Source organism: Streptomyces sp. NPDC002870, assembly GCF_042888505.1.
Lineage (GTDB): Bacteria > Actinomycetota > Actinomycetes > Streptomycetales > Streptomycetaceae > Streptomyces.
Map to the genome: position 1 here is coordinate 1 of NZ_JBIAPW010000039.1, position 57,671 is coordinate 57,671.

Here is a 57,671-nt window from a genome sequence, read left to right on the forward strand (position 1 = left end):
AACGCTCGGCTGGGAGACCCCAGCCGAGCGCCTGCACAAACTGCTCGCGGCCTGATCAAACCGACCACGTGTTGCGACAATCCCTAGAAACCGCCGTGACGGGGTGCGGCCCTTCCGTATGAGCGGTGAGCTCCGGGCTACGGGATCAGAACAGCTTGTTGTAGATGTTGAAGCCGGAGCCGACCTTGGTACGGGCGCTGAACGGGGCGGCGGCGTTGCCGGTGCCCTTGTACAGCCACAGGGCGCCCGCGGCGTCGCGCGCGACGACGTCCGTGCGGCCGTCCAGGTTCAGGTCACCGTTGGCGATGATCTTGTTGTAGATGTTCCAGCCGGAGCCGACCTTGGTACGGGCCGAGAAGGGCGCGGCAGCGTTGCCCGTGCCCTTGTACAGCCACAGCACGCCGGACGCGTCCTTGGCGACGATATCCGCGCGGCCGTCACCGGACAGGTCGCCCTTGCCGGTGATGTGCGTGTAGATGTTCCAGCCGGAACCGGCCTTCACGCGCGTCGAAAAGGCGCCGGTGCTGGTGCCCTTGTACAGCCAGAGCACACCGGACTTGTCCCGGGCGAGGACGTCGTCCGACGCGGTGCCGCCGAGGTTGCTCGGGGACAGGACCAGGTTGTAGATGTTCCAGCCCCGGCCCACCTCCCGGGCGCCTGCGTCGTCGCCGTACGCGACGTAACCGGCGTTGTCCCAGGTCCAGGCGCCGTCGTACTGTCCGTCGCCATTGAGGTCGATCGACGCGGCGAGCTTGATCGCGTCCCAGCCCCCGGAGACGAAGTCGCGGGTGGCGAAGCCTCCGCTGCCGTTCGGGCCGTAGACGTAGGCGTTGGTGTTCTTGTCGACACCCCAGAGGAGGAACACCGGGGTGGTGCCGGCCTGCACCGCGGCGGGCGCGTTGGACGGCTCGGCCACAGCAGCGGCCATGTCGGCGCTCTTCGGGGCGGGAGCCGGGTCGTCGGCCACGGCGGACCCGGCGGTGGTGCCGACCAGGGCAGCGGCTATGGCTGCGACGGCGAGACGCGTCAGGACGCGTCCGCGCTTACGGCCGGGAAGATTGGCCACGTATTTTTCTCCATGTGCGTGATGAGACGCGATGTGCCTCATGAGGTCATCGCAGGATCATCAGGATCGTTGCACAACATCTTTACCAGTCAATCGGTTTGAAGGGGAATCAGCGGGTCCGGGAGGGGGGCACAGGGGGACAAACGGGCCCGCATCCGGAGGAACCGAATGCGGGCCTGTCTGGTGGTGTGATGAACTCGTGACGTCAGGAGAGCAGCTCGACCTCCGCGAGCGTCCCCGAACCTGTCGCCACCAGCCGGTACTTGGCGTACGTCCCGGGCGCGCCCACCGTGAAGACGCGGGTCTGCCTGTCCCAGGCGAACGACTGGCCGGACCGCTTGTCGAGGTCCTTCCAGTCCGTCCCGTCCTGCGACCCCTGCAGCACCCATCCCGCCGGGGCCTTCGCCCGTGCCGACGAGGTGAGGGTGTACTGCACCGCCCGGGTCTTCGATGCCACCGGCAGCTCCGCCGTCTCGAACGTCGCCTCTGTGGCGGAGGCGTTGTCGAAGAGCGGACCGCTCGCCGTGATCACATCGTGGCGCGGCGACGGCACCTTGTCGTCCTGGGTGATGGAGACCGGGGCGGCGTTCTTGCCGGTACCCCACGAGGACGGCTTCGGGCCCATCGCGAACTCCAGCGTGCCGCCCTGCGCGATCAGCTGATGCGGCAGAGCAGTGGAGTTCCAGGTCTTGCCGTTCACCCTCAGACCCTGGACGTAGACGTTCTTCGCGCTGTTCTTCGGGGCCTTGACCACCAGGTCACGGCCGTTCTCCAGATGCACGGTCGCCTTGGTGAAGAGCGGCGAACCGATCGCGTACTCGCCACTGCCCATCACCAGCGGGTAGAAGCCGAGCGCGGAGAAGAGATACCAGGCCGACTGCTCGCCGTTGTCCTCGTCGCCGTGGTAGCCCTGCCCGATCTCGCTGCCGGTGTAGAGGCGGGAGAGCACCTCGCGCACCTTCTCCTGGGTCTTCCAGGGCTGAGAGGCGGCGTTGTACATGTACGTGACGTGGTGGGCGACCTGGTTGGAGTGGCCGTACATGCCCATCCGGACATCGCGGGCCTCCGTCATCTCATGGATGACGCTGCCGTAGGAGCCGACGAACTCGGGCGAGGCCGTCTCCGGGGTGGAGAAGTAGCTGTCGAGCTTCTCGCCGAGCGCGGAGCGTCCGCCGTAGAGATTGGCGAGGCCGCGGCTGTCCTGCGGAGCCGTGAAGGCATAGCCCCAGCCGTTGGTCTCGGTGTAGTCGTAGCCCCACACCCGCGGATCGTACTTCTCGCTCTCGACCCGCCAGTCGCCCTTCAGATCGCGGCCCTGGAAGAAGCCGGCCTTGGAGTCGAAGAGCGTGATGTAGTTGCGGGCCCGGTTGAGGAAGTACTCCGACTCCTCCTGATAGCGCGCCTTCTTGGTCTTCTTGAAGAGGGCCTGGCCCATCTTCGCGAGGCCGTAGTCGTTGAGGTAGCCCTCCAGCGACCAGGACAGCCCCTCATGGGTCTCGGTGGAGGCGTAGCCGAGGAACGGCGAGGTCTCCATGCCCTTGCGCCCGACGCCCGAGCTCGGCGGGACCACTGACGCGTTCTTCAGCGCCGCCTCGTACGCCGCCTCTGCGTCGAAGTCCACGCCCTTGACGTACGCGTCGGCGAAGGCCACGTCCGAGCTGGTGCCGGTCATCAGGTCGGCATAGCCGGGCGAGGACCAGCGGGAGATCCAGCCGCCGTCCTTGTACTGCTGGACGAAGCCGTCCACCAGCTCGCCCGCCTTCTTCGGGGTGAGGAAGGAGTACGCCGGCCAGGTCGTCCGGTAGGTGTCCCAGAAGCCGTTGTTGACGTACACCTTGCCGTCGACGATCTTCGCGCCGGTGTGGGTCGGAGTGTCGGGCCCGGTCATGGGGGAGAACGGGCTCGCGTACTGGTGCTTGGGGCGGGACGCGGTGCCGGTGTTCTCGAAACCGGAGTTGGGATAGAGGTACAGCCGGTACAGGCTGGAGTAGAGAGTGGTGAGCTGGTCGTGGTTCGCGCCCTCGACCTCCACCTTGCCGAGGAGATCGTCCCAGGCGCTCTGTGCCCGGTCCTTGACCCGCTCGAAGCCCGTGCCGGCCGGGATCTCGTCGGCGAGGTTCTTCTTCGCCTGGTCGACGCTGATCAGTGAGGTCGCCAGCCGGAGACCGACGGTGCGGTCCTCGCCGGCGTCGAAGCGGAGGTGGCCGCTCACGCCGTCGGCGCCCGACGCGGTGACCGGCGCGTCGAAGACGCCGTACAGGAAGAGCCGGGTGGCCCCGGTGGACAGACCGCTCTTGACGTCCGAGAAACCGGTGAAGGAGCGGGTGGCCGGATCGAGGGTCAGCCCGCCCTCCTTGGTGACGTTGTCGAAGATGATGCTCGCGTCGTCACCGGGATAGGTGAACCGCATCATCGCCGCGTGATCCGACGGGGTGATCTCGGCCTTGAGGCCGTTTTCGAAGGTGACCCCGTAGTAGTGCGGACGGGCGGTCTCCTTCTCGTGCCGGAAGGCCAGGGCGCGCTTGGTGCGGTCGGTGTCCGGTGTGCCCGCCGCCGCCGACGGCATCAGCTGGAAGGTCTGCCGGTCGCCCATCCAGGGGCTCGGCTCATGGCTGGCGCTGAAGGCCTGCACGGTGGGCAGGTTGTCCGCGTTGTTGCCGCGCGCGTACTCGTACAGCCAGCTCCTCGACGCGGCGTTGGTCACCGGCGTCCAGAAGTTGAAGCCGTGCGGGACGGCGGTCGCGGGGAAGTTGTTGCCGCGCGAGAAGGAGCCACTGGAGTTGGTGCCGCGGGTGGTCGACGCGTAGTCCGAGAGGTGGGCGAGCCTCTTCTCGGGAGCCTTGGGCGCCAGCGAGATGTCGTCGACCCAGCCCTGGAACTTCGCCGGGCCCTTGGGGGAGTCGTACGCCACCAGGATCCGGTCGACCGTCTTGCCGGCCGCGACCGAGCCGATCCTGGACGCGACATGGTTCCACTGGTTGACGTAGAGCCGCTTGGCCGCGCCCTGTCCTTGCGGGGACAGCAGCCCGCCGTGCGAGTCGAGCGCCCGAAGATCACTCAGATAGGCGCCGTCGGTGAAGACGAGGTCCACCGACGCATTCGTGGCCGGATAGTTGAGATCCGTCTCCGGAAGGGAGGGGAAGACCCGGTATGACAGCTGGGTGTCGCGGCCCACGGCCGTATTGACGTCGAAGACCTTGTTGTACGAGTAGGCCCGGCCATCCGCCTTGTGGGTGCCGGCGTACTTCAGCGCCCGCGTGCCGGTGAAGCCCGCATTGGCCTTGGCGGTGGGGGAGCCGCCGGGCCCGCGGTCGACCTGGCTGCGCATGTCGTCGGGAGTGGGCGTGCTGGTGTCGCCGTTGGAGAACTGCACATCGGCGAGCTGGGTGGCGTCGCCGGCGCCGTTGTTCTTGGTGATCTCCAGCCGGTAGTGGGCGTACGCCGTCGCGTTCGTGCCATCGCCGACGTTGTACGTCTTCGTCTCGAAGCGCTTCTCGAAGGTCTGGCCCTCGCGGGAATCCAGGACCTTCCATTCCTTGCCGTCGGCCGAGCCCTTGAGGGTCCAGTCCTTCGGGTCGCGCTCGGCGTGGTCGTTCGCCGAAGTGAGCGCATACGTGACGACCTTGACCGGTTCGTCCGTATCGAACTCGATCCAGGCGGTCGGCTCGAAGCCCAGCCATTTGGTGCCCGGCTGCAGGTCGACCAGGTTCTCCTTGGTCTCACCGGCGCCGGTGTTCTCGTTGCTGGCGCGCAGCTCGATCACCTTATCGGTGATATTGCCTGGTATTCCGCTGGAGAATCCGCCATCCACGCCGGATGACCGTTTCTGTCCATCTGCTCCGATGTCAACGGTATTGCGCCAGTCCGGCTGGGGCTCTTCCGCCTCGAAGGACGAGGCGAATTCCCGGTCCGCCGAGGGGGATTGGGCGGACGGCGCGGGGAGTGCCACGGCGGCCGACTGGGCCGTCATCACGAGCATGGAAGCGGCAGCCACCAGGGCTGCCGCGTGGAATGGTCTCAGCTGAGGTCTGGGGGTGGGCTGCATCCCGGGGCCTTTCCTCCAGTGGAAGCCACGTTGGACAACGTTGTCAGGCGCGATGCGCAGGCTCCAGTAGGGAGGTAAGTGCCATACGGTGTCAAGGGTGTTGACGGGGTGAGGCGGCTGGATTCAGCCGTTCGGCGAAGAACGCTGTGATCGTATGGGTGCGCACGCGACTCAGGTGTCCGCGAGGTCTCAACTCGGGAAAGACTGCTGCCCAACCTTGCTCTCGATCTTGCTCACCCGATGTGAAGTGGACTATACCTGTCGGCACCCGCATAGCTGTTCCACAGCGGCAGCGGGCCAGGGGGGACGGGGGAAGGCGGACCGGCGTCTGCAATTCGACTGCCGTCCGCGGAAGATCCGTTCCCGCTGCCGACCGTGCACGACCCAAGCTTCACTGAGTTTCCCCCCGGGAAGACACAGCAACTGACTGCGGTGGCGGGGCCCTTCGCCTCAGGCGAGAAGGACGGGCGACCGGTACACCGCCTGAGTCCTGGAGAAGGCGAGGACTTGAGCATGGGATCCACCTCCGCCCACAACAATGAGGGCCTTGGCCGTCGTGATCTGATCAAGCGTTCCGCAGCAATCGGTTTGATCACCGTTCCGACGATGAGCTTCCTGTCTGCGTGTGCGAGCAGCGACGGCGGCAGCGAGAACAAGGTCGAAAAGGGCAAGAAGACCGCCAAGAACCCGCTCGGTGTCAATGAAACGGCGCAGCTCGAAGTCGTCATCTTCGACGGTGGCTTCGGCCAGCAGTACGCCCTGGACGCCGAGAAGAAGTACCAGGAGGCCTTCCCCAAGGCGCCGAAGGTCAAGCACCGCGCGACGCAGAAGATCCAGTCGGAGCTGCAGCCGCGCTTCAACGGCGGCACCCCGCCGGACCTGATCGACAACTCAGGCGCCCAGCAGATGGACATGGGCGTCCTGGTCGGCAAGAAGCAGCTCGCCGACCTCACCCCGCTGCTGGACGCGCCGTCCATCGACGACCCGAACAAGAAGGTGCGCGACACGCTGCGCCCGGGCATCGTCGAGATGGGCCAGTTCGACGGTGACCCGGTCTGGATCCTCTACTACGCGTACACCGTGTACGGCGTGTGGTACTCCCAGACCGCCCTGGAGAAGCTCGACTCCACGTACCCGGAGACCTGGGACGAGATGCTCGCCCTGTGCGAGAAGGCGAAGAAGCAGGGCATCGCCGGCTGGACGTACGCGGGCAAGCACCCGTACTACCTGCCGTTCTCGCTGTACCCCTTCATCGCCAAGATCGGCGGCCGTGAGGTCCTCGACGCGATCGACAACCTCGAGCCCAAGGCCTGGGAGCACCCGGCCGTCAAGGCCGCCTTCGAGGCGTACTACGAGCTCTTCAAGAAGGGCTACATCCTCAAGGGCACCCCCGGCATCGACCACATCCAGTCCCAGACGGCCTGGACCGAGGGCAAGGCGCTCTTCATTCCCAACGGCTCCTGGGTGGAGAACGAGGCGGCGAAGACCACGCCCAAGGACTTCAAGATGATGGTGGCCGCGCCCACCGGCCTCGACAAGTCCGACAAGCTGCCGTTCGGCACCATCTGGGCTTCCGGCGGTGAGCCCTTTGTCGTCCCGGCCAAGGCGAAGAACGCCGAGGGCGGCATGGAGCAGCTGCGCATCATGCTCAGCGAGGCCTCGTCGAAGAGCTTCACCCAGCAGGTGAAGTCGCTGACGGCGTTCAACGGCGGCACCGACGGCCTGACCCTTTCGACGGCGATGCAGTCCGGTGTCGACGCGCTGAAGAAGGCAGGCGAGAACGTCGTCAATCCGCGCCTGCAGGACTGGTACGTGAAGCTGCAGAAGGAGCAGATCGGCGTCGCCGGACTGGGCGAGATGATGGCGGGCCGAGCGACCCCGGCCGAGACCATCAAGAAGATTCAGGGCTTCGCGGACGCGGCGGCCAAGGACCAGTCCATCAAGCACTACAAGCACCAGTGAGATCGCGTCACCAGCGGCGGCATTCGCCGGAAGATCGGGGTCGGTAACCATGCAACACGGCAAGTACCGGTTCATCGTGGGGTTCTTGGCGGCCCCACTGGCGTTGTACGCAATCTTCGTCATATGGCCGTTCATCCAGTCCATCTACTACTCCTTCACGGACTGGACCGGCCTGAGCCCGGACTTCAAGATGGTCGGCTTCGACAATTACAGCCGAATGCTGGACGACGACATCTTCTGGAAGTCGCTGCAGCACAGTCTGTGGTTCGCGCTGCTGCTGCCGCTGGTGACGCTCGGCCTCGCGCTGTTCTTCGCCTTCATGCTCAATGTCGGCGGGCGGCGCCGTAAGGGCGCCGCCATCGCCGGTGTGCGCGGTTCGGCCTTCTACAAGATCGCGTACTTCTTCCCGCAGGTGCTGTCGATCGCGATCGTCGCCCTGCTGTTCCAGTTCGCGTACAACCCCAACGAGGGCGCGATCAACGGGGCGTTGCGGGCTGTGGGCCTCGACAGCATCCAGCCGGGCTGGCTCGGCGACCCCGATCTCGCCCTGTGGTGCGTCATGGCGGTCCTGGTCTGGAGCACGGTCGGCTTCTTCGTCGTGCTGTTCTCCGCGGGCATGGCGTCCATCCCCAGGGACTTCTACGAGGCGGCGCTGCTGGACGGCGCGAACCGGTTCACCACCTTCTTCCGGATCACCCTGCCGCTGCTGTGGGACACCGTGCAGTCGGGCTGGGTCTACATGGGAATCCTGGCCCTCGGCGCGGAGTCCTTCGCGGTCGTCCAGATCATGACCGTGGGCCCCGGCGGACCGGACTACTCAACGACGGTGCTCACGCTGTACGTCTACCAAACGGCGTTCCGCGACGGCCAGGCGGCATACGCGACAACGATCGGTGTCGCCCTGCTCGTTGTCACGCTGGCCTTCGCGGCCGTCGTGATGCGGCTCGGCCGGCGCGAGCGGCTGGAGTTCTGACATGAAGACGACTGACACCCCGCCCGCCGGTATCTCCGAGGACCGCCCGCCGGTGGTGAAGACGACAGTGGCGCCCGCCAGGACGAAGAAGACCGAGGGCGGCGTCCTCAACGTCTTCTCCCACGGTGTGCTCGTCATCTGGGCGATCATGGTCGTCCTGCCGCTGCTCTGGGCGGTGATGACCTCGTTCAAGACCGACAAGGCCATCTTCACCTCGCCGTGGTCACTGCCCGACACGCTGCACTTCGAGAACTGGTCGCGCGCGTGGAGCCAGGCGCACATGAGCGACTATTTCCTCAACACCGTTCTGGTGGTGGGCGGTTCGCTGATCGGCACGCTGCTGTTCGGCTCCATGGCCGCGTACGTCCTGGCGCGTTTCGACTTCCCCGGGAACCGCTTCATCTACTTCCTCTTCATCGGAGGAATGAGTTTCCCCATCATGCTGGCGCTCGTGCCGCTGTTCTACGTACTGAACAACGTCGCCCTGCTGAACACGCTGCACGGCCTGATCCTGGTGTACATCGCCTACTCCCTGCCGTTCACCGTCTTCTTCCTCACCGCCTTCTTCCGTACGCTGCCGAGCTCGGTGGCCGAGGCGGCGATCATCGACGGGGCCTCCCACACCCGGACGTTCTTCCAGGTGATGCTGCCGATGGCGAAGCCGGGCCTGATCAGCGTCGCCATCTTCAACTTCCTCGGGCAGTGGAACCAGTACATGCTGCCGACCGTGCTCAACACCGAGCCGGAGAAGAAGGTGCTCTCCCAGGGCCTGGTCGAACTTGCCGTCAGCCAGGGTTACAAGGGTGACTGGTCCGGTCTCTTCGCCGGTCTGGTGATGGCGATGCTGCCGGTGCTCGCGGCGTACATCATCTTCCAGCGGCAGGTGGTCGCCGGTCTGACCGCGGGCGCGCTGAAGTAGGAGCACCACACGGAACCCCGGCCCCTCGCGAGGGGCCGGGGTTCCGTGCTTCAAAACAGTAGCCATGTACATAGTAGCCATGTATGGTATTTGCTGTGAACGCAGCATCCGAAGGCCCCACGCCCGGCTTCCTGGTCTGGCGGCTGTCGATGAAATGGCGGGTCGCCGTCGACCGGGCCGTCGCGCCGCTGGGTCTGACCCACGCCCAGTACTCACTGGTCGCGTCGCTGCTCGGCATGGAGCGCTCCGGGCTGCGGCCCAGTCAGCGGCAGCTCGCAGACCGCACCGGCCTCGAACCGCTGTACGTCTCGAAGCTGGCCCGCGCCCTGGAGGCGGCCGGTCTCGTCGAGCGCGCCCCGGACCCCGCCGACACGCGCGCGGTCCAGCTGTCGCTCACCCCCGAGGGGCGTGAGATCACCCGGCGCGCGATCAACATCGTCCAGCGGCTCCTGGATCAGCTTCTGGAGCCCCTGGGGGGTCTGGACGGGCGGCGTACCGAAGTGCTCTCGCGCGAGCTGGCGATCCTGCTCGACACACCACTCGACTCACCCGACCCGCTCGACCTCCCGACCGAGGAGTAGTCATGTCCACTGCACCCACCCTCAACGGCCAGGTCATAGGCCAGGCCCACTATGCGACCCGGGCCCTTCTGGAGACCGTCCTGGCTCCCACCGGCACCACGTTCAATCAGTCGGTGGCGCTGAACGCCGTCGCGGACGGCGGTGAGGCCGTCGGGCACGGCGCCCTCGTCGCCCGGATGACCGGTGCACTGAAGATCGACGAGTCGGCGGTCCTGGCAACCATCGGCGAGCTCGCCGAGTCGAAGCTGCTGGAGACCCTGCCCGGTGACACGTCCCGCCTCCGCATCACGGAAGCGGGCCGGACGCTGAACGGACAGATCCGGGCGGCAGTCGCCGAGATCACAGAGCGGCTCTACGGCGGCCTGCCGGCCGAGGACCTGCAGACCGCGGGCCGCCTGCTCACCCTGGTCACGGCCCGGGCCAACGCCGAGCTGGCGGCCGACTAGACGCCCGGAATGCTCCACTTCGCCGATCGCTGTCCCAGCTGTCGCCCGGCCTCGCTCATCCGCGGTTGTCTCCGCTCAAGGACTTGACGGGATAAGGCCCGAGAGTTGAGCTTAGAGTTCACAAGTTGGAGAAACGTCGGGTGTCGCTTCGCGGTGGCCCCGGCCGGGGGCGGCCGTCGTGCCGCCCGCCGGGGGCAGGAGTGGATGGGTCAATGGAGACTCCGGGGTCGCAGACATCTCTGCACCGGGCAAACCTGGAGCGGGTCGTACGCGCCGTTCGTATGGCGGGCTCGCTCACGCAGGCGGAAATCGCGAGGAGCACAGGTCTCTCCGCAGCAACGGTCTCCAATATCGTTCGCGAACTGAAGGACGGCGGAACCGTCGAGGTCACCCCCACCTCGGCCGGCGGACGCCGGGCACGCAGCGTCTCGCTCAGCGGCGACGCGGGCATCGTCATCGGCGTCGACTTCGGCCACACCCACCTGCGCGTCGCCGTCGGCAACCTCGCCCACCAGGTGCTCGCAGAGGAGTCCGAGCCGCTCGATGTGGACGCCTCGTCCGCGCAGGGCTTCGGCCGGGCCGAAGCGCTGGTCACCCGGCTGATCGCGGCGACCGGGATCGGCCAGGACAAGGTGATCGGGGTCGGTCTCGGCGTACCGGGTCCGATCGACGTGGAGTCCGGCACTCTCGGCTCCACCGCGATCCTGCCGGGCTGGACCGGGATCAACCCCAGCGAGGAGCTCTCCGGGCGGCTCGGCGTGCCTGTGTACGTCGACAACGACGCCAACCTCGGCGCCCTGGGCGAGCTGGTCTGGGGCAGCGGCCGGGGAGTCCGGGATCTCGCGTACATCAAGGTCGCCAGCGGCGTCGGCGCGGGTCTGGTGATCGACGGCCAGATCTACCGCGGCCCGGGCGGCACGGCCGGCGAGATCGGCCACATCACGCTGGACGAGTCGGGCCCCGTCTGCCGCTGCGGCAATCGCGGCTGCCTGGAGACGTTCGCCGCCGCCCGCTACGTACTGCCGTTGCTCCAGTCGAGCCACGGACCCGATCTGACCATGGAGCGCGTGGTGCAATTGGCGCGCGAGGGTGACCCCGGCTGCCGGCGCGTCGTCGCCGATGTCGGGCGGCACATCGGCAGCGGCGTGGCCAATCTGTGCAACCTGCTCAACCCGAGTCGCGTCGTCCTGGGCGGAAATCTTGCGGAAGCGGGAGAATTGGTTCTCGGACCGATCCGGGAGTCGGTCTCCCGTTACGCGATTCCCAGCGCGGCACGTCAGTTGTCCGTCCTTCCGGGGGCGCTCGGAGGGCGTGCCGAAGTGCTGGGTGCGCTGGCCTTGGTACTCAGCGAAATGGGCGATTCGACCCTTCTGGACAGCCCGCTCCCTGCCGGAGCACCTGCCTTCATTTAGATAACGAATGGCACCGTTGTCATCTCGTTAAGGATTTACTCCTTGACGCTGGCAGTGGGGCCGAGTTGACTTCCAGCCACCTCGGCCGCAGCGACGCGGCCTCGTCAGGGAGGTTTTCGAAGATGAACATGCGCATGCGTCGTGCCGCCGTTGCCGTAGCAGCCACCACGATGGCTGTTTCCCTCGCCGCGTGTGGCAGCGCCAAGGAGTCGGGCGACCAGACCAAGGAGACCGGCGCCGGTAAGGGCGACGCGATCAAGATCGGTCTGCTGCTGCCGGAGAACCAGACGGCGCGCTACGAGCAGTTCGACAAGCCGCTCATCGAGAAGAAGATCAGCGAGCTGACCAACGGCAAGGCCGAGGTCATCTACGCAAACGCCAAGCAGGACGCGACCGTGCAGAACCAGCAGGTCGACACGATGATCACCAACAAGGTCGACGCGCTGATCGTCGATGCGGTGGACTCCAAGGCCATAGCCGGCTCGGTCAAGAAGGCCAAGGACCAGGGCATCCCGGTCGTCGCCTTCGACCGCCTGGCCGAGGGTCCGATCGACGCCTACACCTCTTTCGACAACGAAGAGGTCGGCCACGTCCAGGGCAAGGCGCTCCTCACCGCTCTCGGCGCCAAGGCCAAGGACGGCCAGATCGTCATGATGAACGGCGCCGTCACCGACCCGAACGCCGCCCTCTTCAAGAAGGGCGCGCACGCCGAGCTCGACGGCAAGGTGAACATCGGCAAGGAGTACGACACCAAGGAGTGGAAGCCGGAGAACGCCAACGCCAACATGGAGGCCGCGATCTCGGCCCTTGGCAAGGACAAGATCATCGGTGTCTACTCCGCCAACGACGGCATGGCGGGCGGCATCATCACCGCCCTGAAGGCCGGCGGCTTCGCCAAGCTCCCGCCGGTCACTGGTCAGGACGCCGAGCTCGCCGGTGTGCAGCGGATCGTCGCGGGTGAGCAGTACGCGAGCGTCTACAAGCCGTACGCGCCGGAGGCCGCTGCCGCCGCCGAGATGGCCGTCGCGCTCGCCAAGGGCGAGAAGCTCGACTCCATCGCCAAGGAGAAGGTGGACAGCCCCACCAACAAGGGCATCCCCTCCGTGCTGGTCCCGGTCGTCTCGCTGACCAAGGAAAACATCAACGACACGGTCATCAAGGACGGCGTGTACACGGCCGCCCAGATCTGCACCCCGAAGTACAAGGCCGCCTGCGACGCACTCGGTCTGAAGTAAGTCCCCCCAGCCTTACGGGACTTACGCCCCCTGGAAGCCCGTCCGGTGCTCCGCCCCTCATACAGCCCCAGCCGTCGGGGCGGGGCGCCGTACAGAAACGCTTCTTCCCTTCTGTTCGCTTCTGCTCAACCACCGCGCCCGTTCCCCCGGCGCGGCATCCCCGCCGGTCAGGCGGCGAAGGAGATGGTTCACGTGTCCGCTACGCCCGTGCTGGCGTTGCGCGGGGTCTCCAAGCGATTCGGTGCCGTTCAGGCGCTCACCGACGTAGAGCTTGAGGTCCACGGCGGCGAGGTGGTCGCCCTCGTAGGCGACAACGGCGCCGGAAAGTCCACGCTGGTCAAGACGATTGCCGGCGTGCATCCCATCGATGAAGGCGTCATCGAGTGGGAAGGCAGGTCCGTATCGATCGACCGGCCGCACGACGCCCAGAACCTGGGTATCGCGACCGTCTACCAGGACCTCGCGCTGTGCGACAACATCGATGTCGTCGGCAACCTCTACCTCGGCCGGGAGATCCGCAAGCGCGGCATCCTCAACGAGGTCGAGATGGAGCGCCGCGCCCGCGAGCTGCTCGACACGCTGTCGATCCGCATCCCCAGCGTGCGCATCCCGATCGCCTCGCTCTCCGGCGGTCAGCGCCAGACCGTGGCCATCGCCCGGTCCATGCTCGGCGAGCCGAAGCTCGTCATCCTCGACGAGCCCACCGCGGCCCTCGGCGTCGAGCAGACCGCCCAGGTTCTCGACCTCGTGGAGCGGCTGCGCGAGCGCGGCCACGCGGTGATCCTCATCAGCCACAACATGGCCGATGTGAAGGCCGTCGCGGACAAGGTGGCGGTGCTCCGGCTCGGCCGGAACAACGGCGTCTTCGACGTCAAGGTCACCTCGCAGGAAGAGATCATCTCCGCCATCACCGGCGCCACGGACAACGCCGTCACCCGGCGTGCGGCGCGCACCACGGAGGTTCAGAAGTGAACACACAAAAGACCTCCACTCCGCCCGTCGTCAACCCCGAAGCCGCTCACGACGCGGTCACCGCGGTCGACCCCCGGCTGCTCGTCCGCGAGCAGGGCTTCGCCGGCTACCTCACGGAGTTCAAGCGCAAGCTGCACTCCGGTGACCTGGGCTCGATCCCCGTGATCATCGGCCTGGTCATCATCGCCGTGGTCTTCCAGAGCCTGAACTCGAACTTCCTTTCCGCGCAGAACCTCAGCAACATCGCGGTCACGATGGTCGCCACCGGCATGATGGCCGTCGGCATCATCTTCGTGCTGCTGCTCGGCGAGATCGACCTGTCGGTCGGCTCGGTCAGTGGCGTCGCCGGCGCGATCGCCGCCGTCATGAGCGTCACCCATGGCATGAACGAGTGGCTCGCCGTGATCGTCGCGATCGTCAGCGGCGCGGTCATCGGCGCGCTCCACGGCTTCTTCTTCGCCCGGATCGGCGCACCCGCGTTCGCAGTCACCCTGGCCGGGCTGCTCTTCTGGCTGGGCTTCATGCTCCAGCTCCTCGGCGACCAGGGCACGATCAACCTGGACGGCGAGGGCGTGGTCGGCAAGCTGACCACGTACTACTTCACGGACGTCGCAGCCGCCTACGGCCTCGCGGCGGTCGCGGTGGCCGGGTTCTTCCTCTCGGCCTTCTTCGACGCCCGCCGCCGTGAGGCCGCCGGCATCCCGTCCCGGCCGCTCGTCGACATCGTCGTGCGTACGGTTCTGCTCGCCGTGGTGGCCTTCGCCGCCGCGGCCATGTTCAACCAGTACAAGGGCCTGCCGCTGGCGCTGGTGCTGTTCCTCGTGGTGCTGGTGGTGACGGACTTCGTACTCCGTCGGACCACCTACGGCCGCAAGATCTTCGCGCTCGGCGGCAGCGTCGAGGCCTCCCGTCGTGCCGGTATCAACGTCACGGCGGTCCGGATCTCGGTCTTCTCGATCGCGGGCACCTTCGCCGCCATCGGCGGTCTGTTCTGGGCGTCCAAGATCGCGGCGGCCAACCAGAGCGCCGGCGCGGGAGACCTGCTGATGAACGTCATCGCGGCGGCCGTCATCGGCGGCACCAGCCTCTTCGGCGGACGCGGCCGGACCTGGAACGCGCTGCTCGGCGTCATGGTGATCGTCTCCATTCAGTACGGACTCGCGCTGGAAGGCATCGCCACCCCGATCCAGTACATGATCACCGGTGGCGTGCTGCTGGCGACCGTGGTGATCGACTCCGTCACCCGCAAGACACAGAAGACCGCGGGCCGCGCCTGACCGCGGCTCCGCACGAGTGCCCGGCGCCGTTCGCGGTGCCGGGCACTCCTGCGTATGCGTGCACCTCTGCGTGTTCACCCGAATGCGTGATGTAGATCGCACCGCCCGGCGACCGGTGCCGCGGACGGAACATTAGACTCGACAAACCGGCAAGCTAGACCGCACAACTGCAAGGAGGCACGGGTGGCGCTGCTGACCCGCATCACGGGACCGCGCGATCTGGACCGGCTCAGCCCGGAGCAGCTGGACCAGCTGGCTGCCGAGATCCGGACCTTCCTCGTGGACGCCGTCTCCAAGACCGGCGGCCACCTCGGTCCCAACCTGGGCGTGGTCGAACTGACCATCGCACTGCACCGTGTCTTCGACTCCCCGAAGGACAAGGTCCTCTGGGACACCGGCCACCAGAGCTACGTCCACAAGCTGCTGACAGGCCGACAGGACTTCACCAAGCTCAAGATGAAGGGCGGCCTCTCCGGCTACCCCGCGCGTGCCGAGTCCGAGCACGACATCATCGAGAACTCCCACGCATCGACCGTGCTCGGCTGGGCCGACGGCCTCGCCAAGGCCAACGAGGTGCTGAAGAAGGACGACCACGTCGTCGCCGTCATCGGCGACGGAGCCCTCACCGGCGGCATGGCCTGGGAGGCCCTGAACAACATCGCGGCCGCCAAGGACCGCCCCCTGGTGATCGTCGTCAACGACAACGAGCGCTCCTACGCCCCCACCATCGGCGGCCTCGCCAACCACCTCGCCACACTGCGCACCACCGACGGCTACGAGCGGTTCCTGGCCCGCGGCAAGGACATCCTGGAGCGCACCCCCGTCGTCGGGAAGCCGCTCTACGAGACTCTGCACGGCGCCAAGAAGGGCCTCAAGGACTTCATCGCCCCGCAGGGCATGTTCGAGGACCTCGGCCTCAAGTACGTCGGCCCCATCGACGGCCACGACATCGAGGCCTTGGAGTCCGCGCTCGCGCGCGCCAAGCGCTTCGGCGGGCCCGTCATCGTCCACTGCCTCACCGAGAAGGGCCGTGGCTACCAGCCCGCCCTCCAGGACGAGGCGGACCGCTTCCACGCCGTCGGCAAGATCCACCCCGACACCGGCCTGCCGATCGCCAGTTCCGGCGTCGACTGGACCTCCGTGTTCGGCGAGGAGATGGTCAAGCTCGGCAAGGAGCGGGCGGACATCGTCGCGATCACCGCGGCGATGCTGCAGCCGGTCGGCCTCGACAAGTTCGCCAGGGCCTTCCCCGAGCGGGTCTATGACGTCGGCATCGCCGAGCAGCACGGCGCGGTCTCCGCCGCCGGCCTCGCGACCGGCGGACTGCACCCCGTCTTCGCCGTGTACGCCACCTTCCTCAACCGCGCCTTCGACCAAGTGCTGATGGACGTGGCCCTGCACAAGTGCGGCGTGACGTTCGTGCTCGACCGGGCCGGCGTCACCGGCACCGACGGCGCCTCGCACAACGGCATGTGGGACATGTCGATCCTGCAGTGCGTGCCCAGCCTGCGGATCGCGGCCCCGCGCGACGCCGACCAGGTGCGCGCCCAGCTGCGCGAGGCCGTCGAGGTCGACGACGCGCCGACCGTGGTGCGCTTCTCCAAGGGCGCGGTCGGGCCCGCCGTGAAGGCCGTCGGCAAGGTCGGTGGCATGGACGTCCTGCGCACCGCCGGCACGGATGTACCCGATGTGCTGCTCGTCTCCGTCGGCGCGCTCGCCCCGATGTGCCTGGAGATCGCCGATCTGCTCGACGCCCAGGGCATCACGACCACCGTCGTCGACCCCCGCTGGGTCAAGCCGGTCGACGAGGCCCTGGCGCCCCTCGCCGAGCAGCATCGCGTCGTCGTCACCGTCGAGGACAACAGTCGTGCGGGCGGCGTCGGTTCGGCCATCGCCCAGGCGCTGCGCGACGCGGGCGTCGACGTACCGCTGCGCGACTTCGGCATCCCGCCGCGCTTCCTCGACCACGCCTCCCGCAAGGAGGTCATGGCGGAGATCGGCCTGACCGCGCCGGACATCGCCCGCCAGGTCACCGGCCTCGTCTCCAGGCTGGACGGCCGGTACGACAGTGAAGCGGTGGAACCCGCGCGAGACTGATCCGTGTCGCCGATGGGCCGGCCGGGCACCCTGTATGGGTGGTCCGACCGGCCCATTCGCATGAAATCCACCCGTACGGGGCTGTTCCGGGCCATCGATGTCCCAATCATGGCGTTCACGACGAGTGCGTGGAGGTACGCCGGTGAGTACGCAGCAGGACACAGGCCCAGGCGGAGACGGGCTGTTCAGGACCAAGACGGTCGAACAGTCGATCCGAGACACCGAAGAGCCGGAGCATGCGCTCAAGAAGTCCCTCTCCGCGCTGGACCTGACGGTCTTCGGGGTCGGGGTCATCATCGGCACCGGCATCTTCGTGCTGACGGGCAAGGTGGCCAAGGAGACAGCAGGTCCGGCCACCGCCCTCGCGTTCGTGGCCGCGGGCATCGTCTGTGGCCTCGCCGCCCTCTGCTACGCCGAGTTCGCCTCCACCGTCCCCGTGGCCGGCTCCGCGTACACGTTCTCGTACGCCTCGCTCGGTGAGCTGGTCGCCTGGACCATCGGCTGGGACCTGGTCCTGGAGTTCGCCCTCGGCACCGCCGTAGTGGCGGTCGGCTGGTCGGGCTATGTCCGCTCGCTGATGGACAACGTCGGATGGCACATGCCCGAAGCGCTCTCCGGGCCCGATGTCGCGGAAGGATTCGGCTTCGATCTCCTGGCCTTCCTGCTGGTGCTGATTCTGACCGTCATCCTGGTGCTCGGCATGAAGCTGTCCGCCCAGGTCACGGCGGTCGTGGTCGCCATCAAACTGACCGTGGTCATGATCGTGATCGTCGCGGGCGCGTTCTTCATCAAGGTCGCCAACTACTCGCCCTTCATCCCCAAGGCCCAGCCACAGCCCGCCGGTGCGGGTCTGGACGCCCCCCTGATCCAGCTGCTCTTCGGTTACGCGCCCACCAACTTCGGCATCATGGGCATCTTCACCGCCGCCTCCGTCGTCTTCTTCGCCTTCATCGGCTTCGACGTGGTGGCCACCGCCGCCGAGGAGACCAAGGTCCCCCAGCGGGACATGCCGCGCGGGATCCTCGGCTCGCTCTTCATCTGCACAGTGCTCTACGTTGCCGTGTCGCTCGTGGTCACCGGCATGCAGCACTACTCCGAAATGTCGGTGAGCGCCCCACTCGCCGACGCCTTCAAGTCCGTCGGACACCCCTTCTACGCCGGTGTCATCAGCTTCGGGGCCGCGGTCGGCCTCACCACGGTGTGCATGATCCTGCTGCTCGGGCAGACCCGGGTGTTCTTCGCGATGAGCCGCGACGGTCTGCTCCCGCGGTTCTTCTCCGTCACCCACCCGCGCTTCCGCACGCCCTACCGGCCGACCATCCTGCTCGGCGTGCTCATCGCCGTCATCGCGGGCTTCACCAGCATCAACGAGCTTGCGACGCTGGTGAACATCGGCACGCTGTTCGCCTTCGTCGTCGTCGCGCTCGGCGTGATCGTGCTGCGCCGCACCAGGCCCGACCTGCACCGCGCCTTCCGCACCCCGTGGGTGCCGTTCATCCCGATCCTCTCGGTGGCCGCGTCGATCTGGCTGATGCTCAATCTGCCGGCCGAGACCTGGGTGCGGTTCGCCATCTGGATGGCTTTCGGCTTCCTGGTGTACTTCGTGTACGGGCGCCACCACAGCCGCCTCGGCAAGATGGGCCCCGACGCCGTGTACTAGACCCTGTTCTGCCCGGCCCCGTATGTCCCGCTTCGGGGGGACTGCGGGGCCGGATACTGTGCTTTTCCGGGTGACCCCCGGACCCCGAAAGGCAGGCATGCTCGTCGAGCCGCCGTCATCACTACGGTACGTATCCGCAACCGCGTTGCCCCGGCAGCGAGGCCGTGCCCGGTCCGCCGTCCCCCCGCCCGGCTACTGGCGGCGGCTGCTTCCGGCGCTGGCCCTCCTCGCCCTCGTCACCCGCATCCCGTCCTTCGGACGCCGGCTGTGGAACCCGGACGAGGGCTATCTCGCCGTCCAGGCACGGATACTGGCCGACGGGGGAGCGCTGTACGACACGGTGGTCGACCGCAAACCGCCGCTGCTGCCCCTGCTGTACCAGGCGTCCTTCGCGGTCTTCGGCGACGAATCCCTGCGCTCCGTCAAGCTCCTGGCGGTCGTCGCCCAACTGATCACCGCCGCCCTGCTCGCGGGCATCGCCCGCCGCCGCTGGGGCGACCGGGGCGGACGCACCGCCGGGGTCCTCTATCTGCTGGTCTCCATCGGCCTCAATCCGCAGGACGCGCAGGCGGCCACCTTCGAGGTCTTCATGCTGCCGTTCACGGCGGCCGCCATCTGGTGCGCGGACCGGGGCCGCTGGGCCGGGGCGGGCCTCGCGGTGGCGGGGGCCTTCCTCACCAAACAGACCGGCGGAGCAGTCCTGGTCCCGGTCCTGTGGCTGCTCTGGCAGACGGCGCCGGCCCGAACAGCCCTGCTGCGCACGGGAGTCGGCTTCGCGCTCCCGGTGCTCTGCGCCGCCATGCTGACCACTCCGTACGGCTTTGTGTTCTGGACGGTGACAGGCTCGCGTGCGTACGCCTCCTTCACCGGCTCCGAACTCCACGTCCTGTTCCGGGCCGTGGTCAACGCCGCGCTGCTAGGCGCCGCCTGCGCCGGGCTGATCCCGCCGATCGTGCGCGTACTGCGCATCGCCAGGACCGGCGCCACCGATCTGTGGCTGTGGCTGGCGGCGTCGGCGGCCGCCGTGCTGATCGGCTTCCACTTCTTCGGCCACTACTACCTTCAACTGATCCCGCCGCTGGCTCTGTTGGCGACCGGAGCGCTGCAGATCCTGCCGCGCGACCGGCTCGCGTCGGCGTTGCTCACCTCGGCCTGCGGGTGCGCGCTGTTCCTCGCCTGGGGGATGCTGGCGCCGCGCCAGGAGCTGACCCACGCCGAGCGGCTCGCCGCGGCCGTACAGGCCCGTACAGGCCCATCCGAGCCGGTTCTGGTGTGGGGGATACACCCCGAGACGTACTGGCTGGCCGACCGGGCACCCGCCAGCCGGTATCTGACCGCCGGGCTGCTCACCAACTACAGCGGCGGCCGCAACGGTCCGCAGGTCGGTGAGAAGTACGCCGTGGACGGCGCGTGGACGGCCTTCGCAGGCGAGATGCGCAGCCGCAGACCGGAACTGATCGTGGACGACTCCCGCGGCAAACCGTTCGCTCCGGAGCGGATCCCCACCCTGCGCAGGCTGCTGTCCCGGCACTACGAGCCGCTGCCCGACGAGGTCGACGGCGCGGTGCTCTACGTACGCTCGCCGGACGGCTGAACCGCCCGCGGTCCCATGCACTCTGCGCCGTACGCCTCCACCCGCCGTCTGAGCTCCCGGTCGGCCGTGACCACGACGCAGGGCCGGCCGGCCGCGCGCTCGGACACCAGCTCCACGATTCTGTCGTCCCCGCTGCCCGGCGCGGACTCGGCTCGCACCTTGGGCACACTCTCCACCCCGCGGGCTGCCCCCTCAACGACGAGCACCACCTCGACGGGACCGGGATGCCCGGGCAGTCCGGCCGCGGCGACATCGACCAGCCGGTCGCGCAGCCGCTCGGCTGCCCCGCGACGGTCGCGCCACCAGCCGTCGGGCACTGAACCGACCACATTTGCGGCGTCGACGATCACAAGCGTTTGCATCAGAAATCCCCAAAAATTAGCCGCCCGGCTGGGTGTTATTGTCGCAGCACTTCATGGAGCGTTGTATGCGGCCGCTGTATGCGGTCTCTCGTCAGGAAAGGTGGCCGGTGGCCATGGTGTTGGGGCCTGCGCGAAGATCGAAGCAGCAGGCGGGCCGGACTAGCGACGTTCCCACCGCACGGCGGGACCACGCACCTGTCAGCACTGCGGAGGACGACAGTCCGACGGCCACGGGCTGGCTGCTGCGCGGCAAGGACGGCCGGCTCACGGCGTACGCACCCACCGTAGGCGGTGTGCTCCGGTGGACCGAGACCCGGCCTGCCGGGCCCGAGTGGTCGGGCCCCGAGCTGGTGGTCCCGGTCGGCGGTCTGCTGCCGTACCTCTCCCTCGCGCAGGGAGCGGACGGCTATGTGCACCTCTTCGGCCTGCGGCAGACACCGGCGGGCGGTGACGAGGTCCGGACGGACGTCGTCCATGCGGTCCAGTACCAGTCGGGCCGTCCGGTGAAGGACTGGCAGCCGCTGGGCACGCCGTATCCGAACGACTGGAAGCTCGCCGGGCAGATAGGCCGTCCGGCATCGGTCGTGGACGGCCTCGGAAACGTCCATGTCTTCGTACGCAACGTCGGCGGCGGGGTGTGCGGTCGCAGCCAGACCTCCTCGGGAGCCTGGCGGCCGTGGGCCGACCTCAAGGGCAGCGGAGCCCTCGGCAGGCTCGCCGTCGCCGCGACCGGCAGCGGCCGGGCGGAGATTCTCGCGCCCGCCCGCGATGGCATCATGCGCTGGCTGCAGGACGGCGACAAGCCCCTGTTCACCAGGGACGAGGACATCCCCGCGCAGGTCCGGGACGGCTCCGCGTCGGGTGTGGCGACCGGTGAGGACCGGGTCACTTTCTTCTGGCGCGACGAGAAGTCCGCGGAGGTGCACGCCTGGCGTCAGGACAGCGTGCCGGAACCGCTGGGCGGCGGGACGGGCGCCGGACCGGTGGCCCTGCTGCGGGCCTCCGTGGACGGCCACGACTGCACGCTCATGGCGCAGCGCGACGCCGACGGACGGCCCGCGCTGGCCGCCTATCCGACCGAGGACGAGCCCGCGGGTGCGGTCTGGACCGGCACCGGAGAAGCGTGCGTGGGCGCCCCGGCACTGGCTCTCGACGCCGACGGCCGCATCGTGCTCGCCGCGTTCGCCCCGGACGGCGGCCTCCGGGTCACGCGGCAGAAGACGACGGAGTCCGGTCTGGCGATGGAGGCCTGGACCCGGGTCTGACGGCCGCGCGCAGCCGGCTCGACAACGCAAGCCTGCCCCGGCACCGAAGGACGGTGCCGGGGCAGTCGCTTGCTCGCTGCTCTCGTGCTTGGTTGCTCGCGACAGGCGTTACGCCGGGACGCTCGCCACGCCCTGCGCCAGGAACGGCTTGCCGTTCACGCGCTCGGAGACACCCTCGCGGTCCAGGTACGGCGTGATGCCGCCCAGGTGGAAGGGCCAGCCGGCGCCCGTGATCAGGCAGAGGTCGATGTCCTGGGCCTCGGCCACGACACCCTCCTCCAGCATCAGGCCGATCTCCTGCGCCACCGCGTTCAGCACGCGCTCGCGGGTCTGCTCCTCGGTCAGGACGACATCGCCCTGCTTGAGGAGAGCGGCGACCTCCGGGTCCAGCTCCGGCTTGCCGGAATCGTAGACGTAGAAACCGCGCTTGCCGGCCTTGACGACCGCGGCCAGGTTCTCGGAGACCTTGAAGCGGTCCGGGAAGGACCGGTTGAGGGTCTCGGAGACATGCAGGCCGATCGCAGGACCGACCAGCTCAAGCAGGACCAGCGGTGACATCGGCAGACCCAGCGGCTCGACGGCCTTCTCGGCCACCTCGACCGGGGTGCCCTCGTCGATGACGTTCTGGATCTCGCCCATGAAGCGGGTCAGGATGCGGTTGACCACGAAGGCCGGCGCGTCCTTGACCAGTACCGCGGTCTTCTTCAGCTTCTTCGCGACACCGAAGGCCGTCGCCAGCGCGGCGTCGTCCGTCTTCTCGCCGCGGACGATCTCCAGCAGCGGGAGGATCGCGACCGGGTTGAAGAAGTGGAAGCCGACGACCCGCTCCGGGTGCTGCAGCTTCGACGCCATCTCGGTCACCGACAGCGAGGAGGTGTTGGTGGCGAAGATCGCGTGCGCCGGGGCGACCGCCTCTACCTCGGCGAACACCTGCTGCTTGACGCCGATCTCCTCGAAGACGGCCTCGATGATGAAGTCCGCGTCGGAGAAACCCTCGGCCTTGTCGAGAACACCTGTCACCAGGGCCTTGAGGCGGTTGGCCTTGTCCTGGTTGATGCGGCCCTTGCCGAGCAGCTTCTCGATCTCGGCGTGGACGTAGCCCACACCCTTGTCGACACGCTCCTGGTCGATGTCGGTCAGCACGACCGGCACCTCGAGGCGGCGCAGGAAGAGCAGCGCCAGCTGCGAGGCCATCAGGCCCGCGCCGACGACGCCGACCTTGGTGACCGGGCGGGCCAGCGACTTGTCCGGCGCACCGGCCGGGCGCTTGCCGCGCTTCTGCACCAGGTTGAAGGCGTAGATGCCGGAGCGCAGCTCGCCGCCCATGATCAGGTCCGCGAGAGCGGTGTCCTCTGCGTCGAAGCCCGCCTGCAGGTCACCGTCCTTGGCCGCCTCGATGATCTCCAGCGCGCGGTAGGCGGCCGGGGCCGCGCCGTGCACCTTGGAGTCGGCGATGAAGCGGCCGCGTGCGACGGCCTGGTCCCAGGCCTCGCCGCGGTCGATCTCCGCGCGCTCGACGGCGATCTCGCCCTTGAGGACGGACGCGGTCCAGATCAGCGACTGCTCCAGGAAGTCGGCGCCCTCGAAGATCGCGTCGGCGATCCCGAGCTCGAAGACCTGGGCGCCCTTGAGCTGCTTGTTCTGGTTGAGCGAGTTCTCGATGATCACCGAGACCGCGCGGTCCGGGCCGATCAGGTTCGGCAGCAGCGCGCAGCCGCCCCAGCCCGGGACGAGACCGAGGAAGACCTCGGGCAGCGAGAAGGCGGGGATCGCCTTGGAGACGGTGCGGTACGAGCAGTGCAGCCCGACCTCGACACCGCCGCCCATCGCCGCGCCGTTGTAGTACGCGAACGTCGGGACCGCGAGCCCGGACAGCCGCTTGAAGACGTCGTGGCCGCCCTTGCCGATCGCCAGCGCGTCCTCGTGGCGCTTGAGCAGCTCCACGCCCTTGAGGTCGGCGCCGACCGCGAAGATGAACGGCTTGCCGGTGATGCCGACGCCGACGATCGTGCCCTCGGACGCCTCCTTCTCGACCTGGTCGACGGCGGCGTTGAGGTTCGCCAGCGACTGCGGCCCGAAGGTGGTCGGCTTGGTGTGGTCCAGGCCGTTGTCCAGCGTGATGAGCGCGAACTTGCCCGCCCCGCCGGGGAGTTCGAGGTGGCGCACGTGCGCCTGTGTGACGACCTCGTCAGGGAACAGCTCGGCCGCGCCCTTCAGGAGTTCAGCGGTACTCACTTGTTGCCTCCGTCGAAGTGCGGGTTCTCCCAGATGACCGTCGCGCCCATGCCGAAGCCGACGCACATGGTGGTCAGGCCGTAGCGGACGTGCGGCTGCTCCTCGAACTGCCGGGCCAGCTGCGTCATCAGACGTACGCCGGACGAGGCCAGCGGGTGACCGAAGGCGATCGCGCCGCCGTACTGGTTGACGCGCGGGTCGTCGTCGGCGATGCCGTAGTGGTCGAGGAAGGCCAGCACCTGTACGGCGAAAGCCTCGTTGATCTCGAACAGGCCGATGTCCTCGATCGAGAGACCGGCCTTGGCCAGCGCCTTCTCGGTCGCCGGGATCGGACCGAAGCCCATGACCTCGGGCTCGACGCCGACGTAGGCGTACGAGACGAGGCGCATCTTGACCGGCAGGCCCAGCTCGCGCGCGACGTCCTCGGAAGCGATGAGGGAAGCGGTGGCGCCGTCGTTCAGACCCGCGGAGTTGCCGGCGGTCACACGGCCGTGCGGGCGGAACGAGGTCTTGAGCTTCGCCAGGCCCTCGACCGTGGTGCCCGGGCGCATCGGCTCGTCGGCCGTGGCCAGGCCCCAGCCGGTCTCGCCGGCCTCGGGGTTGGTACGGCGGACGGAGACCGGCACCAGGTCGGGCTGGATCTTGCCGTTGGCGTACGCCTTGGCGGCCTTCTCCTGCGAGCGCACGGCGTACTCGTCGGCGCGGAGCTTGGTCAGCTGCGGGAACCGGTCGTGCAGGTTCTCCGCGGTCATGCCCATGAACAGGGCGGAGTTGTCGACCAGCTTCTCCGAGACGAAGCGCGGGTTCGGGTCGACGGCCTCGCCCATCGGGTGACGGCCCATGTGCTCGACACCGCCGGCCACGACGATGTCGTACGCGCCGAAGGCGATGGAGCCGGCGGTCGTCGTCACGGCGGTCATCGCGCCCGCACACATGCGGTCGATGGAGTAGCCGGGGACGGACTGCGGCAGACCCGCGAGGATGCCGGCGGTGCGGCCGAGGGTGAGGCCCTGGTCGCCGATCTGCGTGGTCGCGGCGATCGCGACCTCGTCGATACGGGCGGGGTCGAGGTCCGGGTTGCGGCGCAGCAGCTCCCGGATCGCCTTCACGACGAGATCGTCGGCACGGGTCTCGTGGTAAATGCCCTTCGGGCCCGCCTTGCCGAACGGGGTGCGGACGCCGTCGACGAAGACGACGTCCCTGACGGTACGAGGCACGATGGCTCTCCTCCAGGGTGCGGGGTGGCACTGCTGCGGGCACGCGCCTAAGCGCGCGCTCTTGCCCTCATGCTACTTGCGGGTAACCACCCTGCCCACCCCCTGCGGCGGGAGCGGCGAACGTCACACGTACTGGGGCTCTGCCCCAGGCGCGCGCCTCAACGCACGCGGCGGGCCTCTTCCCCTGCCCGCCGCTTCCCGAACTGGGGCTCCGCCCCAGGACTCCGCGCCTCAAACTCCCCCAGACTTCGTCCGGGGGGGGACCCCCACGAGGCTGGAAATGTCGGCCAGGGCCGCACCAGCAAGCCCGTCCGGCGATTGAGGAGCTTGGGGGTCCGCCCCCACGCCCGCAGGGCCTAAGGGGCGGGTCCGGGGGCAGCCCCCACGCGGCGAAGCCGCAGATTGAACCCTGCCGGGGAAGCGGCGGGGTGGGGGCAAGCGCGCCGCAGGCGTCAGGCCGTCGCCGTCAGCGCGCTCGCCAGCAGCGGCGCCACCTGCTCGATCTGCCAGGGCCGCGCCCCGTACCCGGCCAGCGCCTCGGCCACCGCGGTCACCGTGTGCTCGGCCGGCGGCTCCCAGCAGACCCGGCGGACCGTGTCCGGGGTGATCAGGTTCTCCTGCGGCAGATTGAGCTCCTCCGCGAGTGCGGAGACCGCCGCACGCGCCGCGGAGAGCCGGGCCGCGGCCGCCGGGTCCTTGTCCGCCCACGAACGCGGCGGCGGCGGGCCGTTCAGCGTCTGGCCGGGCTGCGGGAGCTCGGCGTCGGGCAGTGCCTTGGCCCGGTCGACGGCCGTCTGCCACTGCTCCAGCTGCCGCCGTCCCATCCGGTGGCCGAACCCGGGCAGCGCGGTCAGCGCCTGCACGTTCGCCGGCACCGCGAGAGCCGCCTCGACGATCGCCGAGTCGCTCAGCACCTTGCCCGGCGAAATATCGCGCCGCTGCGCCACCTTGTCGCGGGCCGTCCACAGCTCCCGTACGACCGCCATCTGACGGCGGCGGCGCACCTTGTGCATCCCGGACGTACGACGCCAGGGGTCCTTGCGCGGGGGAGCGGGCGGCGCCGACGCGATGGCCTCGAACTCCTGCCAGGCCCACTCCAGCTTGCCCTGCCGGTCCAGCTCCTTCTCCAGCGCGTCGCGCAGATCGACCAGCAGCTCCACATCGAGCGCGGCATAGCGCAGCCACGGCTCGGGCAGCGGGCGGGTCGACCAGTCCACCGCCGAGTGGCCCTTCTCCAGCGCGTAGCCGAGGACGGACTCGACCATCGCGCCGAGGCCGACCCGCGGGAAGCCCGCGAGTCGCCCGGCCAGCTCCGTGTCGAAGAGCCGGGTCGGGATCATGCCTATTTCGCGCAGGCAGGGGAGATCCTGGGTGGCCGCGTGCAGAATCCATTCCGTACCGGCCAGGACCTCGCCGAGCTCGGAGAGGTCGGGGCAGCCGACCGGATCGATCAGCGCGCTGCCCGCGCCTTCGCGGCGCAGCTGTACGAGGTAGGCCCGCTGGCCATAGCGGTAGCCGGACGCGCGCTCGGCGTCAACGGCGACAGGGCCGGATCCCCTGGCGAACGCGGCGATCACTTCGGCGAGTGCCGTCTCGTCGGCGACCACGGGCGGAATGCCTTCACGGGGCTCCAGCAAGGGAATCGGCGCCGGTTCGACGTCGTCCGGGGGAGCGCCCCCGGTGGTTCGCAGTGCGGTCTCTGCTGCGGTCTCTTGGGCGTCGGTCACGTGTCAAGGGTATCCGTCAACGGAGAGCGCCCGTCGACGGAACGTTCCGTCGACGGGCGCGAAGAATTTGTACAGCGGTCAGTGGATGATGCCGGTCCGCAGGGCGACGGCCACCATTCCGGCCCGGTCGCCCGTGCCCAGCTTGCGCGCGATACGGGCGAGGTGGCTCTTGACGGTCAGCGCGGACAGGCCCATCGAGACGCCGATCGCCTTGTTGGACTGGCCTTCCGCGACCAGACGGAGCACCTCGACCTCACGGCCGGAGAGCTCGCGGTAGCCGCCCGGGTGGCTCGGGGCACCCGGGGGGCGGCGGTGCATCCGGCCGGCCACGGCGCCGATGGGGGCGGCGCCGGGGCGGGTCGGGTGCCCGATGTTCGTACGCGTGCCGGTGACGACGTAGCCCTTGACTCCGCCCGCGAGGGCGTTGCGCACGGCGCCGATGTCGTCGGCGGCGGAGAGGGCGAGGCCGTTGGGCCAGCCCGCGGCTCGGGTCTCGGACAGGAGGGTCAGCCCGGAACCGTCGGGCAGGTGGACGTCGGCAACGCAGATGTCGCGCGGGTTGGCGACGCGGGGACGGGCCTCCGCGATGGACGACGCCTCGATGACGTCACGCACTCCGAGGGCCCACAGGTGGCGGGTGACGGTGGAGCGGACGCGCGGGTCGGCCACGACGACCATGGCCGTCGGCTTGTTCGGGCGGTAGGCGACCAGGCTTGCGGGCTGCTCGAGAAGAACGGACACCAGGCCTCCTGGGAGGGTGCGGGGCGGAGCCGGCTCGGGGGGAAGAAGCCGGGGCGGACCGTGCAGTTAGGGTCACAGACCTCTTCGGCACCGAACCCGTCCGCCTTTAGAGAATGATCACGATTTGGTGAGTAACAATTGGGGCAATTCGGACGGGTGATCGATCATCCTACGAGTTCCCGGCGATCCCGTGCGCGATCTTCCGGCCCCGGTCGCGGCGGTGCCGGCGCATCCCTCGCCCGGCCATCGGACCGCGGTCCCGGCGCGCTTCTCCGGGCATGTCGCGGGCGTCAACAGCCGGGCACATCGCGGGCGTCGGCCTCCGGACACGTCGTGCGAGTCGGCCGCGGGCACGTCCCCGGCGTCAGCCTCCGGGCACGTCCCACGCCGAGTTCCCGGCGGCGGCTCCGAGCGCCTCCCGTGCGCGGTCTCCCGTGCTCAGTCTCCGGGGCGTTGCCCCGCGCTGAGTCACGCCTGCTGCGGGCCCCGCCGCTGTGGCAGCGAGACAACGCCCGTCGCCGCGTCCACCGGACCGGACGGCGACGGCGGCAGCCCGGCGACCTGGCAGAGCAGATCGCACCAGGCCACGAGGTGTGACGCCGAGTCCGGAACCCCGTCCAGACCCTCGCGCGGTGTCCATGACGCCCGGATCTCGATCTGCGTCGCCGGGGGCCGGTCGGAGAGTCCACCGAAATAGTGAGAGCCCGCGCGGGTCACAGTCCCGCTCGGCTCCCCGTACGAGAGCCCGCGCGCCTCCAGCGCGCCCGTCAGCCACGACCAGCAGACCTCGGGAAGCAGCGGATCGGCCGCCATCTCCGGCTCCAGCTCGGCGCGTACCAGCGTCACCATCCGGAAGGTGCCCTGCCAGGCGTCGTGACCGGCCGGATCGTGCAGCAGCACCAGGCGGCCGTCCGCCAGGTCGTCGTCGCCGTCGACGACCGCCGCCTCCAGCGCGTAGGCATGCGGTGCGAGCCGCTGCGGCGGGCGCGTCGGATCCACTTCGATCTCGGGGCGCAGCCGCGCGGCCCGCAGTGCGTCGACCGCCAGCCGGAACGCGCGCGGGACGGCATCCCCCTCCGCGCCGTCTTCGTCGTCAGCGCTGTTGGAATGATCGGAAAAATGTCCCTGAGCCGCAGCCATGCGGGGAAGAGTAGGCGGAACGGGGGCTTCGCGCAGGGAGGGACACCCGGCCCGGAGCGGCCACTTCAGGTGTACGTGCGAAGATTCTGAGCGTGAGTGCCAATGACCTTCCCCTCGCTCGAGGCTTCGCCCGAGCTGGGGATGCCCCCTCCTCGGGCGAGCCGACCAAGACCCACGCTGTCGAAGAATCAGCCTTTCTGAAGGCGTGCAGGCGTGAGCCGGTGCCGCACACGCCGGTCTGGTTCATGCGTCAGGCGGGGCGCTCACTGCCCGAGTACCTCAAGGTCCGCGAGGGCATCGGGATGCTCGAGTCCTGCATGCGGCCCGAGCTCGTCACCGAAATCACCCTGCAGCCGGTACGCCGCCACAAGGTCGACGCGGCGATCTACTTCAGCGACATCGTCGTACCGCTCAAGGCCATCGGCCTCGACCTCGACATCAAGCCGGGCGTCGGCCCGGTCGTCGCCGAGCCGATCCGCACCCGCGCCGACCTGGCACGACTGCGCGACCTCACGCCCGAGGACGTCTGGTACGTCACCGAGGCGATCGGGCTGCTCACCCGCGAGCTCGGGGCCACCCCGCTCATCGGCTTCGCCGGCGCGCCCTTCACCCTCGCGAGCTACCTCGTCGAGGGCGGCCCCTCGCGCAACCACGAGCACACCAAGGCCCTGATGTACGGCGACCCGCAGCTGTGGGCCGACCTGCTCGACCGGCTCGCGGAGATCACCTCGGCGTTCCTCAAGGTGCAGATCGAGGCCGGCGCCTCGGCGGTGCAGCTCTTCGACTCGTGGGTGGGTGCGCTCGCCCCCGCCGACTACCGGCGCTCGGTGCTGCCGGCTTCCGCCAAGGTCCTCGACGCGGTGGCCTCGTACGACGTGCCGCGCATTCACTTCGGCGTCGGCACCGGCGAACTCCTCGGCCTGATGGGCGAGGCGGGCGCGGACGTCGTCGGCGTCGACTGGCGGGTGCCGCTGGACGAGGCCGCGCGCCGGGTAGGCCCCGGCAAGGCGCTCCAGGGCAACCTCGACCCGGCCGTCCTGTTCTCCACGCGGGAGGCTGTCGAGGCCAAGACCCGCGAGGTGCTGGACGCCGCCGCGGGCCTGGAGGGCCATGTGTTCAACCTGGGCCACGGCGTGCTTCCGACGACCGACCCCGACGCGCTGACCCGGCTCGTGGAGTACGTGCACACGCGGACCGCCGGCTAGACCCCCGCCTCGCGTAGCGCCGGCTAGACCCCCGCCTCGCGGACCGCCGTCGTCGCCTTTCGCGCCGCCACCAGCACCGGGTCCCAGACCGGGGAGAACGGCGGGGCGTAGCCGAGATCCAGGGTCGTCATCTGCTCCACCGTCATCCCCGCCGTCAGGGCGACGGCGGCGATGTCGACGCGCTTGGCCGCGCCCTCGCGGCCGACGATCTGGACGCCGAGGAGCCGGCCCGTACGGCGTTCCGCGAGCATCTTCACTGTCATCGGGGAGGCGTCGGGGTAGTAGCCGGCGCTGTTCGTCGACTCGATCGTGCTCGTGACGTACCGCAGGCCGACCGCGCGGGCGTCCTTCTCGCGCAGGCCGGTGCGGGCGATCTCCAGGTCGCACACCTTGCTGACCGCCGTGCCGACGACGCCGGGGAAGGTCGCGTACCCGCCGCCCGCGTTCGCGCCGATGATCTGGCCGTGCTTGTTGGCGTGCGTGCCCAGCGCGATATGGCGCTCGCGGCCCGAGACCAGGTCGAGAACCTCCACACAGTCGCCGCCCGCCCAGATGTTCTCGTGGCCGCGCACCCGCATCGCGAGATCGGTGAGCAGCCCGCCGTACGCACCGATCGGCAGACCCGCGGCGCGGGCGAGGGTGGTCTCCGGCTCGACGCCGATGCCGAGGACCACCACATCCGCCGGGTACTCCGCGTTCTCGGTCGTGACGGCACGGACCCGGCCGTCCGATCCCGTGAGGATCTTGGTGACCCCGGCGCCGTTCACCGTCGTGATGCCGATCCCGTCCATCGCCTTATGGACCAGGCGGCCCATGTCGGGGTCGAGGGTGGCCATCGGCTGCTCGCCGCGGTTGAGGACCGTCACCTCGTAGCCGCGCTTCAGCATCGCCTCCGCCATCTCGACGCCGATGTAGCCGGCGCCCATGACGACCGCGCGCCGCCCGCTGGTGCGCGCGAGGGTGTCCAGCAGGGCCTGGCCGTCGTCGAGGGTCTGCACGCCGTGCACGCCCGGCGCGTCGATGCCCGGCAGCGCCGGCCGGACCGGGCGCGCGCCGGTCGCGATCACCAGCTTGTCGAAGCTCGTCCACGCCTCGGCGCCGGTCTCCAGATCACGGGAGCGCACCCGCCCGCCCGCGGTGTCGATCTCCGTCACCTCGGTACGCATCCGCAGCTCGATGCCGCGCTCGCGGTGCTCGGCCGGCGTACGGGCGATCAGGTCGTCGCGCTCGGGCACATCACCGCCGACCCAGTACGGAATCCCGCAGGCCGAGAACGAGCTGAAGTGGCCGCGCTCGAACGCGACGATCTCCAGCTCGTCCGGGCCCTTGAGCCTGCGTGCCTGCGATGCGGCGGACATGCCTGCCGCATCGCCCCCGATGACCACCAGTCGCTCCATTGCCATGGGGAACACGCTACGGCGCGGCAGCCTTCAGTCCTGGCCCGGGGCGGGGACGGGGCCGGGCGTGGGCACCGCGGGCGCAGCGACAGGCCGCTTGGCGAGGCGCGGCCGCAGCACCCATCGCCACAGCGCGTAGAGCACCCCGAGTACCGCGGCGAACGGGGCCACCGCTCCCACCACCACCGCGACCCACACCCCCGTCGCCACGAGCGCGTACCAGCCGGCGCCGAGCGCGTCCAGGAAGCCCGGGTCGTCGTCCTCCTTCTTCTGCCCCTTGTCCTCCTTCTCGGAGACGACCAAGGTGATGGTCGCCAGCGTCGTACGGTCCCTGAGTGCGGCCTGCTGCGCCAGCAGCGACTCCAACTGAGCCTGGCGGCTGCTCAGTTGGCCTTCCAGAGTGACCACGTCGCTCAGCTTCTCGGCCCGGTCCATCAGCGCCCGTACGCGTGCGACGCTCGCCCGCTGCGTCGCGATGCGGCTCTCCACGTCGACGACCTGGTCGGTGACGTCCTTGGCGTCGGCCTTGCGGGAGAGCAGTTTTCCGGCGCCCGCCAGCTCGGCCAGGACCGCGTCGTACTTCTCCTGCGGGACGCGCAGCACGAGGCGCGAGGTCACGTGGGTGTCGTCGATCCTCTCGGTGCTCTCGTTGGAGACATGCCCGCCGGCGCTCTCAGCGGCCCCGCGGGCCGCGTCGAGGGCCTTGGGCGCGTCCTTGACCTCCACGGCGAGCTCCGCGGTGCGGATGATGTGGGTCGGCGCCAGGGCGACCGGGTCCTTCGGCCTGCTCTGCTCTGAGCCGGACGACTGCCGGTCGGACTCGTAGCCCGGGCCGGCCCCGGCGTCCTGCGGCTCGGGTTTCGCGGCGCTCTGCGCCTTGTCGTCCGCGCCGGACGCGGAATCGACCGAACTGCATCCGGCAAGAGCGAGTGAAGCGGTGAGAAACAGTGCCGCGACCGTACGACGTGCACGCATGTCGGTCCCCCCCAGGGACTGGTGGTGAGTGTTGCCGGTTCGACGGACGGGGCCGTGCTGCGGGTTGCCCTTTTCCGGTTCCGATGCGGTCACGGTCAGGACTCGTCAAGGGGTTTGAGAGAGTGGGGGACATGGACACACGCACGGGTCATGTCGTCGTCATCGGAGGCGGCATCGCCGGTCTCGCCGCCGCTCACCGGCTGATCGACTCCGGGGTGCGCGTCACGCTCCTGGAGGCCACCGGCCGGCTCGGCGGCAAGCTCCAGGCGGGCGAGATCGAGGGCGCCCCCGTCGATCTCGGCGCCGAGTCGATGCTCGCCCGCCGCCCCGAAGCGGTCGAACTCGCCCGCGCCGTCGGCCTCGCCGACCGGCTCCAGCCGCCCGCCACCGCCTCCGCCTCGGTGTGGACGCGCGACGCGCTGCGCCCGATGCCCAAGGGCCATGTGATGGGCGTGCCAGGGGACCCGGCGGCGCTCGCGGGACTGCTCTCGGCACAGGGCATCGCCCGTATCGAGCGGGAACGCGACCTCGCGCCCGCGGAGCTCGGCGACGATGTCGCGGTCGGCGCGTACGTCGCCGAGCGCCTCGGCCGGGAGGTCGTGGACCGCCTGGTGGATCCGCTGCTCGGCGGGGTGTACGCGGGCGACGCGTACCGCATCTCGATGCGCGCGGCCGTCCCCCAGCTCTTCGAGGCGGCGAAGACCCATGACTCGCTGCTCGCCGCCGTACGGGACATCCAGGCGAAGACCGCCGGGCAGCAGGCTGCCGGGCCGGTCTTCATGGGCATCGAGGGCGGCGTGGGGCAGCTGCCGGGCGCCGTCGCCGACGCCGTGCGCGCCGGGGGCGGCGAGATCCTCATGGAGACGCCCGTCCTCGGGCTGACCCGTAGCTCCGAAGGCTGGCAGATCCGCACCGACCAGCGCGTCATCGCCGCCGACGGCGTGGTGCTCGCGACCCCCGCCTGGTCCGCGTCCGCGCTGCTCGCCGCCGAATCCCCGGCCGCCGCCGCGGACCTCGGCCAGGTCGAGTACGCCTCGATGGCGCTGGTGACCATGGCATTCCGGCGTACGGACCTGGCCGGAATGCCGGAAGGCAGCGGCTTCCTGGTGCCGCCCGTGGACGGCCGCACCATCAAGGCGTCCACCTTCTCCACCCGCAAGTGGGGCTGGGTCGACGAGGGTTCCGCCGGCCTCTTCGTGCTGCGCACCTCGATCGGGCGCTACGGCGAGGAGGAACACCTGCACCGCGAGGACGCCGAGCTCGTCGACGTATCCCTGCGCGACCTCGGCGAGGCCACCGGACTCGCGGCCAGGCCCGTCGCCACCGAGGTGACCCGGTGGATCGGCGGACTGCCGCAGTACCCCGTCGGGCATCTCGCGCGGGTCGCCCGGATCCGCGACGAGGTCGCCAAACTGCCTGGCCTGAGGGTCTGCGGGGCCGCGTACGACGGCGTCGGCATCCCCGCCTGCATCGCGAGCGCCCAGCGCGCGGCCGACGAGATCCTCGCCACGCCCACCCTGGTGCGGGGCACTGATCGCGGCGCGGGAGAATAGCCCTATGAGTGCGCCCGAAAAGATTCAGAACGCAGGCAAGAAGGCCAAGGACCTCAACGAGGTCATCCGGTACACGCTGTGGTCCGTCTTCAAGCTGCGCGATGTGCTCCCCGGTGACGTGGACCGTGCCGGCTACGCCGACGAGGTCCAGGAGCTGTTCGACCAGCTCGCCGCCAAGGACATCACCGTGCGCGGCACCTACGACGTGTCCGGGCTCCGCGCCGACGCCGACGTCATGATCTGGTGGCACGCCGAGACCGCGGACGAGCTGCAGGAGGCGTACAACCTCTTCCGCCGCACCAGGCTGGGCCGCGCGCTGGAGCCGGTCTGGTCGAACATGGCGCTGCACCGCCCCGCCGAGTTCAACAAGTCGCACATCCCGGCCTTCCTCGCCGACGAGACGCCGCGCAACTACGTCTCGGTCTACCCCTTCGTGCGCTCCTACGACTGGTACCTGCTGCCCGACGAGGACCGCCGCCGGATGCTCGCCGACCACGGCAAGATGGCCCGCGGCTACCCGGACGTGCGCGCCAACACGGTGGCGTCGTTCTCGCTCGGCGACTACGAATGGCTGCTCGCCTTCGAGGCCGACGAGCTGTACCGCATCGTCGACCTGATGCGTCATCTGCGCGGCTCCGAGGCGCGTATGTACGTCCGCGAAGAGGTCCCGTTCTACACGGGCCGCCGCAAGTCGGTCGCTGAGCTGGTGGCGGGGCTCGCGTAAAGAGGGCTCGCCCCACAAAGCCCGATGGCCGGGTCCGCGCGATGCGGACCCGGCCGTCCCTCGACCCGGAAGATCAGACGACGTGCGGCAGCCTCGGCTCCGCCGCCTGTCGTTCCAGCGACACCGGGTCCGGCTCCGGGTGCGGCGCGCACGATGCGCGCCGCACCGGCGTCTCGCCGTGCAGCAGGTAGTTCTCCAGGTAGGCGTTGACGCACTGGTTGTCGCCGCCGCCGATGCCGTGCGTGCCGGCGTCCTCCTCCGTGATCAGCACGGAGCCCTTCAGCCGCCGCGCCAGTTCACGCGCCCCTTCGTACGGCGTCGCCGCGTCCCGCTCGGCGGCCAGGATGAGCGTCGGCGGCAGCGCACCGAGCCTGGTACGCACGTCCAGCGGCTGCTGCCGGGGCGCGGGCCAGTAGGCGCACGGCAGATTCATCCAGACGTTGTCCCAGGTCTCGAAGGGCGCGATGCGCGCGAGAGCGCTGTTGTCGCGGTCCCACACCTCCCAGTCGGTCGGCCAGGGGGCGTCGTTGCACTCGACGGCGGTGTACACGGCGTTGCCGTTCTCCGCCTCCCGCGCTTCCTCCGGCCGCGGCGCGGCCTGCTTGATCAGCGGCTCCTCATTGCCCTTCAGATACTCGGCCAGCGCGCGGGCGCGCAGCGGCCAGTAGTCGTCGTGGTAACCGGTCGCCAGGAATGCCGCGTGCAGCTGGCCGGGCCCGACGTTGCCGCCCGCCGGCTCGAGGGCGAGCTGGGCGCGTACCTGCTCGTAGCTCCGGGCCACCTCCTCGGGCGTGGCGCCCAGATGGTACGTCTTGTCATGCTTGGCGACCCAGGCGCGGAAGTCCGCCCAGCGGCTCTCGAAGGCGCGCGACTGCTGCAGGTTGCTGCGGTACCAGATCCGGCCCGGCTCCGGGTTGACCGCCGAGTCGAAGACCATGCGGCGCACATGGGAGGGGAAGAGGGTCGCGTACACCGCGCCGAAGTACGTGCCGTACGAGGCGCCCATGAAGGTCAGCCGCGGCTGGCGGAGCGCTGCCCGCAGCACATCGAGGTCGCGGGCGTTGTTCAGCGAGGTGTAGTGCCGCAGCGCCGGGCCCGCGTTGCGCGCGCAGCCCTCGGCGTATGTCTTCGCCCGCGCGATCCGCTCCTTCTTGTACGAGGGGGAGGGGTGCGGCGGCGCCAGGGTGGGCGCCTTGATGAAGTCGGCCGGGTCCTGGCACGACAGCGGGGCGGAGCGGCCGACACCGCGTGGGGAGTAGCCGACGATGTCGTAGGCCTGGGCGATCCGCTTCCACTCGGGGAGCTGGGCCGCCATCGGGAAGTACATGCTGGAGGCGCCCGGGCCGCCGGGGTTGTAGACGAACGCGCCCTGGTACTCGGCCGGCTTGCCGCTCGCCTTCACGCGGCTGACGGTCAGGGAGATCTGCTGACCCGAGGGGCTGGCGTAGTCGAGCGGGACCTTGACCGTGCCGCACTGGACGGGGGCGGGCAGCATCTCGATCTTGGGGCAGCGTCCGAAGGAGATCCCGGCGGCGGCCGCGCGCTCGGCGGCGACTCTCGTGCCGTACGACTCGGCCTCTGCGGTGGTGGTGCCGCCTGCCGGAGCGACGGCCAGCGCAGAGACGACCAGGACACTGAGGCTCGTCACGGCCCCGTACATCGCAGCTGCTCTCATCGCGTTCCCTTCGTGCGGACAGCGGCCGTGAGGCCACGGGACGAAAGGGATCCTTGGTGGGGTGATTAGCGATGTAAAGGACCAATGTCCGGTGTCGGGGTCAATGACTCCGATGCGCCATGCGGCCGCTCGTCAGCGCCGCCGACAGGTCCGGATCGTCGAGCGCGCCGACGCCGCGCCCGTCATCGGTTCGTGTCACTGGGGCGGGGGCGGGAGGCCGCCGGTGGCAGCGGGAACGACGTGGCCGGGGTGGGGGTGACGGGGACGGCGGGCGGCGGTGTCGCGCCCGGGGCGGGTGGCGGCGGTCCGGTGGGGCTCGAGGTCTCGGTGGCCGCGGAGTCGTCGGCGATGGCGTCGAAGTCGACCAGGCCGGTCGCCTCCAGAACCTTGATGTGGTCGAGGACGGTGGTGTTGGCGTCGTCGGCGAGTCCGCGCACCAGAGTATTGCGGGTGCTGTTGCGGATGTCGGCGACGAGGGAGAAGACCTTGCCGTGGGCGCGGCGCAGGATATTGGCGAACTTCGTCTCGTACTCCTTTCCGCGTGCCGCGGTGAACTCCTTGAGCCAGCCCTGCTGTTGGGCGGTCGGCTGATTCGGCAGCTCCATGTTGAGCCGGGCCGCGACCTCGCGGACGCGGGCGTCGAGATAGCTGTGGCCCTCGACGAGATGCTCGCCGGCCACCTTGACCGCGACGGTGGGGGCGCGGCCGACGGCCTGCTGGCCGGCGGGGAGTTCCCACAGCCCGGCGAGTCTGACGCGGACGACGAAGTCCCGGTCGGCGGCGGAGAGCGGGCCCCACGGGGTGGGGACGGAACCGGCTCTGAGGTTGGCCCGGCCGGTGCCGGAGCGGTCGTCGTACGACCAGATCGGGAAGAGGATCGCGGCGATGGTCGCCGTCAGGGCGACGACGACCAGGCCGGTGCCGGTGAGGGAACGCATGGGGCCTCCTGCGTGCGGTCCAGCACGCTAGTCGGCTCCGGCGTGATCCTGTGGGGAGTTGCGGGAAGTGGGGCCGTGCGGCGGTCAGGAGCTGCTGCTGCCGCCTCCGCAACTGGATCCGCTCGAGGATCCGCCGCAGCTGGAGCCGCCGGACGAACCGCCGCAGCTCGATCCCCCGCCTGTGCCGCAGCTGGAGCTGCCGCAGCCGGATCCAGGGCTCGACCCGGCGCACCACACGGCCGCGGAGGCCGTGTACGAGGACGAGTAGCCGTCCGTGCGGCTCGCCGGGGTCCGTGCCGCCGTGGTCAGCTGCGCCTGGAGCGCGGGATCCGGCACTCCGCGCAGACCGTGCGCCGCGACGAGATGGGCCGCCGAGTACACCTGGGCGTACTGCACCAGGTACGAGCGCAGGGCGTGCTGCCCGGCCGTGGTGATCCGCCGCCTGGCGCGGCCCCCCATCATGAAGCCGATCACGATGCCCGCGATCAGGACCGGCAGAACCAGCACGATGAGCGGCGGGCCGGAGTCCACCGGTCCGTCGTCCTGGATGAAGCTGAGGACGGTCAGGACGAAGGAGAGGGGCAGCCCTATGAAGCAGAGGAAGCCCTGGGTGTAGCCCCACGCGGTCAGCCCCCGGTTCTGCCCGGGCGGCGTCATCAGCCCGCGGGCGGCGAGGCCGTCGCCGATCTCCTGCACGGCGGGGTGACGCATCACCGCGAGGCGCAACGTGTGCAGCGCGCCGGTCGGGGCGGCGGCCAGCTGCTCGAACACCGCGCGCTCCACGGGGTCATGGGCGAGGGCATGACGTACGGAGACGATGCCCGGGCCGCCGATGACGAGCCGTCCGTCCGCGTACAGGGCGGCGAGCGCGGCGTCGGCGACCCGGGCGGGGCCGCCGCTGAGGAAGGCCGCCTCGTAGACGTGCTGGATCTGTCCGCCGCCGGCCGGGGGGCGGGGGCGGGACGCGGAGGCCCGGACGATCAGCGCGGCGGACGACGCGCCGACGGCGAGGTACACGAACACGGCGAGCAGGACCATGCCGCTCACCGCCCGACGAGCGCGGCGCGGGCCGCACGGACGAGCCGGGCGCCCCGGCGCGGCGGATGCGTTGACGCTCGCTCCTCCCACCAACGGGTGAGCAGGCGGCGGGCGTTGTCGTCATCGGGACGTCCGGAGACGAGCAGCTGCTCGGCGAAGTCGAGCGCGTCGCGGCGGTAACCGTCGTGCATGGGGCGGCCCTTGGCGTACGCGAGAAACGCGGCGCGGTATCCCTCACCGAGGATCTCGGGCAGCTCCGGGGCGACCTTGGCGACGACGTCGGCACGCTTGGCTGCGAGGGCGCGGCTCTGGACGCGCAGACGCTGTGAGTCGAAGCCTTCGGGGGCGGGCGTGCCGGCGACGAGAGCGGAGAGAACGGCGGCCTGTGAGAGCGCGACGCGCTCGCGGGCGTCGGGTGAGCCGCCCTCCGCAGTCTTCGGGCCGGGCCCCGGGCCGCCTCGCGCGCGGGCTTCGCCGCGCTGGGCCGCGCGGGCTTCGCCGCGCCGCCCGGCGTGCTGCCCGACCACCCTCCCGCGGATCGTCGTCAATTCCGCCGCCAGCTCCTCCTTGGGCGGGAAGTCGTCGTCGCGCTCCAGCAGCACCCCGGGCGGGGACACCCGTGCCCGCAGGTCCGACAGGATGTCCAGAATCGGCTCGGTGACCGGGTGGGCGTGAGTGTCGTGCCAGATGCCGTCGCGTTCGGTGCCGCCCGCCACGTGGACGTACGCGATCGCCTCGACCGGCAGTTCGTCGAGCGCCGTCGCCGGGTCCTCGCCGCGGTTGACGTGGTTCGTGTGGAGGTTGGCCACGTCGATCAGCAGGCCCACGCCCGTCCGCTCGACCAGCTCCGCCAGGAACTGGCCCTCCGTGAGCTCCTCGTCGGGCCAGGAGATCAGCGCCGCGATGTTCTCCAGAGCCAGCGGCACCGGCAGGGAGTCCTGTGCGATGCGGACGTTCTCGCAGAGCACCTTCAGCGCGTCCCAGGTACGCGGCACAGGCAGCAGGTGGCCCGCCTCCAGCTGCGGGGACGCGGTGAGCACGCCTCCGGCCCGTACGAACGCGATGTGTTCGGTGACCAGGGGCGCGCCCAGTGCCGTCGCCCGTTCGGCCAGGTCCGCGAGCCGCTGTGTGGAGGGGCGGTCCGCGCCGCCCAGGCCCAGGGAGACGCCGTGCGGGACGATCCGCGTGCCGCGTGAGCGCAGCCGGGTGAGCGCGGCGGGCAGATGGCCCGGGCAGATGTTCTCCGCGACGACCTCGACCCAGTCGACGCCTGGCAGCTCCTGCACGGCGTCCGCGATCTCCGGGCGCCAGCCGATGCCGATACCGAGTTCCATTGGGTCCCCCTCCTCTGCGCCGTGTGACGGTGCGTGCAGAGCTCATGGCCCCGGCGGACAGCGGTGAACCCAGAGGAGGGGACGTTCAGAGCTTGATTTGAGGTTCCGGCCGGTTCCGGCGGGTTCCGGCCGGAACCGGGCGCGCGCGGGCGCTACGGACGGTTGGTGTTGATCGCTGTCGGTGGCCCCGGCTGCGTGGACGGCCGCGAGGTGAAGGACTGGTCGTTCCCGGTCGGCGACGCCGGCACCGGCTGCGGCGGCAGGTTGCCGTTCGGCGGCGGCGGACCGCTCGGGCTCGCCGTCGCGCCACCCGCCGCCTCGTTGGCGATCGCGTCGAAGTCGACCATTCCGGTCCCCTCCAGCATGGTGATGTGGTCCAGCACCGTCTGGTTCGTGTCCGTGGCCAGCTGACGTATCAGCGTGTTCCGCGTGGTGTGCCGGACCTGGGCGACCAGCGAGAAGACCTTGCCGTGCGCATTGCGCAGCAGGTTCGCGAACTTCCTCTCGTAGTCCTGGCCGCTCGCCGCCGACAGCTCCCGCAGCCATGCCTGCTGCTGCTCCGACGGCTGGTTCGGCAGCTCGACGCCGAGCTTGGCGGCCACATCGCGCGCCCGCTTGTCCAGGTCGCTGTGCCCGACGACGAGATGGTCGCCCGCGTCCTTGATCGCCTTCGTGGGCGCGCGCTCGATCGCCTGCTGTCCCGCGGGCAGCTCCCAGAGCCCGGCCAGCCGGACCTTCACCAGGAAGTCGCGGTCCGTTGCGGACAGCGGTCCCCACTGCGTCGCGACGCTCGAGGCATTGAGATTGTCCGGACCGGTGCCGGAACGGTCCGCATACGACCACACGGGGAACGCGAGCGCGCCTACCGTGGCGACCAGAGCCGCGATGATGAGAGCCGTCCCGTTGATGCGCCGCAACACAGTGCCTCCTGAACCCGATGAGCTTCTCGGCAACCAACCGCCGAGCAAATCAGCGCTCAACCTACTTGGCGGTATTGAGAGGTACGTACGGCGGGCCCGCTGTGTTCAGCCGCGCAGCGAGGGATGATCCGCGACCACCGTGCACGACCCCGGAGCGATCTCCGTGAACCCGGCGTCCCGCACCACCGGCAGGCCGCTGACCGTGAGTTCTGCCCAGCGCGCCGGATCCGCGGTGCGCACGGAGAGCGGGAAACCGGCCTCGCGCCACGCCTTGCGGTCCGCCTCCGACAGCTCCCACCAGGCCAGTTGGGCGCCGTGTCCGGCCTGCGCCATCGCCTTGCCCGTCGACATGCCGACATCCGGGCTCAGCCACAGCACCGGGCCTGCGAGGTCGGGCGCGGCGGGCGGCTCGGGGTCGTCCAGGTCCGTGCCGGAGACCTGGAGCTTGGCCAGCTCCTTGGGCCAGCCGTCCAGCGGGACGGGCGGAAAGACCCGTACCTCGGCGGTCCCGACCGTCACCGTGATACCCGGCAGCGTCCCGGCCTTGCGCCACTCCGCGCCGCGCGCCCGCCGCACCACCTTGCGGATGCGGGCGTCCTGCCAGTCCCGCATCGCCTGCGCCCACTCTCCTGTCCCCACCGACCGCTCGTCGCTCAGGATGTCGAGCACGGCGCGGGCCGCGGTCTCCAGCGCGTCGGTACGGGACGGGGGTTCGGCCTTCTCGATGCGCACCACCAGCGGAAGCACGAACTGCGGGGCCTCGTCGCGTGCGGTGCTCTCGTGCCGAAAGGGACTGTCGGCGGGGCTGCCTGCGGGACTGCCGACGGGACTGCCTACCGTGCTGTCGGTGCGGGGTTCTTCGCTGCTCACACCGGCAAGTCTGCCAGCCGCTGCTGTTCTGCCCGGTCGGGACTGTTGGCGGAACGGGTGCCTCCGGGACACGATGCACACCATGAAAAGTGATCTCTTCGCTGCCGAGAACATGGCGCAGCAGGCCAACGTGCCCGGTATGACCCTGCAGAACGCCAAGTCGATCAAGTACGCCGTCAACGGCGAGATGCACGCGCGACAGGGATCGATGATCGCCTTCCGCGGCAATCTCCAGTTCGAGCGCAAGGGCCAGGGCATAGGCGGCATGCTCAAGCGCGCCGTCACCGGTGAGGGCCTGGCGCTGATGGCGGTGCGCGGCCAGGGCGAGGCATGGTTCGCCCACGAGGCCGCCAACTGCTTCATCGTCGACATCGACCAGGGCGACGCGCTCACCATCAACGGCCGCAACGTCCTGTGTTTCGACGCCACTCTCTCGTACGAGATCAAGACGGTGAAGGGCGCCGGCATGACCGGCGGCGGTCTCTTCAACAGCCTCTTCAGCGGCTACGGAAAGCTCGGCGTCATCTGCGAGGGCAACCCCATCGTGATACCCGTCACCGCCGCGCAGCCGGTGTATGTCGACACGGACGCGGTTGTCGGCTGGAGCGCCCAGCTGCAGACCTCCTTGCACCGCTCGCAGTCCGTGGGCTCGATGATCCGCGGCGGCTCGGGCGAGGCCGTCCAGCTGATGCTCCAGGGCGAAGGTTTCGTGATCGTACGACCCAGCGAGCTCACGCCGCAGAAGGCGTCGGCCAACTGAAACAGCGAGGAGCGGGCCGTCGTACGGCGGCGGTGCCGCTGCCCGTGCCGCCGTTGGTCGTCGCGCCTGCTGGCCCCGGGCGCGGCGGGCGCGGTGGCCTGCCTGGCTGAGCTCGCTCCCTGGCGCGGGCGGCGCGAGTTAACCTCGTACGCATGGAGGAGCCGAACGGGTCCCACGAGCCGTACTGCGAGACCCCGGACCGCACGCCCACGGCGGCCGGCGGCCCGCCCTTCGCCGACTGCGTGCTGTGCCGGAAGCCGACGGAGTACCCGGAGTCGGTCAAGGGTGTGACGCTCTGCCCCGTATGCGAATGGCAGGAAGCCCAGCGGACGGCGTGCTCTGGCTGATCCCTCCCGCTAGCCGCGCATGAGGTCGGAGACCTTCACAAAGCGGTAGCCGCGCTCGCGCAGCTCGGGGACGATCCTGCGGACCGCCTGCTCGGTGACAGGAGCCGCGCTGCGCGTGCAGTGCATCACCACCAGGGACCCCGGCCGCACCCCCGCGAGCACCTGCTCGGCGACCGCGTCGGCGTTCGTGGCGAAGGCGTCGCCGCTGATGACGTCCCACTGGACCGCCGTCACCTTCGCCGGGGCGACGGCGCGCAGGGCCGCGTCGTCGTAACAGCCGCCGGGGAAGCGGAAGTACGGCACCACATTGCGCACCCCGGCCTTCTTGAACGCGGCGAAGGCCCGGTCCACGTCGGCCCGCATGTCGTTCCTGTCCACCACCGGCAGCCCGTAGCAGGGGGACTTGAAGGCGTAGTGGCTGTACGAGTGATTTGCGATCTCGAAGAGCGGGTCGTTGCCGATCGACTTCGCCTGGTCGGGGTACTCCTCGGCCCAGCGGCCCGTCATGAAGACAGTCGACGGTACGTTCAGCTTCCGCAGCGAGGCGATCAACGCCGGGTTGTCGAAACGCTCCCCGCGGGCGGCCCTCGGCCCCTGATCGGCCGTCATGTCGGCGTCGAAGGTGAGCGCCACAGTCCGGGACCCTGCTTTTCGCGCGCGCTCGAATACGGGCGTCAGGCCGCGAGGAGCCTTCTTCCCGGCCTTCCCGGCCTTCCCGACCGGCTTTCCGGGCTGGGGTGAGACGGGCGCGGTCGTCCTGGTGGGGGAGGCCTTCTCGGAACCGCTGTCGCAGCCGACGAGCAGAGTGCTCATAACGGCCACGGCCACAAGTCTTCGTACGAAATCGGTCACTGGCGGAAGCTATCCGATTGGGGTCCGTCGACCTCGATGACTGGCCGTCAGAAAACTTCTTCCGCACGGGGGATGAGTACAACTCCCGCCCCATCCGTATCAAAGGGCGGACGCGTCCCCCGGTTTCCGTCGGCAACCGGACTCCGTACCCCCCTACAGGAGGCGACGAGTTGAGTCACAGGCGAATACCCAAGCGGAAGGCCATTCTCGCGGGAGCTGGGGCGGTGGGAATCGCAGCAGCGGCCATCCTGCTGCCCCACGCCAATGCTTCGCAGTCGGAATCGGAATCCGACTCCGAGGCACGGTCGGCTCCCAGGACGATGAGCGCGGCATCGGCCGCGGATCTCGTCTCGAAGCTCGGCGAGAAGCTGGGCGAGGCCTACGGCGGGGCGTACTACGACGCCGAGAAGCAGCAGGTCGTCGTCAACGTGGTGGGCAGCGACAACAACGTCATCGTCGAGGTCAAAAAGGCCGGCGCCGTGGCGCGGAGTGTCCAGAACAGCGCGGGCGAACTGAAGTCCGCCGCGAGCACCTTGGCCGAGCAGGCCACCATCCCGGGCACGGCGTGGGCCGTCGACCCGAAGACCAACCAGATCCTCGTCACGGCGGACCGCACGGTCTCGGGCGAGCGGTGGGACAGAATCGAATCGGCCGTGAAGTCCCTGGGCACGGGCATGGCCCGGATCCAGAAGTCCGCCGGCGAGTTCAAGCCCTTCGTGGAGGGCGGCGACGCCATCTTCGGCGGCGGCTCGCGCTGCTCGCTCGGCTTCAATGTCACCACTCAGGACGGCAGCCCCGGCTTCCTGACCGCGGGCCACTGCGGTGTCGCCGCCGAGCAGTGGTCGGAGGACCAGAACGGCGAGCCCATCGGCACGGTCCAGGCGGCGACGTTCCCCGGCGACGGTGACTTCGCGCTCGTCACCTACGACGACCCCGCGACGCAAGCCGCGAGCACGGTCGACGTGGGCAACGGACAGACCGTGTCGATCACGCAGGCGGCCGACGCCGCGGTCGGCCAGGAAGTGTTCCGTATGGGCAGCACCACCGGGCTGAAGGACGGCGCGGTCACCGGCCTCGACGCCACCGTCAACTACCCGGAGGGCACGGTCACCGGGCTCATCCAGACCGATGTCTGCGCGGAGCCGGGCGACAGTGGCGGTTCGCTGTTCACCCAGGACGGGAGCGCGATCGGGCTCACCTCGGGCGGCAGCGGAGACTGCACCGCGGGGGGCGAGACGTTCTTCCAGCCCGTGACGACCGCCCTGGCGGCGGTCGGCGCCCAGATCGGCGACGGCGGCGCGGCGAACGGTGGCGCTGAGGGCAATGGCGGCGCGGCGGACGGCGGCGCTGAGGCCAACGGTGGTGCTGAAGCTGACGGCGGTGCGGGGGCCAACGGTGGCGCGGCAGACGGCGGCGCCGAGGCTGACGGCGGCGCTGAGGCCAATGGTGGCGCAGCAGCGGACGGCGGCGCTGAGGCTGACGGCGGTGCGGCAGCCGACGGCGGTGCGGCGGGTGACGGCGGCGCGGCCGACGACATCGGCGGCGGGGCGCACGACGGCCTCGGTCAGAGCGGCTGACCCCTCCACGGAACGGCCCCGGGTGTCGGCGGACGCCCGGGGCCGTAGTCGTGCCCAGTCATGAGCGACCCGGACCTCAGTCGTCGGCGGCCGTGCAGTCGGCCGCGTCCGGGTCGGCGGTGTCCAGCCTCGTGGTGAGCGCATTGAGATCGGCGCGCAGCTCGCGGATGCGCTCGAGCGGCATCCCGGTGGCCACCGCGATCCGGCGCGGCACGTCCAGCGCCTGCTCGCGCAGCGCGGCGCCCTCGGCCGTGGGGCGGGCGGTGACCGACCGCTCGTCCTCCGGGCTGCGCCTGCGCTCCACATAACCCGCCGCCTCCAGGCGCTTGAGCAGCGGTGACAGGGTGCCCGAGTCCAGCCGCAGATACTCGCCGATCCGCTTCACCGGCAGCTCGCCGTGCTCCCAGAGCACCAGCATCACCAGGTACTGCGGATAGGTGAGGTTCAGATCCTTCAGCGCGGTCCGGTAGACGCTGTTGAAGGCGCGGGACGCGGCGTGCAGCGAGAAGCAGATCTGGTTGTCGAGGCGCAGGAAGTCCTCGTCCGGCACTGTCGTCAACGTCGTCTTCTCCATGGAAGACAGCATACCCGCTCACCCTTCGTACGCCATTTAGTTGTACGCAACTGAATTGTGTGCCACTATCTCTTCAACGGTTCCCCACGGACGAAGAGGGATGCAACTCATGGACGCGATTTACACCGCTGTCGCCACTGCCAACGGTCGCGAAGGCCGTGCCGTCAGCTCCGACGGACATGTCGACCTGCCGCTCGCCCACCCCAAGGCCCTCGGCGGCAACGGCCAGGGGACCAACCCCGAGCAGCTCTTCGCCGCCGGTTACGCCGCCTGTTTCGCGAGTGCGATGGGCGCCATCGGCCGCATGGAGAAGATCGACGTCAAGGACGTCTCGGTGACCGCCGAGGTCAGCATCGGCAAGGACGCCGCCGACGGCGGCTTCGCCCTGTCCGTGGTCATGCGCGTCGAGTTGCCCGACCACCTCCAGGGCGAGGCGGGCCGCGACCTCCTGGAGAAGACCCACGCCTTCTGCCCCTACTCCAAGGCCACTCGCGGCAACCTGCCGGTCGAGCTCGTCATCGAGTAGTCACGCTGCGCGCGGGGACGGACCCGCGGGCGAATCCGGGCGGTTGCCCGCAGGTCAGTCCTGCGGCGCAGCCGCTTCCGGCGTTCGGCCCGCGGCCCGCGGGCTGCGCGAACATCAGGCAAGTCCCGTGGGCCCCCATGCCGAATGCCATGGGGGAGGACAGGAGATATGACCCGCACGTGTGCATCACGCGATTGACTACACGTGAACCGTGCGGGCCACGACGCCTCTGTCAGTTGCTCAGTCGACGCCGAGTCAGGCGAGCGAAGCGCTCAGGGTGATCGTCGTACCCGACAGCGCCTGGCTGACCGGGCAGTTCGCCTTCGCGTCCTCGGCAGCCTTGACGAAGTCGGCCTCGTCAAGACCGGGCACCTCACCCTGCACGGTGAGGTGGATACCGGTGATGCCGGTGCCGGGCTGGAAGGTCACCTCAGCCTGGGTGTTCAGCCGGGTCGGCGGAGTGCCGGCCTGGGAGAGCCCGTGCGAAAGGGCCATGGAGAAGCAGCTGGAATGGGCGCCGGCGATCAGTTCCTCGGGGCTGGTCTTGCCGTTGGCCTGCTCGGCGCGCGACGGCCAGGAGACCGGGTAGTCGCCGATGCCGGAGGAATCGAAGGTCACGGTGCCCGTGCCCTCGGTGAGGTTGCCCTCCCAGATCGTGTGCGCCTGACGCTTGGTGGCCATGATGCGAATCCCTTCTACGAAAGGTGGGTTACGCCCCCGAACCTACTGGTCCACCAAGCCTTTTGCGTCCCGCGCCAGCGCAGTGAGGCGGGAGATCGCCCGGAAATACTTCTTGCGGTAACCGCCGTTCAGCATTTCTTCGCTGAACAGTCGGTCGAAGGGCTTGCCCGAGGCGAGCACCGGAACCTCCCTGTCGTACAGCCGGTCGGCGAGCACGACCAGCCGCAGCGCCGTCGACTGGTCCGCAATGGGCTGTACATCGGTGAGGCAGACGGCGCGCAGACCGTCGGTGAGCGCCCCGTACCGGCTCGGGTGCACCTTCGCGAGGTGCTCCAGCAGCTGCGGGAAGTCGTCGAGGGACGCGCCGTCGGTCGCGTACGCGGTCTTGGCGACCTGTTCCCCGGAGTACGGGGGAGGGGCCTCGGGCAGTCCGCGGTGGCGGTAGTCCTCGCCGTCGATGCGCAGCGGGCGGAAGTGCGCGGAGAGCCCCTGGATCTCGCGGAGGAAGTCGGCGGCGGCGAACCGGCCCTCGCCGAGCTTGCCGGGCAGCGTGTTCGAGGTGGCCGCCAGCGCGACGCCCGCGTCGACCAGCTTTCCGAGCAGCGTCGAGACGAGGACGGTGTCGCCCGGGTCATCCAGCTCGAACTCGTCGATGCAGAGCAGCCGGTGCGCGCTGAGGGTCTGCACGGTCTGCTGGAAGCCGAGTGCGCCGACGAGGTTCGTCAGCTCCACGAAGGTGCCGAAGGCCTTCAGCGACGGGTCGGCCGGGGTGGCGTGCCACAGCGAGGCGAGCAGATGCGTCTTGCCGACGCCGTAGCCGCCGTCGAGGTAGACCCCGCGCGGTCCGGTGGGCGCCGCGGGCTTCCTGGCGAACCACCTGCGCCGGCCCGATCCGCTCGCGTGCGCCCCGCCGAGGCCCGCCGCGAACGAGGCGAGGACCGTGACCGCCTCGCTCTGGCTGGGCTGGTTCGGGTCGGGGACGTACGTATCGAAGCGCACCGAGTCGAAGCGCGGCGGCGGCACCATCTCGGCGACCAGCCGGTCGGCGGGGACATGAGGCTCGCGGGCGCACAGGGACAGCGGGGCCGCTTCGGTTATGGCACTGGTCGACACAGTTCCCAACTGTAAGGGCCGTGCCAGACTTCAACGCATGCGCCGTCTGCTCCCTGTGACCGACCAGACAGCCGCCGTGGACCGGGAGTGGTCCCTGGACGAGCTGGCCGAGGCCTACGCGTATCCCGTCGAAGAGACCGGGTCCGGGGGAGGGGCCGGTGGCGCGGGCCGGGCCTGGCTGCGGGCGAACATGGTCTCCTCCCTGGACGGGGCCGCCCAGCACGAGGGGCGCTCCCAGCCCATCTCGTCCGACACCGACATGCGGATCTTCGGCACGCTGCGGGGACTCGCCGATGCGGTGGTGGTGGGCGCGGAAACGGTACGCCTGGAGGGCTACCGCCCGGCCCGCGCCCGGGAGGCCTTCGCGCAGCGGCGGGCCGCGGCCGGTCAGGGCCCCGCGCCCGCGATCGCCGTGGTCAGCGCCTCGCTCGACCTCGACTATTCGCTCCCGCTGTTCGCCGAGCCGCTCGTCCCGACGCTGGTGCTGACCGGGGCCGCGGCGCCCCCGGACCGTATCCGCGCGGCGGAGAAGGCGGGCGCGGAGGTGGTGATCGCCGGAGACGGGCCGGGGGTGGAGCCTGCCAGAGCGGTACGAGCACTGGCGCAGCGCGGTCTGGTGCGGCTGCTCACCGAGGGAGGGCCGCGGCTGCTGGGGCAGTTCGTCGCGGCCGGGGTACTCGACGAGCTGTGCCTGACTGTGTCGCCGATGCTGACGGCAGGTGACGCACAGCGGATCGCGGGCGGCCCGGCGCTGGCCGTTCCGGAGAGGTTCGCCCTGGCTTCTGTACTGGAAGAGGCGGGGTTCCTGTTCACCCGCTACCGTCACATCTGACAATCAGCGGAATTTGTCGTTCCGGTTAGCTTCGGCCGATGCTCCGGCCGGGCACACTTAGTCTCGCAGACCCCGTGCGGGCACGGGGGATGGTTCCGCAGAAGGGCTGCCTGCCGTGTTCACAAGCGTATTGATGATCGAGAAGCCCCTGACCTCCGAAGACGTGGAATTCGTCACCACCCTGCACGGTGATGAGGCTGTCTCGTTCTTCGTGCTGATGCAGCCCCGCGGCGACCAGGCCGATGTGCTGCTGCGAGCCATCGACGACGTGGCCATCGGCGAACTGAAGGAAGCCGTCCGCGAGGGCGAGGAGCCGGAGGGGCGGGCCGCCAAGGCCCCCGCAGAGCGCGCCCTGGACCATTCGCTCGCCGCGCTGCGGGCCGCCGGCTGCGAGGCCGTGGGCCAGGTCGTCGAGGACCATCCGCTGGACAGGATGAAGGCCGCCGTCGACGAGTCGGGCGCCGACGAAGTGATCGTGCTGACCGCGCCGCACTATGTGGAGGAGTTCTTCCACCGGGACTGGGCCTCCAGGGCCCGTCACAAGGTCGGCGTACCGGTGCTCAAGCTATTCGCGCACAGCGAATAGGCTGGACCCTCGCACGTAACCGGTGAGCCTTGCTCGCTGATCTTGCTCGCTGATCTTGCTCGTACATCTTGGGGAGACACACGCATGGCACCCGCCGTCCCTAGCGCCATGGAACGCCCGCACTTCATCGGCATCGGCGGCGCCGGAATGTCGGGCATCGCGAAGATCCTCGCCCAGCGCGGAGCGAAGGTCGCGGGCAGCGACGCCAAGGAGTCGGCGACGGCAGAGGCCCTGCGGGCGCTGGGCGCCACCGTTCACATCGGGCACGCGGCCTCGCACCTCGCGGACGATGCGACCTGCGTGGTCGTCTCCAGCGCCATCCGTCCCGACAACCCGGAGCTGGCACGCGCCGCCGAGCTGTCCGTCCCCGTCGTCCACCGTTCCGACGCGCTGGCCTCGCTGATGACCGGCCTGCGCTCGATCGCCGTCGCCGGTACGCACGGCAAGACGACCACCACCTCCATGCTGGCCGTGGCGCTGACCGAGCTGGGCCTCGACCCCGCCTACGCCATCGGCGGCGACCTCGCCGGACCGGGCACGAACGCCCGCCACGGCGAGGGCGACATCTTCGTCGCCGAGGCCGACGAGAGCGACCGCAGCTTCCAGAAGTACGACCCCGAGGTCGCGATCGTCCTCAATGTGGAGCTCGACCACCACGCCAACTACGCCTCGATGGACGAGATCTACGACTCCTTCGAGACGTTCGTCGGCAAGGTCGTCCCGGGCGGCACACTGGTGATCACCGCCGACCAGGCCGGCGCCGTCGAGCTCACCTCCCGTATCCGCGACCTGTCCACGCTGAAGGTCGTCACCTACGGCGAGGCGGAGTCCGCGGACGTCCGTGTCCACAAGGTCACCCCGCGCGGCCTCACCAGCGAGGTCACGGTGCTGCTGAACGGGAAGTTCCTCACCTTCACGGTCTCGGTCCCCGGCCGCCACTACGCGCACAACGCCGTGGCCGCACTCGCCGCAGGCGTCGCGCTCGGCATCCCGGCGCACAACCTCGCGTCGGCCATCGGCAAGTACACCGGCGTCAAGCGCCGCCTCCAGCTCAAGGGCGAGGCCGCGGGCGTCCAGGTCATCGACTCGTACGCCCACCACCCGACCGAGATGACCGCCGACCTCGAAGCGATGCGCGGCGCGGCGGCGGACGCCCGGCTGCTGGTCGTCTTCCAGCCCCACCTCTTCTCCCGAACCCAGGAACTCGGCACGGAAATGGGCCAGGCCCTCGCCCTGGCCGACGCGTCCGTGGTCCTCGACATCTACCCGGCCCGCGAGGACCCGATCCCGGGCATCACCAGTGCCCTGATCATCGACGCGGCGCGCGCGGCGGGCGCGGAAGTGACGGCCGTGCACGACAAGGCGACCGTGCCGGACGTGGTCGCGGGAATGGCGAGGCCCGGTGATCTGGTTCTCACCATGGGCGCGGGCGACGTCACGGACCTCGGTCCGGACATCCTGAAGAAGCTCGACCCGGCCAGCCTGTCGAACTGAGGGAGCCGTTCTCATGTCGTACGACATCGAAAAGCCGGACGAGCAGTGGCGCGCGGAGCTGTCCCCCGCGGAATACCAGGTCCTGCGGAAGGCCGGCACGGAGCCCGCGTTCGTCGGTGAGTACACGGACACCAAGACGGCGGGCGTCTACTCCTGCCGGGCGTGCGGCGCGGAGCTCTTCCGCTCCGACACGAAGTTCGAGTCGCACTGCGGCTGGCCGAGCTTCTACGACCCGAGGGACACGGACGCGGTCGAGCTGATCGAGGACCGCTCGCACGGGATGTCGCGCACGGAGGTACGGTGCGCGCGGTGCGGGTCGCATCTGGGCCACGTCTTCGAGGGCGAGGGCTATCCGACCCCGACCGATCAGCGGTACTGCATCAACAGCATCTCCCTGCGGCTGACGCCGGACGAGGACTGACGCTGGGCGCACACGGGATTGCGTGCCCACGGGTGCCGACTGCGCGTCCATTGCCCGTGGAGGGGTGGTCGGATGTGCCTGGTCACCCCAAGACCAAGATCCGCTCTCGTAATAGGTGCTCGCACCGAGCTGGAAGACGATCAGATCTCGCGGACTGACCCACCCTGCCCGGGCTCTTCGGGCAGACTGTCCGAATGGCTGACTTCGTCGAATTCGCCTTCGAAGACGGGACACTTCTTGCTCTTCAGGTCTTCGATCCCCTTCCGGCCTCCCTCGCGGGCCCAGAGGACGGGACCGATGACGACGAGGAGGCGGTGCCCGGGTTCGGCAGGTCCCGTCCGGTGGCGAGGGGCGCGCGGGTCGTGGCAGCCACCGAGGGAGCGCTGAGCGCGCTGCTCGCTCCGCTGGTGCCCCTGCTGCAGCGCGTGCACGACACCGTCGCCGCCGTGCCGGACGCTCCCGACGAACTGTCCGTCAGTTTCGGACTGCGCGTCAGCCAGGACCTGAAGCTCGGCGTGGTAGGCGCCACCGGCGAGGCCACCATGACGATCACCGCGAACTGGCATCTGTCTCCTTCGGCCGCGCAGGTCCCGGCCGCCGCGTCTGCCGACACGTCCGCCGGCTCCCCGTCCGGTGTCCATGCGCGGTAAGGGGCGGCGATGGCTGCGTACGGGGGACGCGGGGGCCCGGCCTTCCCTGGTCTCCGTGCTCGGCGGTGCCCGCGGCAAGGTGGTCGGCAGCGGCGTCTACCTCGGTGAGGGCCGCGTCCTCACCTGCTCCCATGTAGTCAACGAGGCCCTCGGCCGGGACTGGTTCGCGCAGGACGAGCCGACGGGCCAGCCGGTCGAGGTGGCCTTCCCCGCCGGGGAGTCCTGTGCCCCGCTCGCCGCCCGCACCGTCACCTGGATACCCGCCCGCTGTACGGTCTCGGGCGCTGCTCCACCCCGGCCCGCGCGGACCGGGGACGCCACCTGGTACGGCGACCTCGCACTCCTGGAACTGGCGGGCGGCGCACCGGCGTCCGTACGGCCAATGGACTGGGCGAAGATGGCCCAGGGCCAGGAGGTACGGGCGTGGTACGCGGGCGGCCAGCCCTTCACCTATGCCGACGGCTCCGTGCAGTCCTGTGACGAGTGGCTCGGCTTCGTCGACTCCCAGCTGCGAGGAGCGGCCATTGGGCCGGGCTACAGCGGCGGCCCGCTCTGGTGCGAGGACCAAGAGGCGGCGGTCGGCATCGTCCTGGGTGTCATGGAACCGCCCACGGGCCGGTTCGCCTCCGCCCAGGTGATCCGCAGAACCATCGTCCTTCCCTGGCAGGCCATTCAGGCCGAGTTACACGCCGGTACGCCGCAACTCGCGGCCGTGCCCCCTCCCGCCCCGCCGGGTGGACGGCCTCTCGCGCCGGTGGACCCCGCCACCCGGCACAGTCTCACCGCCCTGGTGGCCGGTCTGCTCGCCGACCCCGGCAAACGCACCGAGCAGGGCCGTCGGCTGGCCGACGAACTGGACCTGGACACCACGCAGGCCGTTCCCTCCGTCGACGACATCGTGGAGATCCTGCTCACCCGGCACCGGGCGATCGCCACCTTCACAGAAGGACTGCCGGCCGGCGACCGGGCGAATGCCCAGAAGCTACTGGCGTTCGGCCGCGCCGCCCTCATCCCCGGGCTGCTGTCCGTCCGCGAGCACGCATGGCTCCTGGACCTGCTGTCCAAGGACGTACGAGGCCGCTTCCCGGAAGCGGCACGCGAAGCCCTTCCGCACACGACGCTCTTCGACGAACCGCCCGCGCTCGCAGATCCGCCGCACCACGAGGCGTCCGACACCATGACCACGAGCGCCACAGATGCCACGACCGCCATCGACGTGGACCGGCTGATCGCGGCGCTTGAGGAGTTCTGGGGCGACAGCGCACCCGTACCCGACGGATCACCACGGGTCCCCGCTCTGCTGCGTGCGGTGGAGTATCTGGCCGCCACCTGCGGGCCGAAGCAGATGCGTGACTTCTGGGAGTGGTCCGAGCAGGTGGCGCACCGGCTCGGGGTGGCGCGGGAGGCGCTGAGCGAGCGCCGGGACGACGGCGCCGACTGGGCGCGGCGGCGGCGCGAGCGCACCGGTCCGCCCAGCCCGCGGCTGACCGTCCGGCTCACCCGCTGCTCGGCGGAGACGTACCGCTGCGAGGCCTGGTACGACCCCGGAACCGGAAGCAGCGGTACCGAGCGACAGGTGGTGGCCGACGACGAGCCACACGAATGCGCGGAGATCGTCCGTCTGCTGCACCGCGTCCTCGTCCGCGAGACCGCGTCGGCCGGCCCTCCCGCCGTGGTGCCGCTCGTCGAAGTCCTGCTCGACCCAGAGGACTTGGACGTGGCCGTCGACCAGTGGGAGAACGAGGCGTCCCCCTACGAGGTCCCACTCGTCCTGGGCGCGGAGTACGCCGTGGTCGTCCGCTGCCCCGAAGTGCGCCGTCGGGCACCGGAGTCCGTGCAGCACTGGCGGTCGCGCTGGGCGGAGATCGACCGCGGCGGACTGCTGCGCCTCGACCACCGGCACACGACGCCCCGTCAGGTGTACGGGCTGCTCAAGGCCGATCTCGCCGTGGCCCGCGTCATCATCGACTGCCCGCCGCAGCACCGGGCCGCCCTGCGGGCCGTATGCCTGGTCCTCGGCGTACCCGTGGTCGTCTGGGACCGGCAGGCCACGCACGGCACGCCCAGCGACCAGCTGACCGCGCTGCTGCTCAACGGGCCGGTGCGGACCCTGCCCCACCGCGTACGCCGACACCGGGCCCGCGCCCTCGCCGAGAGCGAGGGGACGACCGGGACCGCCACCCTCGTCCCCGCACTGGTCTGGGACGACGCCTCGCGTCCGCCCCCGCGTCCCTTCTGGATCGATCCCACCGTCGAGGAGCCCACCCCATGAGCGGAGTGACAGACACGCGGCAGCGCCCGGAGAGCGACGGCTGGCGTCTCTTCCGGGGCGACGGCCAGGTACGCCAGGTCGTAATGCCCGAGCCGCCTCCCTGGCGGAGGTTCGGCCATGACGACATGGAGCAGCCCGGTGCGGCGCCGACCGATCCGCACCGCCCCTATCTCATCGACCAGCCGCAGATCGACGTTGTCAATGCCGCCCTGCACCTGCGCCGCCCGCTGCTGGTGACCGGGCATCCCGGGACGGGAAAGTCCTCCCTCGCGTACGCCATCGCGCACGAGATGGCGCTCGGCAAGGTGCTGCGCTGGCCGGTGAACAGCCGGTCCACGCTGGCCGAGGCGCTGTATCAGTACGACGCGGTGGGACGGTTGCGGGAGACCAGCCTGAGCCGAGACCAGGGCGCGCAGCCGCCGGACATCGGGCAGTTCATCCGGCTCGGCCCGCTCGGCACCGCCCTCGTACCGGGCGGGCATCCCCGGGTGCTGCTCATCGACGAACTCGACAAGGGCGACGTCGACCTGCCCAATGATCTGCTGACCGTCTTCGAGGAGGGGGAGTTCGAGATCCCCGAACTCTCGCGGCTGCCCCTCGGACAGGACCAGGCTCTTGTGCACACCGTCCACGGAGCGGACCCGCAACTGGTGGTGGGCGGCCTCGTCCGCTGCCGCGAGTTCCCCGTCGTGGTGATCACCAGCAACGGCGAGCGGGAGTTCCCTCCCGCGTTCCTGCGGCGCTGTCTGCGCCTCGACCTGCCCGACCCCGACGAACGCCGGCTGCGCGCCATCGTCGCCGCCCACCTCGGCCCCGACGCGGTGTCGCGGGTGGACGATCTGATCCGGCTGTTCCTGGCGCGCCGCGCCCCCGGGGAACTGGCCACCGATCAGCTGCTCAACGCGGCGCATCTCCGCCTCGGCGGCGTGGATCTCGACGCCAAGGGACTGCTCGAAGCGGTGCTCCACCAACTGGGCGGAGCGGTGTAGGCATGCCGGAGCGGGTCCTTCGCATCCTCCAGCTCCTCGGCGAGCAGACGACCGCCGAGGAGCTGGCCGAGGTGCTGTGGCTCGCGGAGCGCGTCCCCAAAGGAGAGAACGCGCCGCTCGCGCTGGCGCTGATGCGGGAGAGCGGGGACGCCGCCGCCCCGGCCGCCGAGGAGACCGGTGCGGGTGCCGCGTCCCCGCCCGTGCATCCGCCGCCCCCACACGAGGAGGCGCCGCCGTCTGAACTTCATGCGGCACCTGAGCTGCCCGAAGCCGAAGGCGAGGCGGACGACGACTCCGGAGATGCCGCAGGCGCCGACGACAGTGACCCCTTCTCGGATGCCGGTGCCGAAGGTGAAGGCGAGGGTGAAGGCCAGGCACCCGAGCCGCAGCCCGCCCCGGAACCCCCCAGAGCGCTCTCCATCCGCATCGCGCACCCCCGCTCCCTGTCCGGCTCGCTGGTGACGGCACGGGCGCTCCGTCCGCTGAAGCGCTATCGGCCCAACCCCCGCCGGCACGAGATCGACGAGGCCGCCACGGCCGCCCGGATCGCGCACACCGGCGTCCTGGATGTCGTCACGCGTCCTGGAAGGGAGCGTTGGCTGGATCTGTCGCTCATCGTCGACGACAGCGGATCGATGCTCCTGTGGCAGCAGCTCTGCACCGAACTGCATACGCTCTTCGAACGGCTGGGGGCCTTCCGCCAGATCCGCACGTGGGGGCTGAGGCTTGGGGACGGCCGGACGCCGATGCTGTCCCCCCGGCCCTTCGGGGCGTCACAGAGCCTGCTGCGGCCTGCGGTACTCGTCGACCCGTCCGGACGCACCATGACCCTCGTCATCTCGGACGGCGCGAGCCCCGAGTGGCGTACGGGTGCGATGGAGGAGCAACTCGCCCGGTGGGCCTCGTACGGACCCACCGCGGTGATCCATGCGCTGCCCCCGCGGATGTGGGCGGGTTCGGCGCTGCCTGTACGGCGCTGGTCGGTCCACGTCCCGCATCCGGGCGCCGCCAACAGCGAGTGGCGCGTCCGGGACACGCTGCTGCCGCCCGAACTGAGCCGGTTCACCGGCAGCGCCGTCCCGGTCCTCGAACCGAAGCCACGAGAGCTGGCCGCCTGGGCCCGTACGATCGTGGCCGGCGGATCGAGCAGCGTACTGTCGCTGTGGGATCCCCAGGCCGCCCACGCGAGCATCGAGCCGACCGAGGTGTCGAGCGATCAGGCGGTACGGCAGTTCCGCCGGACCGCGTCCCCGGAGGCGTACCGGCTCGCGGCGCATCTCGCCGCCATCGCGCCCCTCACGGTGCCGGTGATGCGGCTGGTCGCCGAAGCCGTTCCCTGGAGCGCCACGACGGCGCACCTGTCGGAGGTCTTCCTCGGCGGGCTGATGCGCCTGGCGGAGAACGCGCCGCCCGATGCCGCCGCACCACGGGGCACCAGGAGCTTCCGGCACAGCCAGCGGGTCTTCTCGTTCACCGATGAGGCTGCCGACATCCTGTTGGACGCGGTGCCGACCCCCGAGGTCGTCGAGACGGCCCGCCAGGTGTCGGTCCTGATCGGTGAACTCATCGGACAGGCACCGGAGTTCGCGGCATGGCTGAACCGCCCGGACGGCACCGACCTCCTTCCGGAGCATGCGCAGAGCTTCGCCTGGCTCGGCTCGGCCCTGCTGCAGCGCTTGGGGCTGACGGTTCCTGCGGGTCCGGACTGGGACGAACCGCCGATCGTGCTGGAGGAGGAACCCCGCAGAAGACGGAACGCGTTCTATCTCCACATGCCCTACGTGGGGTTCTCGTCCAGCCCCCGGCCGGAATTCCCCTGGCAGCAGCTCACGGCACGGGACCCCAAACAGGTCGGCGACTACGACCTGTTGGGCTGGGCGCCGACCTCGGGTCGCAGCAACCGGGCCTCGGGTCTCACAAGCGTCTATCTCGGGCGCAACGCCGACGGCTTCAGAGCGGCCGTTCGCCGTGCAAGTCCCAACTGGTCCGACGATACCGAGAGTTCGACTGCCGAGAGCTCGAATCAGCTTGTGCTCGTGGAGGCGACCGCTCTCGGCAGATTCGATCACGCCTGCCTGCCGGCCCTTTTCGACCATGAGGCGAACGCGGCCCGCCTCTGGACGGCTGCCTCGCCGGTCACCACCCGCTCCGGAGGCAGAGCTCTGCATCTGGCCGAGGTCGTCTCCGCAGCCGGGTCGCTCGGCGTCGACGCCACGCTCATCCTCGGTCAGCGCCTCGCCTCCGCGCTGGCGCACAGCCACAGCGTCGGTGTCGTCCACGGCCGCCTGTCACCCCGGCACATACTGCTCACCGGCGACAACCCCGTCATCATCGGCTGGCATCGTGCGACCGTCGACGGACAGCCGCCGCAGCCGGACGCGGAGCCGGCGCAGCCCGCGGACGACCTCAGGGCGCTGGCGGCGATCCTTGCCCATGCGGCGC

At 69.9% G+C, this 57,671-nt stretch carries 48 protein-coding genes (1 of these 48 running past the window's edge); 28 read left to right on the forward strand and 20 right to left on the reverse strand.

Going from position 1 to position 57,671, the window contains the following annotated elements; all coding sequences use genetic code 11:
* Window positions 1-145 precede the first annotated feature (145 nt).
* Together ACFYWY_RS32470 and ACFYWY_RS32475 are read right to left on the reverse strand one after the other, a co-directional pair.
* Window positions 146-1,066 carry an FG-GAP repeat domain-containing protein gene (locus ACFYWY_RS32470; protein WP_389193161.1) on the reverse strand — a complete coding sequence of 307 codons (921 nt, stop codon included), beginning with the start codon at window positions 1,064-1,066 and terminating at the stop codon, window positions 146-148.
* Window positions 1,067-1,271: 205 nt separating this feature from the next.
* Entirely contained in the window at window positions 1,272-5,111 is a 3,840-nt protein-coding gene (locus tag ACFYWY_RS32475) for a GH92 family glycosyl hydrolase (protein ID WP_389193163.1), read from the reverse strand.
* Window positions 5,112-5,624: 513 nt separating this feature from the next.
* Between ACFYWY_RS32475 and ngcE the strand changes: the two genes are divergently transcribed.
* The 12 genes from ngcE to ACFYWY_RS32535 all read left to right on the forward strand — a co-directional run bounded on the left by ngcE (window position 5,625) and on the right by ACFYWY_RS32535 (window position 20,239).
* Entirely contained in the window at window positions 5,625-7,073 is a 1,449-nt protein-coding gene (gene ngcE / locus ACFYWY_RS32480; protein ID WP_389193166.1) for an N-acetylglucosamine/diacetylchitobiose ABC transporter substrate-binding protein, read from the forward strand.
* 49 nt (window positions 7,074-7,122) lie between these two features.
* Entirely contained in the window at window positions 7,123-8,046 is a 924-nt protein-coding gene (locus tag ACFYWY_RS32485) for a carbohydrate ABC transporter permease (protein ID WP_389193169.1), read from the forward strand.
* A gap of 1 nt (window position 8,047) precedes the next feature.
* Window positions 8,048-8,965, forward strand: coding sequence for a carbohydrate ABC transporter permease (locus tag ACFYWY_RS32490; protein WP_389193172.1), 918 nt, complete (start codon window positions 8,048-8,050; stop codon window positions 8,963-8,965).
* Between the two features lie 95 nt (window positions 8,966-9,060).
* The gene (locus ACFYWY_RS32495) at window positions 9,061-9,546 is read left to right on the forward strand and encodes a MarR family winged helix-turn-helix transcriptional regulator (protein ID WP_389193175.1); all 486 of its coding nucleotides are present in this window, start codon (window positions 9,061-9,063) and stop codon (window positions 9,544-9,546) included.
* Window positions 9,547-9,548: 2 nt separating this feature from the next.
* Entirely contained in the window at window positions 9,549-9,992 is a 444-nt protein-coding gene (locus tag ACFYWY_RS32500; protein WP_389193178.1) for a MarR family winged helix-turn-helix transcriptional regulator, read from the forward strand.
* A 212-nt stretch (window positions 9,993-10,204) separates the two neighbouring features.
* The gene (locus ACFYWY_RS32505) at window positions 10,205-11,404 is read left to right on the forward strand and encodes an ROK family protein (RefSeq protein ID WP_389193181.1); all 1,200 of its coding nucleotides are present in this window, start codon (window positions 10,205-10,207) and stop codon (window positions 11,402-11,404) included.
* Between the two features lie 122 nt (window positions 11,405-11,526).
* Entirely contained in the window at window positions 11,527-12,639 is a 1,113-nt protein-coding gene (locus tag ACFYWY_RS32510; protein ID WP_389193184.1) for a substrate-binding domain-containing protein, read from the forward strand.
* Window positions 12,640-12,822: 183 nt separating this feature from the next.
* Window positions 12,823-13,611, forward strand: a complete 789-nt coding sequence (locus tag ACFYWY_RS32515) for an ATP-binding cassette domain-containing protein (RefSeq protein WP_356229827.1) — start codon at window positions 12,823-12,825, stop codon at window positions 13,609-13,611.
* Entirely contained in the window at window positions 13,608-14,888 is a 1,281-nt protein-coding gene (locus tag ACFYWY_RS32520; RefSeq protein ID WP_389193188.1) for a sugar ABC transporter permease, read from the forward strand. Before ACFYWY_RS32515 ends, ACFYWY_RS32520 begins: the two co-directional genes overlap by 4 nt.
* A gap of 183 nt (window positions 14,889-15,071) precedes the next feature.
* Window positions 15,072-16,985, forward strand: a complete 1,914-nt coding sequence (gene dxs, locus ACFYWY_RS32525; protein ID WP_389193191.1) for a 1-deoxy-D-xylulose-5-phosphate synthase — start codon at window positions 15,072-15,074, stop codon at window positions 16,983-16,985.
* A 142-nt stretch (window positions 16,986-17,127) separates the two neighbouring features.
* Window positions 17,128-18,645, forward strand: a complete 1,518-nt coding sequence (locus ACFYWY_RS32530; RefSeq protein WP_389193194.1) for an amino acid permease — start codon at window positions 17,128-17,130, stop codon at window positions 18,643-18,645.
* Window positions 18,646-18,742: 97 nt separating this feature from the next.
* Window positions 18,743-20,239, forward strand: coding sequence for an ArnT family glycosyltransferase (locus ACFYWY_RS32535; RefSeq protein WP_389193350.1), 1,497 nt, complete (start codon window positions 18,743-18,745; stop codon window positions 20,237-20,239).
* Here the strand turns inward: ACFYWY_RS32535 and ACFYWY_RS32540 are convergent.
* The gene (locus ACFYWY_RS32540) at window positions 20,215-20,601 is read right to left on the reverse strand and encodes an NTP pyrophosphohydrolase (RefSeq protein ID WP_389193197.1); all 387 of its coding nucleotides are present in this window, start codon (window positions 20,599-20,601) and stop codon (window positions 20,215-20,217) included. The genes ACFYWY_RS32535 and ACFYWY_RS32540 overlap by 25 nt on opposite strands.
* Before the next feature lie 113 nt (window positions 20,602-20,714).
* Here ACFYWY_RS32540 and ACFYWY_RS32545 point away from each other — a divergent pair, with 113 nt between their 5' ends.
* The gene (locus ACFYWY_RS32545) at window positions 20,715-21,866 is read left to right on the forward strand and encodes a hypothetical protein (protein WP_389193200.1); all 1,152 of its coding nucleotides are present in this window, start codon (window positions 20,715-20,717) and stop codon (window positions 21,864-21,866) included.
* Window positions 21,867-21,974: 108 nt separating this feature from the next.
* Here the strand turns inward: ACFYWY_RS32545 and ACFYWY_RS32550 are convergent, their stop codons facing one another.
* The 5 genes from ACFYWY_RS32550 to ACFYWY_RS32570 form a co-directional block, all read right to left on the reverse strand.
* A complete protein-coding gene (locus tag ACFYWY_RS32550) occupies window positions 21,975-24,101 on the reverse strand; it encodes a 3-hydroxyacyl-CoA dehydrogenase NAD-binding domain-containing protein (protein WP_389193203.1) in 2,127 nt (708 codons plus the stop codon).
* Window positions 24,098-25,318 carry a thiolase family protein gene (locus tag ACFYWY_RS32555; RefSeq protein ID WP_389193206.1) on the reverse strand — a complete coding sequence of 407 codons (1,221 nt, stop codon included), beginning with the start codon at window positions 25,316-25,318 and terminating at the stop codon, window positions 24,098-24,100. The genes ACFYWY_RS32550 and ACFYWY_RS32555 overlap by 4 nt, the downstream gene beginning before the upstream one ends.
* A 452-nt stretch (window positions 25,319-25,770) precedes the next feature.
* A complete protein-coding gene (locus tag ACFYWY_RS32560; protein WP_389193210.1) occupies window positions 25,771-27,045 on the reverse strand; it encodes an HRDC domain-containing protein in 1,275 nt (424 codons plus the stop codon).
* A gap of 78 nt (window positions 27,046-27,123) precedes the next feature.
* Entirely contained in the window at window positions 27,124-27,786 is a 663-nt protein-coding gene (locus ACFYWY_RS32565) for a LuxR C-terminal-related transcriptional regulator (protein WP_389193212.1), read from the reverse strand.
* A gap of 468 nt (window positions 27,787-28,254) precedes the next feature.
* Entirely contained in the window at window positions 28,255-28,926 is a 672-nt protein-coding gene (locus ACFYWY_RS32570) for a DUF3000 domain-containing protein (RefSeq protein WP_389193215.1), read from the reverse strand.
* 197 nt (window positions 28,927-29,123) lie between these two features.
* Between ACFYWY_RS32570 and hemE the strand changes: the two genes are divergently transcribed.
* Entirely contained in the window at window positions 29,124-30,131 is a 1,008-nt protein-coding gene (gene hemE / locus ACFYWY_RS32575; RefSeq protein ID WP_389193353.1) for a uroporphyrinogen decarboxylase, read from the forward strand.
* 23 nt (window positions 30,132-30,154) lie between these two features.
* On the opposite strand, the gene ACFYWY_RS32580 is transcribed toward hemE, so the two are convergent.
* Window positions 30,155-31,534, reverse strand: coding sequence for an FAD-dependent oxidoreductase (locus tag ACFYWY_RS32580; RefSeq protein WP_389193218.1), 1,380 nt, complete (start codon window positions 31,532-31,534; stop codon window positions 30,155-30,157).
* A 27-nt stretch (window positions 31,535-31,561) separates the two neighbouring features.
* Window positions 31,562-32,503 carry a DUF4349 domain-containing protein gene (locus tag ACFYWY_RS32585; RefSeq protein ID WP_389193221.1) on the reverse strand — a complete coding sequence of 314 codons (942 nt, stop codon included), beginning with the start codon at window positions 32,501-32,503 and terminating at the stop codon, window positions 31,562-31,564.
* 131 nt (window positions 32,504-32,634) lie between these two features.
* Between ACFYWY_RS32585 and hemG the strand changes: the two genes are divergently transcribed.
* Both hemG and hemQ read left to right on the forward strand, forming a co-directional pair.
* Complete coding sequence (gene hemG, locus ACFYWY_RS32590) at window positions 32,635-34,056, forward strand: protoporphyrinogen oxidase (protein WP_389193224.1); 1,422 nt, start codon at window positions 32,635-32,637, stop codon at window positions 34,054-34,056.
* Window positions 34,057-34,060: 4 nt separating this feature from the next.
* Complete coding sequence (gene hemQ / locus ACFYWY_RS32595) at window positions 34,061-34,780, forward strand: hydrogen peroxide-dependent heme synthase (protein WP_389193227.1); 720 nt, start codon at window positions 34,061-34,063, stop codon at window positions 34,778-34,780.
* A 73-nt stretch (window positions 34,781-34,853) separates the two neighbouring features.
* On the opposite strand, the gene ACFYWY_RS32600 is transcribed toward hemQ, so the two are convergent.
* The 6 genes from ACFYWY_RS32600 to ACFYWY_RS32625 form a co-directional block, all read right to left on the reverse strand.
* Window positions 34,854-36,455, reverse strand: a complete 1,602-nt coding sequence (locus tag ACFYWY_RS32600; protein WP_389193229.1) for an alpha/beta hydrolase — start codon at window positions 36,453-36,455, stop codon at window positions 34,854-34,856.
* A gap of 182 nt (window positions 36,456-36,637) precedes the next feature.
* Window positions 36,638-37,393: a DUF4142 domain-containing protein gene (locus ACFYWY_RS32605; RefSeq protein ID WP_389193232.1), complete on the reverse strand. Its 756-nt coding sequence runs from the start codon at window positions 37,391-37,393 to the stop codon at window positions 36,638-36,640.
* A gap of 84 nt (window positions 37,394-37,477) precedes the next feature.
* Window positions 37,478-38,431 carry a TIGR04222 domain-containing membrane protein gene (locus ACFYWY_RS32610; RefSeq protein ID WP_389193356.1) on the reverse strand — a complete coding sequence of 318 codons (954 nt, stop codon included), beginning with the start codon at window positions 38,429-38,431 and terminating at the stop codon, window positions 37,478-37,480.
* 5 nt (window positions 38,432-38,436) lie between these two features.
* Window positions 38,437-39,765 carry a DUF692 domain-containing protein gene (locus ACFYWY_RS32615; protein WP_389193234.1) on the reverse strand — a complete coding sequence of 443 codons (1,329 nt, stop codon included), beginning with the start codon at window positions 39,763-39,765 and terminating at the stop codon, window positions 38,437-38,439.
* 152 nt (window positions 39,766-39,917) lie between these two features.
* Window positions 39,918-40,682, reverse strand: coding sequence for a DUF4142 domain-containing protein (locus ACFYWY_RS32620; RefSeq protein WP_389193359.1), 765 nt, complete (start codon window positions 40,680-40,682; stop codon window positions 39,918-39,920).
* A gap of 108 nt (window positions 40,683-40,790) precedes the next feature.
* Window positions 40,791-41,555 (reverse strand): peptidyl-tRNA hydrolase, encoded by a 765-nt coding sequence (locus ACFYWY_RS32625; RefSeq protein ID WP_389193237.1) that lies wholly within the window; start codon window positions 41,553-41,555, stop codon window positions 40,791-40,793.
* 82 nt (window positions 41,556-41,637) lie between these two features.
* On the opposite strand from ACFYWY_RS32625, the gene ACFYWY_RS32630 reads away from it, so the two are divergent.
* Together ACFYWY_RS32630 and ACFYWY_RS32635 are read left to right on the forward strand one after the other, a co-directional pair.
* On the forward strand, window positions 41,638-42,315 hold the full coding sequence (locus tag ACFYWY_RS32630; RefSeq protein WP_389193240.1) for an AIM24 family protein: 678 nt from the start codon (window positions 41,638-41,640) through the stop codon (window positions 42,313-42,315).
* A 152-nt stretch (window positions 42,316-42,467) separates the two neighbouring features.
* The gene (locus ACFYWY_RS32635) at window positions 42,468-42,662 is read left to right on the forward strand and encodes a hypothetical protein (RefSeq protein ID WP_389193243.1); all 195 of its coding nucleotides are present in this window, start codon (window positions 42,468-42,470) and stop codon (window positions 42,660-42,662) included.
* Window positions 42,663-42,671: 9 nt separating this feature from the next.
* Here the strand turns inward: ACFYWY_RS32635 and ACFYWY_RS32640 are convergent, their stop codons facing one another.
* Complete coding sequence (locus ACFYWY_RS32640; protein ID WP_389193362.1) at window positions 42,672-43,475, reverse strand: polysaccharide deacetylase family protein; 804 nt, start codon at window positions 43,473-43,475, stop codon at window positions 42,672-42,674.
* Window positions 43,476-43,684: 209 nt separating this feature from the next.
* On the opposite strand from ACFYWY_RS32640, the gene ACFYWY_RS32645 reads away from it, so the two are divergent.
* On the forward strand, window positions 43,685-45,091 hold the full coding sequence (locus ACFYWY_RS32645) for a S1 family peptidase (protein WP_389193246.1): 1,407 nt from the start codon (window positions 43,685-43,687) through the stop codon (window positions 45,089-45,091).
* A 76-nt stretch (window positions 45,092-45,167) separates the two neighbouring features.
* Here ACFYWY_RS32645 and ACFYWY_RS32650 read toward each other — a convergent pair whose 3' ends face one another.
* Window positions 45,168-45,665 (reverse strand): MarR family winged helix-turn-helix transcriptional regulator, encoded by a 498-nt coding sequence (locus tag ACFYWY_RS32650; RefSeq protein ID WP_389193249.1) that lies wholly within the window; start codon window positions 45,663-45,665, stop codon window positions 45,168-45,170.
* A gap of 109 nt (window positions 45,666-45,774) precedes the next feature.
* Here ACFYWY_RS32650 and ACFYWY_RS32655 point away from each other — a divergent pair, with 109 nt between their 5' ends.
* Window positions 45,775-46,191 (forward strand): organic hydroperoxide resistance protein, encoded by a 417-nt coding sequence (locus tag ACFYWY_RS32655; RefSeq protein WP_389193252.1) that lies wholly within the window; start codon window positions 45,775-45,777, stop codon window positions 46,189-46,191.
* Window positions 46,192-46,446: 255 nt separating this feature from the next.
* Here ACFYWY_RS32655 and ACFYWY_RS32660 read toward each other — a convergent pair whose 3' ends face one another.
* Together ACFYWY_RS32660 and zapE are read right to left on the reverse strand one after the other, a co-directional pair.
* Window positions 46,447-46,872 (reverse strand): OsmC family protein, encoded by a 426-nt coding sequence (locus ACFYWY_RS32660; protein WP_389193255.1) that lies wholly within the window; start codon window positions 46,870-46,872, stop codon window positions 46,447-46,449.
* Window positions 46,873-46,914: 42 nt separating this feature from the next.
* On the reverse strand, window positions 46,915-47,985 hold the full coding sequence (gene zapE / locus ACFYWY_RS32665; protein ID WP_389193258.1) for a cell division protein ZapE: 1,071 nt from the start codon (window positions 47,983-47,985) through the stop codon (window positions 46,915-46,917).
* A gap of 37 nt (window positions 47,986-48,022) precedes the next feature.
* Here zapE and ACFYWY_RS32670 point away from each other — a divergent pair, with 37 nt between their 5' ends.
* The 8 genes from ACFYWY_RS32670 to ACFYWY_RS32705 all read left to right on the forward strand — a co-directional run.
* Complete coding sequence (locus ACFYWY_RS32670) at window positions 48,023-48,817, forward strand: pyrimidine reductase family protein (RefSeq protein ID WP_389193261.1); 795 nt, start codon at window positions 48,023-48,025, stop codon at window positions 48,815-48,817.
* 115 nt (window positions 48,818-48,932) lie between these two features.
* Window positions 48,933-49,403 carry an indole-3-glycerol phosphate synthase gene (locus ACFYWY_RS32675; protein WP_389193263.1) on the forward strand — a complete coding sequence of 157 codons (471 nt, stop codon included), beginning with the start codon at window positions 48,933-48,935 and terminating at the stop codon, window positions 49,401-49,403.
* 84 nt (window positions 49,404-49,487) lie between these two features.
* Window positions 49,488-50,897, forward strand: coding sequence for a UDP-N-acetylmuramate--L-alanine ligase (murC, locus tag ACFYWY_RS32680; RefSeq protein ID WP_389193265.1), 1,410 nt, complete (start codon window positions 49,488-49,490; stop codon window positions 50,895-50,897).
* A gap of 13 nt (window positions 50,898-50,910) precedes the next feature.
* Window positions 50,911-51,318, forward strand: coding sequence for a peptide-methionine (R)-S-oxide reductase MsrB (gene msrB / locus ACFYWY_RS32685; RefSeq protein WP_389193268.1), 408 nt, complete (start codon window positions 50,911-50,913; stop codon window positions 51,316-51,318).
* A gap of 194 nt (window positions 51,319-51,512) precedes the next feature.
* Complete coding sequence (locus ACFYWY_RS32690) at window positions 51,513-51,968, forward strand: CU044_2847 family protein (RefSeq protein WP_389193271.1); 456 nt, start codon at window positions 51,513-51,515, stop codon at window positions 51,966-51,968.
* Complete coding sequence (locus tag ACFYWY_RS32695; RefSeq protein ID WP_389193274.1) at window positions 51,958-54,240, forward strand: trypsin-like peptidase domain-containing protein; 2,283 nt, start codon at window positions 51,958-51,960, stop codon at window positions 54,238-54,240. Before ACFYWY_RS32690 ends, ACFYWY_RS32695 begins: the two co-directional genes overlap by 11 nt.
* The gene (locus tag ACFYWY_RS32700; protein WP_389193277.1) at window positions 54,237-55,229 is read left to right on the forward strand and encodes an AAA family ATPase; all 993 of its coding nucleotides are present in this window, start codon (window positions 54,237-54,239) and stop codon (window positions 55,227-55,229) included. The genes ACFYWY_RS32695 and ACFYWY_RS32700 overlap by 4 nt, the downstream gene beginning before the upstream one ends.
* 2 nt (window positions 55,230-55,231) lie before the next feature.
* Window positions 55,232-57,671, forward strand: the 5' portion of a protein-coding gene (locus ACFYWY_RS32705) for an SAV_2336 N-terminal domain-related protein (protein WP_389193280.1). 1,289 nt of this gene lie beyond the right edge of the window; 2,440 of the gene's 3,729 nt are visible here — the first part of the coding sequence; its start codon is at window positions 55,232-55,234; its stop codon lies off the right edge, out of view.

Excerpts from the sequence above, each read along its gene's own strand:
- ACFYWY_RS32515 (WP_356229827.1), top strand. The coding sequence starts at position 12,823 with ATGGTTCACGTGTCCGCTACGCCCGTGCTGGCGTTGCGCGGGGTCTCC.
- ACFYWY_RS32670 (WP_389193261.1), top strand. The coding sequence starts at position 48,023 with ATGCGCCGTCTGCTCCCTGTGACCGACCAGACAGCCGCCGTGGACCGG.
- ACFYWY_RS32490 (WP_389193172.1), top strand. The coding sequence starts at position 8,048 with ATGAAGACGACTGACACCCCGCCCGCCGGTATCTCCGAGGACCGCCCG.
- ACFYWY_RS32475 (WP_389193163.1), bottom strand. The coding sequence starts at position 5,111 with ATGCAGCCCACCCCCAGACCTCAGCTGAGACCATTCCACGCGGCAGCC.
- ACFYWY_RS32505 (WP_389193181.1), top strand. The coding sequence starts at position 10,205 with ATGGAGACTCCGGGGTCGCAGACATCTCTGCACCGGGCAAACCTGGAG.
- ACFYWY_RS32485 (WP_389193169.1), top strand. The coding sequence starts at position 7,123 with ATGCAACACGGCAAGTACCGGTTCATCGTGGGGTTCTTGGCGGCCCCA.
- ACFYWY_RS32570 (WP_389193215.1), bottom strand. The coding sequence starts at position 28,926 with ATGGCTGCGGCTCAGGGACATTTTTCCGATCATTCCAACAGCGCTGAC.
- ACFYWY_RS32655 (WP_389193252.1), top strand. The coding sequence starts at position 45,775 with ATGGACGCGATTTACACCGCTGTCGCCACTGCCAACGGTCGCGAAGGC.
- ACFYWY_RS32510 (WP_389193184.1), top strand. The coding sequence starts at position 11,527 with ATGAACATGCGCATGCGTCGTGCCGCCGTTGCCGTAGCAGCCACCACG.
- ACFYWY_RS32545 (WP_389193200.1), top strand. The coding sequence starts at position 20,715 with ATGGTGTTGGGGCCTGCGCGAAGATCGAAGCAGCAGGCGGGCCGGACT.
- ACFYWY_RS32540 (WP_389193197.1), bottom strand. The coding sequence starts at position 20,601 with ATGCAAACGCTTGTGATCGTCGACGCCGCAAATGTGGTCGGTTCAGTG.
- ACFYWY_RS32690 (WP_389193271.1), top strand. The coding sequence starts at position 51,513 with ATGGCTGACTTCGTCGAATTCGCCTTCGAAGACGGGACACTTCTTGCT.
- murC (WP_389193265.1), top strand. The coding sequence starts at position 49,488 with ATGGCACCCGCCGTCCCTAGCGCCATGGAACGCCCGCACTTCATCGGC.
- msrB (WP_389193268.1), top strand. The coding sequence starts at position 50,911 with ATGTCGTACGACATCGAAAAGCCGGACGAGCAGTGGCGCGCGGAGCTG.
- ngcE (WP_389193166.1), top strand. The coding sequence starts at position 5,625 with ATGGGATCCACCTCCGCCCACAACAATGAGGGCCTTGGCCGTCGTGAT.
- hemQ (WP_389193227.1), top strand. The coding sequence starts at position 34,061 with ATGAGTGCGCCCGAAAAGATTCAGAACGCAGGCAAGAAGGCCAAGGAC.
- ACFYWY_RS32635 (WP_389193243.1), top strand. The coding sequence starts at position 42,468 with ATGGAGGAGCCGAACGGGTCCCACGAGCCGTACTGCGAGACCCCGGAC.
- ACFYWY_RS32580 (WP_389193218.1), bottom strand. The coding sequence starts at position 31,534 with ATGGCAATGGAGCGACTGGTGGTCATCGGGGGCGATGCGGCAGGCATG.
- ACFYWY_RS32615 (WP_389193234.1), bottom strand. The coding sequence starts at position 39,765 with ATGGAACTCGGTATCGGCATCGGCTGGCGCCCGGAGATCGCGGACGCC.
- ACFYWY_RS32605 (WP_389193232.1), bottom strand. The coding sequence starts at position 37,393 with ATGCGTTCCCTCACCGGCACCGGCCTGGTCGTCGTCGCCCTGACGGCG.
- ACFYWY_RS32630 (WP_389193240.1), top strand. The coding sequence starts at position 41,638 with ATGAAAAGTGATCTCTTCGCTGCCGAGAACATGGCGCAGCAGGCCAAC.
- ACFYWY_RS32585 (WP_389193221.1), bottom strand. The coding sequence starts at position 32,503 with ATGCGTGCACGTCGTACGGTCGCGGCACTGTTTCTCACCGCTTCACTC.
- ACFYWY_RS32600 (WP_389193229.1), bottom strand. The coding sequence starts at position 36,455 with ATGAGAGCAGCTGCGATGTACGGGGCCGTGACGAGCCTCAGTGTCCTG.
- ACFYWY_RS32700 (WP_389193277.1), top strand. The coding sequence starts at position 54,237 with ATGAGCGGAGTGACAGACACGCGGCAGCGCCCGGAGAGCGACGGCTGG.
- ACFYWY_RS32610 (WP_389193356.1), bottom strand. The coding sequence starts at position 38,431 with ATGGTCCTGCTCGCCGTGTTCGTGTACCTCGCCGTCGGCGCGTCGTCC.
- ACFYWY_RS32535 (WP_389193350.1), top strand. The coding sequence starts at position 18,743 with ATGCTCGTCGAGCCGCCGTCATCACTACGGTACGTATCCGCAACCGCG.
- ACFYWY_RS32650 (WP_389193249.1), bottom strand. The coding sequence starts at position 45,665 with ATGGAGAAGACGACGTTGACGACAGTGCCGGACGAGGACTTCCTGCGC.
- ACFYWY_RS32695 (WP_389193274.1), top strand. The coding sequence starts at position 51,958 with ATGCGCGGTAAGGGGCGGCGATGGCTGCGTACGGGGGACGCGGGGGCC.
- ACFYWY_RS32640 (WP_389193362.1), bottom strand. The coding sequence starts at position 43,475 with ATGAGCACTCTGCTCGTCGGCTGCGACAGCGGTTCCGAGAAGGCCTCC.
- ACFYWY_RS32660 (WP_389193255.1), bottom strand. The coding sequence starts at position 46,872 with ATGGCCACCAAGCGTCAGGCGCACACGATCTGGGAGGGCAACCTCACC.
- hemG (WP_389193224.1), top strand. The coding sequence starts at position 32,635 with ATGGACACACGCACGGGTCATGTCGTCGTCATCGGAGGCGGCATCGCC.
- ACFYWY_RS32500 (WP_389193178.1), top strand. The coding sequence starts at position 9,549 with ATGTCCACTGCACCCACCCTCAACGGCCAGGTCATAGGCCAGGCCCAC.